This is a genomic window from Acinetobacter sp. YH12155, assembly GCF_013418255.1.
GTDB classification, from domain to species: Bacteria; Pseudomonadota; Gammaproteobacteria; order Pseudomonadales; family Moraxellaceae; genus Acinetobacter; species Acinetobacter indicus.
The window spans coordinates 1-57,671 of record NZ_VPCK01000009.1 but is presented as its reverse complement, the minus strand read 5'-3'; the positions used below and the strand labels follow the sequence as shown (position 1 = coordinate 57,671).

Sequence of the window (57,671 nt, the reverse complement as noted above, 5' to 3'; positions counted from 1 at the left end):
TGCTGGTCGGCCACAGTATGGGCGGGATTATTGCCCGACTCCTGGTCAGTGATGCCGATGTATCCAAAGAAGCCATGTCGATGATGAGTGACCGGCAACTGGCCAAATATCGCCGTATTCCCGTGATTCAGCAGCGCCTGATTATGCAGGATATTCCTAATTTTAACCGGGCGATTTTCTTGGCCGCTCCGCACCGCGGTACCGAATATGCCGACCGCTGGTTTACCAAAGTGGCGCGTAAAATTATCCGTTTACCGGGGGCATTTTTAAATGCGGCCACCGATTCGCTGTTAAATGAAGATCCGAGCCTGAAAGATCTGGTCAATGAACTGGATAAGGGTCTAATTCAAAATGGCCCGAGCGATTTAAGCCATCAATCCAAATTTATTGCCTTAACTCAGGATATTCAACCACGTAAAGGACTGAAATATCATAGCATTATGGGCAATACCAGTCAGAGTAACGACCCTGCTCTCATCACCGATGATATTGTGGCCTATGAAAGTGCACATCTGAAACAGGCCCAGTCTGAAAAAATTATTACCGGCGGCCACTCGATTCAGGAAACCCCGGAGGCGGTATTAGAACTGCGCCGGATTTTACGCTTACATTTGCAGGAGCTGGGTTTATATAAACCTTAACCTGCCAATAAAAAACCGAAGCCTTCAACCGCTTCGGTTTTTTATCTCTGGAAGATGGCTACATATTGCCACATATTAAAGTGTGGCAGGAGGCAAACCGGCATAAGCCTGCAGCAACAGCTGCTTTAATTCGTCATCGTCATATTCACGCGGATTATAATACGGCGAATCACAAATCATCCAGGCAATGTCCGCCGGGGCATGTTCCGGTAACCCTAAGTCTTTTAAGGCCAAAGGAATTTGCAGGCGCTGGTTTAATTGATAGATAAAACGGCCCAGCTCCTCCCGACTGTCAACACCCAGTGCAGCGGCCAGTTGATCCATCGCCTGTACATCGGCATGGCGGTTATAATGCACCGAATAGGCCAGTATAATCGCGTGGGTTTGTGCATGAGGCAGGTTAAAGGTACCCCCCAGGCTATGACAGATTTTATGGTGAATCGCCATACCCACCGAACCCAGACAAATCCCAGCCAGCCACGCGCCATAGCTGACCTGTTCACGCAGCTGGATATCTTTCGGATGCTGTACCAGTTCCGGTAAAGCGGTGGCTAGACAGCGAATCGCCTCCAGCGCCATCAGGCTAATCACCGGATTTTTATTTTCTGCATACAAAGCCTCCACCGCATGCGCCATGGCATTCATGCCCGAACAGGCAGAAATCTCTGCCGGCAGATTCAGGTTAAGCGCTGGATCATAAATCACGATTTTCGGTAACACCTGTGCAGCTTTGCCGGTGGTTTTCAGCTGATTTTCCGTAATACCATATACCGGGGTCATTTCACTGCCCCCATAGGTGGTCGGAATTGCCACAATTGGCAGATGGGTGTCCAGTGCAATGGCTTTGGCTAAACCAATAGCCGAACCGCCACCCAAAGCCAGACAGCAATCCACCTGTAATTCTTGTGCTGCCTGAACCGCCTGCCGTGCCACCTCTGCCGGCACGTGCATTACCGCATGAGCATAAACCGTAACGGTCAAATCACCAAGTTGCCGGGCCAGCTGCTCAGCGGCCTTCTGCTGGCCGGGCGTGGCAATCAGCAGAATCTTGTGATAACCGGCCTGCTTGAGAATATCCTGCGTGCGCTTGGCTTCCCCCGCACCAAAATACACCTGTACTGGCAAAGCCTGATAATAGAATTTGGGCATCATGGGCTCATCTTCATGTTGTTCTTTACCCCAGTATAGAGTGCCTCTCCTGCTGCTTCGAGCGCATTGCTGCAACGCTGCTTTCCATATTTTCTGGTCTTCTCTGCTGCAATCTTCATCAGCTGTATTGCTCGCTTAATTTTCTCCGCCATAAGCTGCTCAGTTTCAGCACAGATTTTCCAGAATCGGTTTTTCCCGCCTAGCTAAATTTGTTAAGATGAAGCGCTTGTTGGGTCGTCAACAGCATCGACGTGCAGGATTTAAACACGATGTTTTATCTGCTCCAGCTGGCCCAAATGACATCCACGCGGTGAAAGCCATTCCAACACCCATGCGTTAATTGAAGGAACTGAATGTACATGAACATGCAAGAAATTGTGGCTGACTTATCTTCGCATACCCCGATGATGCATTAGTGGTTCATCATTGATTTATAATTATTATTTTTAAATATTATAAAAAAGCTACACTACAACCTACACTTAATTAAAATCCAACTTTTTAAACTACTCCCTAAAAATTATCAAAATAAACTAATAGTCCCATAGAAGTAGTGTGGCTATCTTTGTCCATAGACTTCTATACAACTTTTGAAACAATCTATTTTAGATAGTGAGATCTTGAAGAAAAAGAGAATGTTGTTGAATGATTGGAGGGAAATATTATTGCAACTTGAATTCACAGTCACGTCATAACGCTTGGAAAAATGCTTTATTCAAACGATACAACTGCTATAATTAAATATGTAAGTGAGGATATTTCTATGGACACTAGAAAAACCACCAAAAAAATCAGTAAAACACGGATTTACCGTTCTGTAGCCAGTTCAAGTGCTATTGAAACTGGTCATTCAATTCAAGCGATTGAAAACCGTCTAAAATCGAATTCAAGTAAATACAGACACTTATCGCTCGCTCAGTAGTCAGAGGTTAAAATATCTCTGACTAATCGTTCCATGTGCTGATAATCACATGCCACGCCTGCTTGTATCGAACCAAAATAAAAACCTTTATGCTTGTCCCAAAGTGAGTAATCTAGGGGACCATAACCTGCTTGCGTTGCCATTACATCCATCAGTAAACGTGAAATACGTCCATTTCCTTCACGGAATGGATGAATCAAAATAAACTCAACGTGGCTTTGCGCTAAGAAGCTGACCAAGTCATCAAGATCCATAGTATTTAATTGGCCATACAAATCCAAAAACTGATGTTCAAAGGGCTTGATTTGCTGTGGCAGAAATTGAGCAGCAGCAAAACGAAAATCCCCTTTAGTCATATCGACCGTTCTTAGATCACCAGCCCAAGCATATATTGGTTTTAGCCATTTACGATGCCAGTCCATAATATCCTGAAAAGACAGCTGTTCTATAGAAAACTCATTGGCAAAAATGTAGTTATACAATTGGAGCAACAAATGCTCTTCAGCTTCCTGCATTTCTGCTTCTGAGGTAATGCCGAGTTTGTTCTTAAGCACCCGCCCATTCGAACCCGGTTCATAATCCCCCTCAGATGTACCAATGGCGTATTTCAAATGTTCATTTCCTTTTTATAAGCTCTGCACTTTTATGCTTCAATATGATGCAAGCATCGTTACATTTAAAAACCGATTTGCCATCCCATCCAATTGCTTCTTAGTCTTTTCCCAATCTGGCATTACCTGCGTCATCAGCTGATAAAAACGCTCGCTATGGTTATGCTCAGCTAAATGGCATAGTTCATGCAAAATCACGTAATCAATGCATTGCACTGGTGCTTTAACCAAGTAAGGATTCAGCGTAAGAAGCCCTTTGGGAGAACAACTACCCCATTGTGTCTGCATGGTCAGAATACGAAATGCTGGCCGTTCTGCAACCCACAATGCTCGTTCCAGCACATGATCCAGACGCTTGGCAAGTACACTCTTGGCTCTGATTTTGTACCAATCATCTAACAAATGCTGAACTTTGTCCGCACTTTTTTGATGAACAGTTACTTCCAGTTTTCCACGTAACAGCTTGACACCTTGAGGATGATCAGAATCTTCCTGCACTTTTAGCTGATATTGTTTGCCTAGGTAGTAGTGACTTTCCCCACTCACATACTGGCGAGGTGTGATAAATTCTAGCTGCTGACGGAATTCTCGTAGCTGCTGGTAAATCCAGCGACTGCGTTTCTGTACTGCTTTTAAAACTTCACTGTCCTCAGCTTGTTCAGGTGCTGAGACCACAACCCGACAATCCGGATGTACTTTGATCAAGATTTTGTTCGAAGCATTAGACCTCATTACTCTCTCATAAGAGATGATTTCATCGCCATAAGTGAAACTCAGCACTTTGTGATGTATTTTCACCCTAGACCCCATTCAGACCTACTCGGGTAATCTGTACAATCATCTCGACAATTTTCTTGGCCTGATCCATCCCGCCACCAATCGATTTGCACTCCTGAAACATGCGAGGCAATAACTTCTTACGGATATCAGCTTCAATGTTTTGTGGGTTAATCGAATTTTCGGCGACTGAGTTAATGACCGACAGATCTACATCGAAAGCTAATTGTACCCATTTGTCCTGCACCTGCTGATCGGTAAGAGAGAAGGCTTCGGGTAATACTTTCTTGAAGACTCCAAAGTAAGCCTGAGCATGTCGATTACCCGCAAAGGCATCGGGTATATCATCTAAACGACGAGCGTGTACCTTTTCTTCAAATTCACGAAACAGCATGTACTGCTTAAGTGGATGTTCAAACTGTTTTTCTGCATCTTCAATCGCTTGGCGCAACAGTTTAGAAAAAGCTTCCTGAGCATAAGGATCATCTCGTAATTCCTGCTCTATCATCTTGGTCACACGGGTTTTAATGATATCAGTTTCATTTCGGGTTTTTTCATCACTCCAGTCTTCCTGCTGTGGTGTTTTTCCCATCTTACCGACTTCATAGGCACCATCCGGCTCTTTAACCTCTACACCAACTACATGCTTATCCAACAGTTTTTTCACCTGTGCAGCATATTGATCGTAATCTACCGTTTCTCCCGCATCCTGTTTCACCAACTGGCGCAAACTGGAAAATTGCTTGACAGTTTCCTTGTAGTGCTGACGTTCCAGATCAGTAAAACTCTTGTCTTCAAAGAAAGTGGCAGATTGCAATGCCACCTTTAAGCAACTGGCAAACTCTGTTAATGCTTCATAGAAGTCATCACGCACCTTTAAATGCACATCTACCAATTCGCCATTACGTTCTTCAATACGTGGCACGAGAACCTGACGTAATTGTTCGATATCATTTTTATTCTTCACGCTATCAAAGATTGCCCAGAGGTTTTTATACAGTCGGGGCAAGCGCTTATATTCAGTGCTCATCTGACTATATAGACCGGCAATATCATTGATGTCATAACCGCCCTGTGTACGGGCTGCCAAGTTCTGATATTTTTGAATGGTAGTATCCAATTCTTTTAAGATGCCACGGTAATCAATCAACAGACCAAATTTCTTTTTAGAATGTAAACGATTAACTCGGGCGATCGCCTGAATCAGGTTGTGTTCCTTTAAAGGCTTGTCGATATACAGCACGGCATTTTTCGGCTCATCAAAGCCCGTGAGCAACTTGTCCACGACAATCAGCAGCTTCAACGAGTCATCCTTGTCAAAACGCTCAATGATCTGCTTGGTATAAGTTTGTTCATCCTGCGTACCGACATGCTCTTTCCACCATTGGGTGACTTCTGGCGTGGCAGATTCATCTACTGCTGTATTTCCTTCTCGGCTATCAGGTGGACTCATGACCACCGCGGATTCAAACAGGCCCGCTTCATCCAGATATTTTTTATATTTGATGGCTGATGCCTTGCTATCACAGGCGAGTTGACCTTTTAAGCCTTCATCAATATTCTTCACAAAATGATTGGCAATATCCAACGCTATCAAACGAATACGGTCATCGGCACTATAAATCTGCCCTTTTTTGGAAAATTTACGTTTTAAGTCTACTCGTTGTTCATCGGTTAAACCTTCCGTAATCCGCTCAAACCAGCTATCAATCGCACGTTCATTCACATCCAGATCAGGAATGCGTTCTTCATACAGCAATGGCGTGACCGTTTGGTCTTCTACCGCTCGCTGCATGGTATAGGCATGCACAATCGGGCCAAACTTGTTCACAGTCTTTTCATCCTTAAGCAAAGGCGTCCCCGTAAAAGCAACGAATGCTGCATTTGGCAATGCCTGCTTCATGCGTATATGGTTTTCCCCGCCCTGGCTACGATGTCCCTCATCAATCAAGACGATGATGTCTGAGCTGTTATTCACACATTCAGGAAGTTTGGTTGCCGAGTTGAACTTCTGAATCAGAGAGAAAATAATCCGCTCTGTTCCTTTACCGATTTGTTCAGCCAGACGTTTGCCTGATGTTGCCATCGCTGCTTCTTTGTCTTTTTTACCTGCCAGTTCCCCACCCGAAGCAAAGGTCTTACTGAGCTGACTTTCCAGATCTACCCGGTCGGTCACCACCACAATCCGGCATTGTTTCAGGGCTTCATTCAGAATCAACGCCTTACTCAAAAATACCATAGTGAAGGATTTACCTGAGCCTGTAGTATGCCAAATGACACCACCTTCACGTCCACCATCCACACGTTTGCTACTGATTCTTTCGATTAGGCGTTTAATGCCATAAACCTGTTGATAACGAGCAGCAATTTTTCCGGACTTTTTATCAAACAAAATAAACAGGCGCACCATTTCCAGCAGACGCTTAGGCGATAAGAGACTCATCATTAGCTGATCTTGACCTGTCACGGCCAGTTCACCACCAGCAATTAAACGTTGATACCATTGTCGGTCAGCTGCAGGACGATGACCAAATAAATTCTGTAGCTGTGTCGGACTAAGCTGCCTGTTTTTAATCGCATACATCTCAGCATCAGAAATGTCTTCCTCACGCCATGCCGCCCAGAACTTCGCCGGGGTGTTACAGGTGCCATAACGCCCTTCATTACCATTCACCGAGAGCAACAATTGACTGTAGGCAAACAATTGAGGAATTTCATCATGGCGTTGGTTACGTAACGATTGTGAAATACCCTCATCAACAGTTGGGCCTGTATTGGCATGGCCGTCTGGTCGTTTAGCCTCGACCACCACCAAAGGAATACCATTCACAAAGCAAACAATATCTGGTCGTCGAGTATCGACACCACCAGAACGGGTCACACAAAATTCTTCAGTAAAAACAAAGCTATTATTATCAATGTCTTCCCAGTCAATAAGTGCAATGGTAGGACTGACTTTTTTACCATTTACGAATTCAGTAACAGCAATACCATAGAGTAAATGGTTATAGATTTTTTCATTGGCTATAAGCAGCCCTTCATTTAATGCAGGGCTACAAATTTCAGAGATTAAATTATCCACTGACTTTGCCGAAAGTGGATATTCTTGACCAGCAAACACAAAGGTACGTTTAGAGAGTTCTTTATGCAAAATTTGCCGTAATACGACCTGATCTTGCTTTCCATCACGGGCAGCGAGTGCCTGTGATGGGGATAGGAAGGACCACCCCAAATTATTTAGAAGGGCCAAAGCTGGAATTTTTGCACTAAATTCTTCTTGGAATTTGGGTACATATTTATTCATATAAAGCCTTTATTTAAACTGTAAATACTATTTAACCCAATTCGCATGAAAAACCTCTTTGGTCTAAACTTTGAATTAACTCTATATATCTTTTAAATAAATAACATCTAACGTTAATTTTATAATTAACTTTTAGATAATCTCTTCCAAGTTTTTGAAAAAAAATTTCGAGGAAGCAATGATCGATAGCTATTTAAATAACTATTAGTCTTACATTGGGAAAGCTTTTTTGAGCACCCACATGGACAGGGCCTCTTATTTGCAACCCTTTTCTTCAAAGTTAATGCCTTTAAACATTCTAATACTTGATGATCATCATGTACTTTAAATAACTCTTTTAGTTCATCTATTTCTCCTGCACTACCATGTCTTAACTCCCCAAAAATAAAATCAATTTTATGATTAATTTTTAATAGACATGCATAAGCATATGGAATAAAAAAAATTTCAAAGAAATTATTGAAACAATTATTTGTTTGAAGTTGAGCCCTAAGACTAAAGGGGGAACCAAGACAGATGGTTCCATCTGGATTTATATGAAAATTTCCATTATTAGGAATAACTCCACCTAACTCTCTAAATATCGGTGGATTCCTCGGATAATCAGGAGGAATCTTTACCGAAATTTCTAATTTTTGGTTTATGACTGGATAACCTTCAGCTTCATGATAAATTTTGACACTTCCCTCTATAAATATAGAACTATCTGAAACCGGAGTTACTCGCATCAAATAGTTATTGTGCAAGAATATATCAAGACCATGGATTGAATTTACCATCAACTCAATGTCTCCATGGTTTTGCTACAACATTTTCAATCCTCTTAGGTGTTAAAATATTGGAAATTATCAATTGATCATTTGTTCCTGAAAATTGACTAATCTCCTTTTCATTAATATGGATTGAGAATCGGTCTTCGATAGTCTCTGATAGTACAGTGGTATCCTGATTATCATTAAGAATAAAGTTAAAATCACGTAGAGCATTACTTACCCAGAGAACAAAATTTCTTTTCAACTGTAGATCAGCACACTCTGGCATATTCCATCTATCTGCAAAATTTTCACCAGGATTTACTGGGTTTGGAACCACCTCTAAGCCAGAATCAGCAAATTGCTTCAAACCCATAAGTGCTTTCCGTAGAGCTTCTTCTATGGTCTGTTCTCCCGAATAGGACTGTGCTGCTATCGTTGAAATAATAATTGAAATAGGTTTCGATTCAGGGTTTTTTGCAAACATCTTGTCTCGATGCCGTTTTAAAAGTTGTATAGCTCTCTGCAATGGGGCTTTTTCTTTGTAAAGAGGAACTTCATCTACCTGAGATGCTTCAAATAAAGATCTTGTTGTTAAGCCTAATTTCACTCGAGAACTGAACCACAGGGCATATCCTTCTGGGTTACTTATCTGCCAATCAGCTCCTTTTGCTTTATAAGCTGGATGTCTATCATCAGTAATACAAACTGCTTTTTCTGATATATTTCCCGCCAAATTTTGATCTGTGCCATATTGACGAAGAGACTCAAAAAGCATGCCTTTTCTAGATACATTAGCTGGTACGCACGGAACTATATCCATATGGAAGTGAATATGATCAGCATATTCCAATCGCCAGCATCGATGTTTTTCTTCTAAATCAGATTTAATATTTCTTGCAATCCGATATGCTTCTAGTTCTATACCTACTAAAGTTTTCAACTCTTCTTGAGAATGTGTAAGAGGTTGAATACCAAATCTAAAATTACAAGCCAGGTCTAGATCATACATTTCATTTTCATTTAAAGGCTTAATTGCAGTGCCTAAACGAAAAGAACCTTGGGGAAAAATGTGCGGTTCAAACTCAGAACAAGATGATTCTGGGCGACCAATCCATTCCCCAATATCTTGATAACGATCAATAGCTTTTTCATAAGCAGAATCAGGTAGATCAAGATTATCGATTAGTTTTTGTAAAAGAATTTCTTTATTAAAAATATTCACTATATCCCCCCATTAAATCGTTAATGCTTTAATAAAGCTTCCATGTTGTCTGTTTTCATCATAAATAATCCAAGGCATTGTAGCCTTAGGCATTCGTACTCTGCCAAATTCAACTGCACATGAAATAGGCATTGCAGGAAATAAATGCAGAGGCTCATCTAACCCATAAATAGACTGAATTTCTTCTAAAGTTTTGCGAACAACACTACGAAATTCAGACAATTGTTCCGGAGAGCGAATAAAATCATTATGTTGATGAGGAGATGACGTATAAATTTTCCATATCTCAACATCCGGTCCAAGAACAGTGGTTATTCTTTCACTAGAGATTTCAGCACTTAGTGATAAAATTAATACTGGTTTTTTCTTTTGAATACTCTCTGGCTTAGAAATAGAAAAACTGAAATCATCAGGTTTGGTCTGCCACATCCATCCTTTTGGCTCACGGATTGGCTGATATGTTTCAACCGCGATTTTGTCCGTGAATAATGTCCCTAATTTTATGAGCAAAGGCATAGGAGCAAAACTAAATAAGGAAAAGTGAACATTTTCAGTAGTTTCTATTACACTTTTCACTTTTCGCTCAAATACTTTTTCAAGATTCTGTGCTTGAAAGTCCCAATATTGATCCGTACTATCAATTAATTCGCTAGATAAAGATAATTCTATAGGCTGTTCCGCAGGAAACCGTCGCGGAAACATTGCATGTACAACCTCTTTGAATTGGAGTGGCGATTTCTCTTTACCAATATCTGCACCGTATAGAACAACATGAGATTTATTATTAGGACCAATACTAGTCACTAACCAAATTCGCTCCTCATGTTCTTTTTTCCATTGACGCAAAAGATCTGCCGAATAACGTATTCCTTCTTTATCCTGATCAATTGTTTTATGACAGTCATGACACATCAGCATCAGATTATCTATATCATTTAATTTGTCCTTATTGAGAACAAAAGGTCCCCATCCTCTCGGACCATCTTCCGAAAATGAATAGATATGTGCAGCTTCAGAAATATTTACTGTTTCTGTCGTAATAGGCGATTTGTATAAAGGGCGATTACATCCATTAAATTGGCATCGACCTGCAGCTCTACCCCAGAGCATAGATCTAACTGAATCTTTAATAGCTCTTGTAATTTCTTTCGGCTTACTAGATTTATTAGCCATATATTAGACCTTTACCCTGCATTTACCTGTTAACAATTGCTGCATGAGTGCTTTTTTCTCCTGCTTTAAGCAATCAAGTTTTTTCTGTAAATTTTCAATTTCTTGATCTGAAAGTGTTAGAACTTCAGCAATCTTTTTCTGCTCGACAATCGTTGGTAATCTTAATATTAACTTCATTAATTGATTTTTCGATAAGTTATAACGTGTTGCTCCTTGTCCAAGAATCGATATTTGCTTTCTTATATTGCTACTACGCAGAATATAAGCTGCAAACTGAGGAAGTAAAACTTTAAAATTACTCAATCTAAAACCAAAGCAAAAGGAGTTAAGATATAGTCTTTCTACTTCTTCCAGTAGAACTGATGACATACCAACTTCCTCAGCAGTTTCGGAAGATGTTGTAAAAAATATATCTCCATACCGTACAGAGTTTTGATTTTCATCTTCTTTAATAACCACGTAATCGACTTGATTAATATCAATTCGGCTATTTTTGAAGATATTCATGTAAGTGATGTATGGAACACCACTTCCAAAATCATCTTTAGTTTTACCCGTCAGCCCCGTAAAAGTATTTCCTAAATTTCCAAGTGAATACTCATTCCACTCCCCACTAAACCTCTCCCCATTCTCATCAAGCAAACGTTTTTTACCCGTCAGCAATTGTTGCATCAATGCTTTTTTCTGCTGTTGGCTATTTTCAAGCAGTTTTTCAGTCGCAGAAATTGCTTGATCCCAAGTTAAAAGGATTTGGGCGATTTTATTCTGCTCCGCTAAAGGTGGCAAAATAATTGGTAGATCTTTACATATCTCAATAGTTAAATTCTGCTGACCAGAAGTCTTTTTAGATCTAGACTGCAACCATTGTTGAGCTTTAAAACTATTTAAAAACTCTAGAAAATATTTACTATCAACAAGATTTTTTTGTAGTCGGTAAAATACAATCGCCTGATTCATATTATATTCAGGATAGCTGTCATCAAGTAGAGCTGTTTTCCCTAAAGGAGGACCTACGATATTCATCAAAATATCATTAGGAAATGCCATTGAACGCGATAGAAAATTTTCGTGAGACTCTTTGGATACAAATATGAAATCAGAATCTAGTGCTAAACGACCATAAAAAGTTAAATTGTTAACTCGTAAAAAAGGAATATTGCCTTCATTAGAAATCTCTGATTTAGGCGGAGTAGTCCCTTTAGAAATTTTTATGCAAATTTCATTGGCAGTTTTACAAGACCAATCATTTGGAATAATCCCAAAACCTGAGATAAAATTCGCTGTATCATTCACTATAACCCAACTCCTCTAAATACTTCGCCATTTTCACTTCAAGCTCAGCAAGTTGAGTCTTTAACTGCTCACGCTCAGCACGTACAGCCAACAAATCAATCTCTGCTTCCTCTTCAAAGGTATCCACATAACGAGGAATATTCAGGTTGTAATCGTTGTCTTTGACTTCCTGCAAAGTCGCCAAATATGCATACTTGTCTACGCTTTCACGAGCACGATAGGTTGCAATAATCTTGGCAATATTCTCTTCAGTTAAATTATTTTGATTTTTACCTGACTTAAACTCACGGCTTGCATCAATAAACAAAACTGAATCATCAGACTTTTGCTTTTTGAAAATTAAAATAGCAGCAGGAATACCCGTACCGTAGAACAGCTTCTCAGGTAAACCAATAACCGCATCTAATAAGTTTTCGTTAATCAACTTCTCACGAATCTTACCTTCAGATGAGCCACGGAATAACACACCATGCGGAACCACAACCCCCATACGACCCGTAACAGGCTTTAGCGTCTCAATCATGTGTGAAATAAACGCATAATCACCTTTGGTCTTTGGTGGTAAACCACGACGGAAACGATCAAACTTATCATTTTCAGCTTGCTCATAACCCCATTTATCTAATGAGAATGGAGGGTTTGCAGTTACAATATCAAACAGCATCAAATCGCCATTCTTATCCAATAATTTTGGATTACGAATCGTATCACCCCACTCAATTTTGTGGTTATCTTCACCATGCAAGAACATGTTCATCTTCGCCAATGACCAAGTTGAACCAATCGCTTCTTGTCCATAAAGTGCGTATTCTTTGCTGTTGTGATTCGCTACAACTTTGCGACCACACTTCATTAACAGTGAGCCAGAACCACATGCAGGGTCACAAATACTGTCGCCTTTTTGTGGGTCAAGTAACTCCGCAATTAAGTCCGATACTTCAGGCGGTGTATAGAACTCACCTGCTTTTTGCCCACCACTGGCTGCAAAGTTTTTAATCAGGAATTCATAACCATTACCGATGACATCCAATGAACCAACATGACTTGGTTTAAGATCAAGATCTGGTGTCGCAAAGACTTCAAGCAGGTCTTTCAGAATGGTATTTTTCTGCTTTTCTTCACCCAGCTTATCAGTGTTAAACGAAATATCCTGGAATACACTTTTACCTGCATCTTTCAGTTTAGTGCCATTCACTTCTTCAAGTGCATGTAACGCCTGATCAATACGTTCACCGTTGCCCGGTTCATAACGACGTTCATACAGACTGTAGAAACTGGATTCACGAGGCAATACAAAACGCTCGTTTTTCATCATCTCGTCAATCAGTTCAGGCTCATCACCATATTCATTTTTATAGTTGTCATAATGGTCTTGCCAAACATCCGAGATGTATTTCAGGAATAGCATGGTCAAAATAAAATCTTTATAGGTATCTGCACTGATGGTGCCACGGAACACATCACAGGCAGACCATAGGGCTTTATTGACGGTATCTTGGTTAATTTGGTAACTCACAATTTTTTCCTTTATTTAATGCTTAATATGTTTGATTCAATAAATCGGTCGCAATGATGGTCATCATCTGCTCATCGTTTCGTAATAACTGCTCGACAATTTGCCGTTCTTGCTGCAAAGCCAGTACCATCTCAGCAATAGTTTTTTGCTTGGCTAAAGGCGGTACGGCTATGGGTGTTTCTTCCAGTACACTACGCCGAATACTTTTACCTACCGAACCTTCAGAATTTTGCTCAAGGTATTTCTGACAAGGACTTTGATTCAGTAACCAGGTCAAATATTCCGGCAACACATCCGGACGGGTAATACGCACCACAAAAAAATGCGGTGCAGCCACCGCCTGAAAATCATTTTCTAATAGACGATTGCCTACCTGTACTGCGTAGTAATGATTACCACGCGCAGCGATCAAAATATCCGTAGCCTGTAGCCAGTCCGGTGTTTTTTTACCAGTCAGTTCAGTACCCATGCAATGTGGCCAATCAATCCCATTGACCACGGAAACATCTTTCATTTGCACAACAACGATGCTTGAACCTGCCACTTCGGGAATCTTCCCACGAAATGGATAACCCGCATTGATCTCGGTAATATCCTTTAATTGCAGTTGCACTTTTATTTGCTTCATTGCCTTTGATGCAAAAAACATAAAACAACAGGAACTGCATGTCAAATGAAAATGCATCATTTTCATTGATGCAAAAAAATCACTAGTCTTTAACTATTCTGATCTTACCAGAACAAACGGATTGTTAATAAAGGAAATAAGTCAAAGGCGACATATTGTGTCGTTATGCAGGAGGTAGATTACAATCTGATCATGATAAAAATAAAATAACCAACAAAACAGATTCCACATTTTAGAATCATTAAACATAATAAAAATTTTAACTCTACAAAATGACTCAATTTTTCAGATTAAATAATATTTTTGCACGTCAAATAATGTCGCCATCTTTTTAAATTTGTCATTTAGCTATTGTTTTATTTGAAATATATAGAGATTATAAGCATATAACTTTACAAAACCAACTTCACTTACTAACTACTAACAACCTAGAGATTGATATGTCCAATATTAACGTCTACTTACGTGAAAATCTGCAAAAGCTCAGCGAAAAAAATATTTATATCGCGCCGAACATTCCAGAAAAAAAACTAAATAAAGCGATCAAATCATTTAAGTATGAAGGAAATCCAGAAAATATTATTGCTTTATTAGACACCACATTACTGGGAAGTGGTTCTGATGGCCTAATGTTTACTGGAGAAAAAGTTATTTTCAAACCAGCATACTTTGATCCTCACCATATCCAATATGAAGCAATCACTGATGTGAATGTAATTTTTGAAAAATCAAAAGCAGAAACAGCGACGATAGTAACTGAAAGTGCAAAAATTCAACTCGAATATATTTCATCATCCTGTGATTTAGTGGAATTAGAAAAAATTCTCAAACACGTTTCTAAAGAGTTTGATGAATACACAGAACAAAGACAAGTTGTACCTCTAGAGGAAATGGATGAACAGCTAAAGCTAGCCTATCTTAAAATTATCATTAATATGACCTACGAAAATGATCAGGTCATTGACAAAAAAGAAATGGCTGAAATCTTTCTTCTAATGAACCGTTTAGGCCTCAAACAAGAAACCAGATTTGAAATTCGCTCATATATGTTTGCTCCTGATCAATTACAGGAAACAAGCATTTTGTTTGATGAATTAAATAAAAATGTCATGGATGGTCAATTGCATACTGTCCATATTTCTCTAGCCAAGGATCTGATTAATATTTATTTTTCAACCCAAAGCCGAGATCTAGGAAAATTCAATTTTCTGAATAAAAACAGAAATCTACTAAACATCAAAGACAGTGACCTAGACATCGTAGTCTTAGCGTTAGAAACAGATTACAAGCTGTTAGAAGACGACTTTACAGACGATAAAATGACCGCTGCATTTAAGGAACTGTCAGCTAAGGCTGCCGCTGTAGGTACACCACTTGCAGCAGTATATTTATCTGGCTCGGTTATTGGTATGTCGGCTGCAGGTATGACATCCGGTTTAGCCATGCTAGGAATGGGAGGTCTTTTAGGATTTTCAAGTATGGCTACGGGGATAGGCGTAGCAATACTTATTGGCGTGGGAGCATATGCGGGGGTAAAAAAAATTACTGGATCTGATGAACTCAGTAATTATAAACGCAAGCAATTGATGTTAAATGAAGTTATTAAACAAACACAGGATACTATTTCAACGATTCTGGATGACATCAATTACATTACAAGCAAGTTGAACGGAACTATTGAACAAGTTACTGCATTAACTGACAATGTGAACGCAATGAAAGGCTTGAATAATCAGTTAAAACAACAAATTGCTATGTTAAAAGGTGTTTCAGGTGCAGCGGATATTTTGAATGGAAAAGTGCACGATGCTGAAAGCTCCTCTAACAAACTTAAATGTGCAGCTATTTTAGATTTATCAAAATTAGAAGCTTTGACTTCGGAACCAACCAAGAAAAAGTTCTATGATTTCATCCGTGATTTTTATATTGAAAAAGAATTTGTTGAAGAAAAAAATAGCGATACACAGGTCCTTAAAAAGTGGGTCATTGATAAATCAATAAACAAAGCGGAACTTGCTCAACTAGCAAAGGCGTTTGAAGCTATAGGCTATTTTAATGTCAGCGATGTTCTTGCAGGAAAAACAAAACAAGTATTATCTGGTTTATTTTCATGAGTAAAAAAGATCTTTTAGATGAACAAGCGTATAGCCTGATCATGCAAGATCATCAACTATCATCTGCTCAAGCCAAGCTTGGGCAGGTCGATAGCATAACAAATCAATTAAATGTTGATTTAGCACAGATGCTCTCAGAAACTGATCAGCTAATTTTAGACTCAACAAATTTGCTAGAAAATCTAGAAAATGATTTTTTAGAAATCGCATTGACCACGGATGAAGAAGTTTTCTTTGTTATAGATGAAGATACCGACACTTTATATGAGTTGGAGGAATTCAGTCCTTCCGTTTCTAAATACACCCCCTTAAACATGCTAGACACCCTCGAATTTTCTAAGGATCTAACATGGGATGAATATCAAAACTCACTTAGAGCACTCCAAAAACAGTCAAATAGCATTATCTCGGAAGATCCTTTTAAAGATTTGATGTCGGCGTCACAAAAAATAGCCTTACAAAAGAGGATCAAAGAAGAATTTTCTATTAAAAATGCTCAATGTGATCAATATGATTACATGATCGCAGGTACTTGTGGTTTCATCGGAGGGCTGATAGATATTTTATTTGTTGGCATTCCAGGTCAAAGCCCTTTAGGGAATTTAACAGATGAAGCCACAAATAAGGCTGTACAATTATTCGCAAAGATGAATGGCTGGCAAGGTGCGAATGCTGGAAAAGACCCTACAGCTAGTGCGATAGGTTTTTTAGAGCGAAACTTCAAAGTCAATTACGATCAACGATATGGTGCTGATGTTGAACATTTTTTTAAAATGAGCACTAAAAATCACCATATTAAAAACCTAGCACATTCCCCAGACATCTGTGGTTTATTTTTTTCGTTATTAGACCAATTTCAGAATACCGCTACATTTGTTGGAATTTTTGACGTCATTAATAACGATGGTGTAAAAATTGGTGAATCTTCAAAGCTGGTCAGAATCAATACAGACACTTTTGAACTGCAAGGTACAAATTTAGTCAGTAAAATATATTGTGGATTTGTAAATTGGTTAGGCCATCTATTTTCCGATGTAGCGGGATCTTCTGGAGCGTCTACACGCGGTTCAGGAATCCCAATCCCTTTTTATTCATTACTGCAATTTGCTGACTTCGGCAGTTTTGGACAGCATAGACAAAGTTTTGCGACTTTAGCAGTACGAGTTTTTGAAGCAGGCTATGATTTCCGCCACGGTATGACTATGGCGATTCCTGTGCTAATTACTGAACTGCTGACCAGATTTATGTGGTCGTTTAAACAAAAAATTTACCACCGTAAAGCATGGCTAGATTGCATTCCGAATGCAAATGTACCAGAACTCAGACGTATGTTATTAGTTTCACATGGTACTTTATGTATTATGGATGGCATGGATGCTGCGTTAAAATCCGCAGGACAACCAATCCAATTTTTATTAAGGACAAATCTGGTTGGATGGACTAGGTTTTCAACACTTGCCTTAAAAGAAGTACATGCTGCATTTAATGAAGGTAAACTGGATATAGATGCAGTTGATAAATATTTAGAGCAAGAATATAAGAATCTTAAACAAAATCTATATTAATGCTCTAACCCAATTTAATCCCCACACAATAGAAGGTAAATTAGACAATTTACCTTCTATTTTTCATTAATTCACAGATTGAACACTCTTCTTCAAACCCGTTTGAATACTCTCTATAAAATTCAATTCCGTTCCTGAAGGTTCTGAGTGTTGATCCAATTGGGTTTCTGAATAATACTCTTCCAGCACATCTATACCCTCCTCACTGTTCAGCTCAAATCTGGCATTTTCAAAACCCTTTCGAGCAATAAAATCCAGTGCCTCCTGATAGAACCCAGCGGCCTTGCTCTGCTCATCCATCTGTCTAGCCGAGCTGATCGCTTCCTTCAAATTCACTCCATCACGCAATGTCAGATCGACGTAATACACTGGGGTGCGATAACTCTGTGTGGTGCTTTTTCCACGTAAGGTCAGTTGCAATGGCAGACAAGACAACAATCCTCCAGATGCCGCATGGTAGTAAGCCAAGCGTGCTGCTAGCGTCCGAATACTGTTAAAGCCTGTGGTTCGGAAGATAAAGCTGCCAAGTTCATCCGACTCATCAAGATTGACGTGCAAACGTCCAAATGGTTTACATGTTCCTCCCTGAGCCAAGGGACATAAATCCGGTGATGGACAAGAATGCTGCTCTACGCCTTGTGAGGTGCTGCGCTGGCAGGTTTGACCATTACCGACACAGACTGGACGACCAGTCTGACGATCAAATAAAGTGTACTCAGCTCGAAGATTCAATTCGGGATCGTTAAAGATCATCCGGACTGGAATGCTGCGCAGTTTCTGGTTGGCTGTCTGCTGGCGTAACTGTTCGTCCAGCGGATGTTTCACCCAGCCATCTTTGCTTTGGATCTGACTGGTGATGGTGAATTGGTCATCTTTTTCCGGCAGTCGTTTGCCGTTCTTTTCAATGACACGGCCAATGCTGATACGTCCGAGTACGGGTGGGGTAATGGCTAAACCTTTAATCATGAGATATTCCTCTTATAAATCGTTCTGTTTGGTACGGTGTGGTGTGTTTGCTTTCAACTTCTGCTTTGCCCATAAAAAAATCCCACGCCGTTATCGGGCATGGGATCTGTTGAGATATGTGTGTGATGGCATGGCATTTGAGTTTTATTGGTGGAGAGCTAAAGCAAGTGCTGTATTACTTAGGCTAAGTCTGGGTAATCTCCCCTATCAGCTTAGCTATTGCTGTAGATCTGAAAACGCCGTGTCCCTGCTTTGGTCATGGGAAACTGTTCAAGCAACTCTGGATGCAATTTCAATAAGGCTTTGCTGTCCAGACTGACCGAATCCTTGGCTTTCTTCCAGGTCACTGAACCTGTGGCGAAAGTGGCACGCTCTGCATCTTTCATCAAGGCCTGAATCTGATGTTTCAGTTCATCAAAATTGTTCTGGTGTTGCTCAATCCGGTTTTTCTCCTCAATCAATTGATCGAATAACTGATTGGCCGATTGCAGTTGACTGAGATCGGTCACGCTGAGTGGCGTCTGTTCCGGATACAGCTGTTGTAAGGCTTGAGCAGCAGATTCACTCGCATCGACTGCGGGTGGAATGTCATTCTCCACACAAGCCCAAAAAGTACGTTCAGCATGGATGATCTGTTCAATCAGTTGTTCATTCCGCGTCACTTTATAGATTTTAGTTTCATGTCCACAGAGTAAAACGCAGATATGTGCCGCCTGTTTTCCGGTAACGGCCAACTGATGCTGTACCTGACAGAGTACATATAACGGTACGCCATCACGCCATAGCTTGGCACCATATTCCCCAGCAGTTTTACATTCCAGAATCTGCACCTCATCACTGCCCACCACGGCATAGTCCAAATTGGCCAACATAAAGGCTTTGTCTGGATCAGGATGCTGTAATACTGCATTGACCCGTCTAACCTTATTATTGGTCTGCATGCTATAAAATTCTGCAACAAGGGGTTCCAGCTGCTTACCCCAATATAAAGGGGCATGCCCTGAGCTTTCATCCTGAATGTTTTGCTGTATCCGACCAGTTTTGATCATCCACAGTTCCAGCATCGACATATACGGGTTGAGACCACAGGCAGTCGCGGCATCGCTACTGCCAATGCCCTGCTTGCGTACTTCCAGCCATTGCTGATAGCTCAGTTCTTTGGTGTTTGCCAGACGTTTTGCCGTATTAGAACGCAGTGGTTTAGTCAGCTGAGATACGGGTGGTAATGGTGGTTGTGCTGGAAAGGTTAATGGCTGAGATGGGCTGTGTGATGTTGCTATGCTATTCATGGTCAATCTCCAGATAGGTTGAATGCTGATTTTTGCGCATAAAAAAGCCACACCCCGCAGGATGTGGCTTTAATAAAGTGGTCGGGTTATTCGGGTTGCGGTGATAAAAGGGTTACTGGATAAAAGGTCTTCATGCAACCAAACGTAAGGCTTGTTCCAGTCCACGCTGTTTCAGTCCTGCTCCGGCACCAAACCAAGCTGAATCGAGCCGGTGATCAGTACTCATGGCACGACGTTCATGATCGGCAAACTCGGTCATGGCACAGAGCAAGCCATAAGCGGTGCCTTTGGCTGAAGACAGTTCTGCACCCCGTCCCTGACCATTGAACATGTCCATAACTTTGCTCATGGCTCGGCCATTCGGTTCAGTTTTGTTGCTGGCCTGATTTTGACTGGCCATGTTACGGTAGAACTGGATGATATTTTCTTCCTGATCCTGTACTGACATCGTGGTATTGTTAAACACGGCATCGAAGAATGCGGCAGCTTCACCTTGGGTCACTTTACGCTGACTCAGCTGTTTCATTTCATACATGTGTTCATCCCAGGTACGCACGCAAATTCCCAGTTGCTGCTTGACTTTTTCGGCATCAAATTTGGTGCTATGCGGAACCTTGACCACACCAGCGCTACTGCTCTGTCCACGTAAGGCAATTGCCAAAGTGTTGTTACACACCACACGGATTGAGGTGAATTGTGCTGTAGTCGCAAGTGTTCCATCACAAGCGGTTGCCAGCAAAATATAGCCATTACTGACATCCTTGCCTTTCAATGCTGTACTTTGTCCGGTACGTGCCAATGCCCAGAACTTCTTGCCGCCTTTAAGTACCCCGGCAGTTTCCAGCTCAAAGCCGGATTGCTCAGTGAGATCCCGATAAAATTCCAGAATCTCTTTCGGCTGGACTTCCTGATAGCGTTGACTGACTACAGATAAAGGTGCATGGGTATCGGAACGGTACAGTACCCGCTGTTCTTCATAGGGCAGAATGATGCTTTGTCCACGGTCGTTTTTAGCCATATAGCTGACATCTGAGGATTCAATGCGCCAGTCCATACCGGCTTGCTGTGCCCAAACTTCAAGTGGTTGATTCTGACTGAGTTGATTACCCAAGCCATGCCAGGGGGTATCACCAACATAGGCCATTTGTTCAATTTTATGTGCCATGATTTTAATTCCTATAAAAAGTTAAATGTCTGTAAAGGTATAAAAGCTTAATTACGCATGCTTGGACTAAAATCACGGTCACAGTCATTGCAGTAATAATGTCGGGTATAAACAGGATGTGAGCTTTTTGGGACTTCATCCTCGGTCATCAGCATCCAAATGCCACCGATCAGCACCCCGACGAGGGCGCCTGCAATCGGGGGGATGTTTAAACTTTTAGAAACACTGATGCCTAAGGTCGCTAGTGCCAGAGGTGACATCACATTGTTTTGCGCTGAAGGTGAATGACCGTTAATGACCAAATGTTGTGGGGATTCCAGCAGTACCGTATCCCGGGACTGACAATAAGGACATGGCAAACTCATCTAACTAATTCCTGTAATAAAAAAAGCCTGCTTTGGGGGAAAGCAGGCAAAACGTGAATCGGGTTATTGCATAGGGCTGTTTTGAAGCAGCCATATGCTTCTCATTTAAATGATATGTATCTGTATTTTTTTAGAATTCGACTTTAAAAGCTGCTTTTATATTAATTTTAACGGCATGTAATTCAGGCAATGATGCGCCAAAGTCTAAAGATACCCAAACGCAAACAAGCTCTGCTGAAAATACTACCGCACAAACAGATGAAGCTTTACCGGAGGATGAATTTAGGACCACCATGGTAGAATATGATCCAGACGATCCTGCTTTTGAAGCTGTAGAGCAAGCGCCCCAAGAAGAGTTTGAGCTAAGTGTCCGTCGTGATCCATCACAGCATACCATGACAGGCTACGTAGATAAGCTGATGATTGTTTCTCTAAATAACGATCCCACGACTTTAACTGGTGTTTCGATCAACCGTGGCAATTGTGGCACCAAAGGTTTCTATGACTATAAAAATATGCGTTATGGTTCTGTAGCGCAGGTTTATCTGGGCTGTGCTGCTGAGTATGTTCGTGAAGTGACAATCAGTACCAACGGTGGCTTGACCTGCACCTATAATTTTTAGCTATTCGAGATGCTAAATATAGCGTCATTTATTAACACAGAAGTTAAGGTTACCCTAGGTGAAACTGCTGAGCAAATCTGGTCAGCAGTGTAGCTAGTAGAGTACTAAAAGCCACCATATAGTCAGCTTAGGTCGGTGTAAAGATGAGTCTTGATCTTAGAAAAATAAAGATTTTTCTTACTTAACCATATACAAACTTGCAAAACTAAAAGCTTTCCCTTTTTCATCACTTATCTTGGTATTAAGTTGATTTACATTGATAGAACATAGCTTTATTCCGCGGTTAAATGATACGTTCTGATTGACTTCCTTGTTAAGATCAAAATTAGTAACTAAATCCAAAAAACTAGGCTCAAGGAGACCTGTTTCAACATTGATCTTGTCATCAGACAATTTAGGTGATGTGCTAATTTTAGAATAAAATTCAAAATACAGAGCAAAAAGATCCTCTTGAATCGCCGAAGCTGTAAAATATATAGTCAACTTTAGGTTAGATTTTGCTTTTACAGTAGCGTTATAAGAATAGTGAACACCTACCAACTGAAGTAAATTAGCCAAGTAATCTAAAAACCCCTTTTTTAATTCACTTTCATTTTCAAAAGATTGTGCCGCAACATCATAGCCCCTTAATTTATAGACTGTATAACAGAGCAAAGTAAAAACTCCCGCTCCTTTTTGGGATGCTTTTTTAGATTTTTCTGCATTCAGTATTTGGATAATTCGATGTAATTGCTCTAAACGTGGATTATTCGAATTAGGAGCATTTATGGATGCAGCTGTATCATGCAGTTTAAATTTTGCAAACTCTAAATAATCTAACAAAGCGTCAACCACTGGAACCTTAAAGTCTTCAGCTAAGCGAAACGTTAAGTAATCCTTCTTATCTGCTTCCCCTGTAAACAGAGCTAAATCTGCAATTGATACATGTCCTATTTCATATCCTTTATTTTTAGCTAAAATTTCAAAATCATGTAAGTACTCATAAATTTTCTTTTCAAATTCTTGTCCTTTTAAATACTCATCATGATTTAATCGCGTTGTGCGCTGGTTTAGACTGGAAAAATAATTTTCAATACTAATCCAGGTTAAGAATAGACGTTCCGGATTAAAACGGTAGAGCACTAAGTAACGTATATCAATATGTTCAGTCAGTTTGATATAAGCTTCTTTTAGCTGCTCATCTTCACTTAACTTTTTCTTAAACTTTAATCGAAGCTCATCCATTTCCTTTACAAATAAATCATTACCTAGATGATTGATTAAAAAAGCTTCGGCACCCTGATTGATTTTATTTCGCCCATATTGAAGGCAATCAAAAACATACCCTTGTACTGTTTTTTTAAAATCTAAAGTATTTAAAGAGTTTCCTTCTTTCAGCTCGAATTCACCACAGACATCACCTATAAATTCACTAATTTCAACTTGGTAGAAATCACGCAACCAATCATAAAAATCTCTAAATTCATCAGACTTTCGAATTTCATGAATAATATTTATCGTTTTCAGCATCCGCATAAAACGTACCGAACAATATTCCCTATCCACTTTCCACCATTTTTTCATATATTTTTCAACAGATTATAATATATTATTTTTTCACTAAAAAATATATTCACCATGAATCACAATTTAATCGAACCAAAACCAACTCATCCTATGGAGTTCGATCATGGATAATATGAAGAATCAAACGATACAAATCATTCGTTTACCAAAAGTCATTGAAACATGCGGATTATCTCGCAGCACGATATATGAAAAGCTTAACCAACGATCCCCAAGGCATGATCCTACCTTCCCCAGACCCGTGCGTCTTGGAACAGCCGCAGTAGGCTGGCTTCAACATGAAATTAACCTCTGGCTGCTCTCCAAGAAAGCATAGGCTCTAAGTGCTTATCTTTTCAGTCAGTTAAACAACAAATCTATCGACTTTACCGAAAGGGGCTGGATTCCAAGTCCCCTTGTAGACAGTTGTTGTCTCTAATTCTAATGGGTGGCTTTTATAAGATTATAATTAGATCAATATATTTGTATCTTATTAATATTTATATATTTTATAAATACAGATTATTTTTCTTACTTAGTCTTTGCTCATACTATAGGTTAGATGGCAACAATCAGTATTTTATTACCGATTGGAGTTATATCTATGAACGATAATAACATTCATCATCCAAAGATCAAAGAAACTGAGGTTAAGGATTCTTTTGACCCAATACCAAATTTATCAATTGAAATTGAAACAGACCTATTAGATGAGTCTGAAGAAGTCCTATCTGAATATGACGATGAAATAAATGAGCAATTTGAACTAGAAGATGTCTTAAACTCAGAAAGTGGTAGCAAACACTATGAGTTACCTAGTTCTCAGACTCTCAATCAATTCCTTAACCACCTAATAGACCCTAATGTAGCTGCATGCACCATCGCTATTAGTTTATGTAATGAAATAATTAAGCAAAAGGCTACCTCCCTATACAGTCTGTATCAGCCAAAAAATAAAGAGGATATTTCCCTTTTCAATCGAAAACATTGGGAATTGACTCACCCCAGAATAAAGCAATTGCTTCGTTCATTCTTACTTAATTCCAAGCGAACAGCTGTATGGGTGAATATAAAGTGTGAACAGCTTGAGGCTGTTATGGCTGCGTTAGATAAGGCCTTAAAACCATATCTAGACTTTATTTATGACTTAATTGAGCATCCATATGAGGAACTTAATGAGGTAGATGCAAATGGTAGACTGACAGGACATAAGGTTTCTTTAGCAGTAATCTTAAATCGCTTTATTAAAGTGCTTTTTGAACAGTTACATTCGCCTGAATATGTACAGCGTGTGAATGACCGTCGCAAAGTAGCGAAAAGGGGTGAAAAAAAGGTTCAGAAATACATTGATAAGTTACGTGGTCTTTATTCACGTTTATTGGGTGTTCGGGTTGATCTCTATCTACCTGCAGATAAAAAACATTTTACGCCTCAACAAATCGTAAAGCATTTCCATACGATTTTACAGAAACTGCGTCGCAGTAAATCCCTGCATTTAAAAGGCTATGTTTCAAAAATGGAATATGGCGTAGATCAGGCTTTACATATTCATTGTTTTTTCTTTTTCTGTGGTCGTAAACATCGAGAAGACATTAGTTTAGGTCGAATGATTGGTGAGTTGTGGGACAGTCAAATTGGCGGTAAACACAGCTATTTTAATTGTAATACCAGTAAGAATCGTAAGAAGTACAAATACGATGCTATAGGCATCATTGACCGTGATGATCAGACCAAATACGACAATATTGCAAAGGTGATTCGCTACTTTGCCAAGTTCGAACAATATGTCTTACATAGCAGCTTAGCGCGCGTTAAAACGCTCAATACAGGCTTATTACCCCATATTAAGAAAGGTATGGGTCGTCCTAATCTAACTCAATACTACAAATCTATTTAACCTTATTACTGAGATTCTTACTATGAAGCAATTACCCTTACACCGTCCTCAACCTCAATGCTTGCAGTCAACTCATGCTGTGTCAAATATTTATCCAAACAACCATAGAGATTTGTCATCTAAGATCGTATTAATGCGTCCAACATATGCTGATGAAGGTTTTGGGCGAACGGCTTTTGGATTAATTGATTTCCAAAAAAAATTAGAGCGAGACACAATCAAAGTTTTTCCTAAACCAACCGCAGCTTATCCAAATCCTTTTATGAACTCTTTGTGCTATTTTGCTCTCCAGCAGATATCACCGTTTTCCTATTTTATAGATCTTTTTGATGGCTTTGAAACAAATCCTTATTTAAGGGTTTTCCATAAATTTGCTGTTGAAAACTCACAGCTGATGAGATCAGTACATCAAGTCCCTAATCATATTTGGGAAAGTTTATTCCAGCGTTTACGTGCTGAATTATATACAGCCAAGGCAAAACTTCAGACGAATAAATATGAAGCAGAAATACAAAAACTTCGCAATGAACAAAAAGCTGTCTTTAGACGTGTTATGCAAACACAAAAGCAAGCCAATTGTATTTTCTTAGAGTTGCCTTTTATTTCTCAAATTGATCCTCCTCATTACCAAACCCAGGAGGAAGCCGAGAAAGATTCAGTAAAAGTATTGAAGAAATACTTCCAGTGGCTACATGGGGCTAAACAGCTCAGTGGTATTCTTTCTGATATTCACTGGCGCATCGTTAAAGGACTGGATCATAAATTAACAGCACAAGCATTCATTTATATCCTTGGCGATGAAAATGATTATTTACCTTTGCTCAAAGAACAATGGGAATTTGTCTGCTCAGATTACCAGCTTCAAGGTATTTTTCCAGAACCAAAGCACCTTCATTGTTACGATGGACAAGGACTGGTTCAAAATGCATGGTTACAATTCATCGAACGAGTACATGAGCCACTTGGTTTTTATCGTTATAAGGGCAATGGTATTACTTATCATTGGAAAGAATATACTGGTAATTATTGATTATCTTTAAAATTGATTAAGTTCAATTCTTAATCATTTTATGCAGTATTGCTTTGAAACCAATACTGCATTAAGTCGAATCTATTTAGCCTGACATTAACCCATCAAGATGATCAGCCCATCGTTGCAACCACACTGCACACTCATTTTCATATTTGTGTAGATCATAAGTTCCTTCTATACCTTTTCGAGAATGCCCCAAGACTGCTTCAGCGACTTCTGACGGACAGCCTAATCTTGATAAACCTGTTCGAACTGTACGTCTTAAATCATGAGGACTCCAGTCTTCTATATCTTTCAACCAAATCTGTTCAGGCGTATATTTTTGATTTGTTACTTTATCAGGGTTTTTTAAACGCCATTTCGCTTCGCTCAATGATTTCTGTGCTATGGGCTGATACGTACGTTCAGAAGGAAATAAATACTGAGTCTGACCATAGTCCTCTTGTTCGTTTTTATAAGACTCTAAAATTTGTGATATATAATCCATGCATTGCTGAGATAACTGTACATATCTCGCAGCTTCATTTTTTGTTTCACGGATATACCAAGTCTTTTTCTGGAAATCAATATCTTTCCATGCTGCCTGGCAAATTTCACCTGTACGACAACCAGTCCACAGCGCAATCCTCAAAATATACTTCTGTTTTTGAGTAAAGCCTGAAACCGGTAACCACGCTAAAACTTTTTTTAATTCTGCATCATCAAGATGTCGAGTTCCTTTACTCGCGGTCAGCTTTAATCTTGCTTGCTTTAAACTCGCTTTTGCTAACATAGCGGGATTCGCAAAATTATCGGGAAACACCTCTAAACCGATTGCATACTCATATGCTAAAGCCAACTCAGACAGCACCCTCCCTGCTTGTACATGAGCTCCGCGGTTAATAATATTTTTAACCATCTCAACTATATCTTGCCGTGTTACCTCCAAGGCAACTCGATCGCCTAATTGACGAACCGCATCTCCATATAGTGTCCGGCGTGCTTCATCCTGTCCCTTAGGTTTTCTCGCTCCAGCAATTCTCTTTTTTGCCCCTGTACGCTTGTCTTCTACATAACGATCTTCAATCACGTTCTCTAAATACAAATCGACTATTTTTTTAATGGTGAAAGATTCTTGTTGCTGTAGTGTTTTCTGTTGCTGTTCTATTTTTAAGGTTTCAACTTTTCTTTGGTCTTCTTGAGTCTTGGGACAAACTCCAGAATTGCGTTCTACCTTTAACCTATGTAACTCTAAACGTGCTTCAGCTAAGGTCATCTCAGGGTAAGTACCTATTTTGTACTGTTTGATAGAGTCATCAACGGGGCTACGATAACGGTAAAAAAAACTTTTTTTACCCGTCTTTCCGCAACTCACTCGAAGTCCAACATTTTCAGAGATATCGGCCTTGTCTTTATCTCCATATCGCATTTTTTCAATGGCTTTGGCAGATAATGCTTTTTTTTCAACCTCATGAATGCGAGTCATCAATTATCCCTTTCTGGCAACACAGCCATTTTGTTACTATAAAATCAGATATACATTAACACACCTATGTATATGGCATCAAAAAAACCTACACTAAAACCTACACTAAATCTTCGGAAAGTATAGGTTGGCGTAGGAATTGTGTGGAGTAAGTGGGACACGTTTCTTGCTTAGATTTATAAATAAACCTATTTAAATTAAAGGCTTTACCCCTCATGAACCCTAAAGAAACAACTATTGACCTATCTTCACACACACCAATGATGCAACAATATTTAAAAGTGAAGATACAACATCCACATTCTTTAATGTTTTATCGAATGGGTGATTTCTACGAATTATTTTTTGACGATGCGCACAAGGCGGCCAAACTGTTAGGCATTACCCTGACCCATCGCGGTAAGGCCAATGGCCAGCCAATTCCGATGGCCGGCGTGCCCTATCATTCTGCCGAAGGTTATCTGGCGCGGCTGGTCAAAAAAGGCGAAACCGTGGTGATCTGCGAGCAAATTGGCGAGGTAACTGGCAAAGGCCCGGTGGAACGTGGCGTAGTACGGATTATTACCCCCGGCACACTCACCGACGATGCCCTGCTCAACAGCTATCAATCTTCCAATCTGGTCGCGCTCTGTTTACAGCAGAACCAGATCGGGATTGCACTGCTAGATTTAAGTGCCGGTATTTTCAAGGTCCAGCAGCAGGAGTATCAACCGGAACAGCTGGCGATTGAACTGTCGCGTCTCATGCCAAGCGAAATTGTGGTCGATGAAGATATTGTCGATCCGAATATCATCGAGTCTGTTAAAAAACAGCTGGATTGCCCGGTTACCAAACGTCCAAATGTCGATTTTAACCTGAATAATGCCCAGAAAACCCTGTGTGACCAGCTAGGCGTAGCTACCCTATCTGGCTTTGGGATTGATCATTTGCCTTTGGCCAAAGCCGCCGCCGCCGCCTTGATTCACTATGCCAAAGAAACCCAAAGAACGGCGTTGCCGCATATCCGCTCGATTCAGCTGGAACAAAGTAGCGATTTTATTGCGCTAGACCCGGTGACCCGGCGTAATCTGGAACTGATTGAACCTTTATTTGAACACGGCACCTCACTGTTTCAGCTGATTAATGACTGCCAGACCGCGATGGGTGGTCGTCTACTTAGCCGCACCTTAATGCAACCGCTACGTGATACCGCACTGCTGGATGCAAGGCTGGATGCGACCGAAGCGATTTTAACCGGTTATCACGATGCACCAATTCGTCTGGTACTGAAAGAAATTAGTGATATTGAACGTGTGCTGAGCCGGGTCGCTTTAGGCAGTGCGCGCCCACGTGATCTGGTGCAGCTGCGTCAGGCCTGTGCCCAGATTCCGTATTTACGTCATGCCGTGCAGCCGATTGTCAGTGCCGGCCAATCCAAATATTTACAACAGCTGAATGAAGAACTGGGCGATTTTCAGGGCCTTTACCAGCGTTTAATGGCGGCCATTGTGGAACAGCCACCGGTGTTGCTGCGTGATGGTAATGTCATTGCCGAAGGCTTTGACAGCGAGCTGGATGAGTTACGTCAAATCCGTGATCATGCCGGCCAGTTCCTGATTGATCTGGAAATTCAGGAGCGTGAACGTACTGGCATCAACACGCTTAAAATTGGCTATAACCGCGTTAGTGGCTACTATATTGAACTGTCCCGTGCGCAGGCTGAACAGGCACCGGAGCATTATATTCGCCGTCAGACCTTAAAAAATGCCGAGCGTTATATCACCCCAGAACTGAAAAGTTTTGAAGACAAAGTATTATCGAGTGAATCACGCGCGCTGGCACGGGAAAAAATGCTGTTTGAAATGCTGCTGGATGAGCTGCGTCAGGACATTGGCAATTTGCAGATGATGAGCAGCGCCATTGCCCAGATTGATGTGCTGGCCAACTTTGCCCATCAGGCCCGCCTGAAAAACTGGACCCGTCCGGAATTTTCACCGGAAATTGGAGTCAAGATTGTCGCCGGCCGTCATCCAGTGGTGGAAGCCTTGAGCAAAACCGCATTTACCCCAAATGACACCACACTGGATTTTAACCATCGTATGGCAATTATTACCGGGCCGAATATGGGCGGTAAATCGACCTTTATGCGCCAGACCGCACTAATTGCCCTGCTTGGCTATTGTGGCAGTTATGTGCCGGCTCAAGCTGCGGTGCTAGGTCCGATTGACCGGATTTTCACCCGGATTGGTTCGGCCGATGACCTGTCTACCGGTAAATCAACCTTTATGGTGGAAATGACCGAAACCTCGCAAATTCTGCATCATGCCACCAATCAGTCACTGGTGCTGATGGATGAAGTCGGCCGTGGCACCAGTACCTATGATGGCCTGTCCCTGGCCTGGGCCTGTGTGCTGGATTTAACCAAACGGATCAAATGCTTATGCCTGTTCGCTACGCATTATTTCGAGCTGACCGAGCTGGGCAAAGAATCAGGTATTGATAATTATCATGTTACGGCCAAAGAACTCAATGGCAACCTGATTTTACTGCATAAAGTCCAGCAGGGTCCGGCCAGCCAGAGTCATGGTTTGCAGGTGGCCAAACTGGCCGGTATTCCTGCCAATGTGATTAAAGAAGCACAAAATCGCCTGAAGATTCTGGAAAAGCAGTCACATCAGTCGGTACAAAAATCGGTCCAGCATGATTTATTCAGTGAACCGGTGGTAGAAACTGAAGTGATTGAACGGATTGTCGAAGTTGAAAAACCATCACCGGCCCTCGAAGCCTTACGCCAACTGGATGTCGATAATCTCACCCCACGTCAGGCTCTAGAGCAATTGTATGCCCTGAAAGAGCAGCTAAACGCCTGATTCAAGACTTGAATTTCATATATGGAAAGGCTCTCATTTGAGAGTCTTTTTCATTTATAAGTTTTTTTGATGGTTTTATAGCACTTTTATCAAATTTAGTAGCACTGTCTATATCAAATATCAGTAAAAGCAATTGTTAGTTCACATCATTTTTGCCTAAAATACAGCTTAGTTATTAGAACCATATTTTTAGGTAGCTGTCGCCATGACATTTGTTGTCACTGAAAACTGTATTAAATGTAAATATCAAGACTGTGTAGAAGTATGCCCTGTAGATTGTTTCTATGAAGGTCCAAACTTCCTGGTGATTAACCCGGATGAATGTATCGACTGCGCACTGTGTGAACCTGAGTGTCCAGCCAATGCGATTTTCTCGGAAGATGAGCTACCAGAAGGTCAGGAAGTATTTATCGAGCTGAATGCTGAACTGGCAGAAAAATGGCCAAATATCACGCAAATTGGTGAACAACCTGCTGACCGTGAAGAATGGAATGGCAAGCCGGACAAATTACAATACTTAGAAAAGTAATTTTAAAAAGATCAGCAAAAGCTGATCTTTTTTTATACCTAAAACACACATTTGATTGCAATATTTTCAATTTTTACCGAAGCTTTTAGATTAGAATGCTTAGGATTTTAGTAAACGTTTGATTTGCATAATGACGCAATTTCTCAAGGCGATGCTCTCGCTCAGCATCGTGCCCCTGATCATGCTCGGATGTACAACCACACCGCAGAAAGGGAAAACGATTCATTCGCCTGATGGAAAACGGATTTATATCCCACAAGAAAAAATCAGCTATGAACGCAAGGTCGCACCAAAAGTGGTGCCCTATGCCTATAACAGCTGGATTGCCGTGACCGATAACCTGCGCCAGGTCCGCGAATATGAAAAATTCCTGAATGCTGAAGGCGTCGGCAATATTATTCCAAGTTTTGAATTACTGCGCACCGCACGTGACTGGCAAAAATGTGGCCGCTCGCAATACATGGTGCCCAACCGCGAATTATGGCGCAATCAGATTCCAACCTTAAAAGTCTTTAAATATCTGGTTGCCTCCAAAGTCCTGACCGATTTTGAAGTCACTTCAGTCTATCGCGATTTACCGCTGAACCAGTGCGCCGGTGGTGCCAGTTCCTCACGGCATTTATATAATTCCGCTATTGATTTCCGGATTGGGCCGGAATTTCCACAGCCGCAAGATTATGCCTTTATTGAAAATACCAAGTTCAGACTGTGCCAGTTCTGGACCCAGTATGGTCAAAGCCTGAATATGGGCTTGGGACTGTATGCTTCAGGGCAAATCCATATTGATACGCAGGGCTATCGTACCTGGGGACCGGGTTTAAGCCGCTATTCGTCAATGTGCTATTACGAATAAATCCGGATCTGAATACGGAGGTGCTGCGGCACCTCTTTTTATGTCTATTAATTCTGCAACTCTCCCGATAAAAATTGCACTCTAGGGGGAAAAGTTTAAAATGCATGCATTGCAACAAAGGTGCCCCCGACTATGAAACAAATGTGGACCGACCTCGACCACTACATCGAAACACATTTAATTCCTGAAGATCCGATTCTGACCCAAACCTTAAAACATACCGATGATCGGGGTTATCCGGATCACCTTGCTGTTGCGCCCAACCAGGGCATGTTGTTACAGATGTTAATTCAGATGAACGGCTGTAAACGTATTCTGGAACTTGGTACCTTTGCTGCCTATAGCACCATGTGGCTGGCGCGTGCCTTGCCGGAAGATGGCTATATTCTGACTATTGAAGGTCGTGATGCACACGCCGCCGTGGCACAGGAAAATATTGATCAGGCCAAGCTGAAACAGACTATTGATTTGCGTGTGGGCCGCGCCGCCGATATTTTAAAAAGCCTGCCAGCTGATACTGCCCCGTTTGACTTTATTTTTATTGATGCGGATAAACAGAGCTATCCGGAATATCTGGAACTGAGCCTGAATCTGTCACGCTCCGGCACCTTAATTTTTCTGGACAATGTAATTCGCGCCGGTGACATCATCAATCCGGACAATCACAAGCCCAGCATTGAAGGCATTCGCGAGATGTTTAAGCTAATGCAGGAGCATCCACGTTTATTGTCTTCAACTGCCTTACAAACGGTAGGCAGCAAAGGGCATGATGGCTTTGCCTTGGCCATCGTTAAATAAGGCCCAAACAGAACAAAAAACACACAAAATAATATTTATTTTATTTTTTATAAACTTACATATACTGTCCATATAGTTATCCACAATAAATGCGGATAACCTTGGACAGTAATTCATCAGATGCGTGTAAGATATTTGGGCTTTATTTCACCACCAGTAACGGCACATTGGAATTCCGGAAAATGGTGGTGGTAATACTGCCTAAGAAAAACTGATGGATTTTGCTGTGGCTAAAGGCCCCAAGCAAAATTAGCTGAATACCATGTTCACGCTGATAATCCAGAATATTCTCCGCCACATCTCCATAACGATATTCCACCACCACATCTAAACCAGCGGCTTTTAAATACTGGGTCGGTTCATTTAATATTTCCGGATGATCACCCACATACAGCAAATGACATTGCAGCAGACGCAGCAAATCACTTTGGGTGATGCGCTTCATGATTTTTAAGCAGGTTGGTGAATATTCATAAGCGAAAATAAAACGGGTTGGCGGCTTAAACTGCTCGCCCACGGTCATAACGGCACAATTGGCCCCGCGGATAAAGTTTTCGACGTTACTGCCCAGGGCTTTATTGCGTTCGGCGGAACGCTCCCCAACCCGGCCAATAACCGCAATATCATCTTCTTGTAAGACATTAAAACTTTGTTCAAGAAAATCGCCTTTTTCCTGAATCTGGGTCGGCACAATATTATATTTTTGCTGCACCATCTCGGAAATATGACGCAGCAGATTATTGCTATATTCCAGCGCAATGTCGCTCTGTTTCTGTTCCAGCTCGGCCAGTTCCTTCAATAACATGGCATTGCTTTCAAAACCAATGACCCCGCTAATTTCACCTAAGTGATAACTGGCCGGATAATAGTCCAGCACCTGTAACAGCACCAGTTCCCGCTGGGTCTGCTTGGCTATCCACGCTGCGGCTTCCGCGAGTGCATTGATACAGGGTGAAGAATCAATACAGGCAATTACTCGTTTCATTGTCGCCTCTCTTGTTGCCTGTCTGCCAGGCTTTCGTTTTAATTGTTATCTAAAACTTAGCATAAGTCCTCAGCGGATGACATGACAAAATGTAAATAAAACACAGACATTTGCAGATAGAGAACTATGTCTGAAATTAATCACGATAACGAATCAAACGTGCCGGATTCCCCGCGACAATGGCCCGGCTTTCAATATCTTTGGTGACCATGCTGTGCATGCCGACAACCGCATGGGCACCAATTTTAATACCATCCTTAACGCCGACATGAGCACCCAGCCAGACATCGCGTTCAATTTCGATGCCCTGCGAACGCACTGGCTGCTGGTAAATTGGCTGAGCCAAATCCATACCATGATCAAAGGCATATAAATGGCAATAGGCGGCAATACGCACCTGATCGTGAATCTTAATGCCGACCCGACCACCATCTAGAATACTATGATGATTAATCGCCACTTCACTGCCAATATGCAGCGGACCATGCAAGGTACAATCTGCAGCAATAAAAGTATTATCCCCGATGCTAATTTTACGTCCCGGTTCAGCAAAAATATGCGCCAGCGGTGAAATAAAGCAGTTCTCGCCAATTTCTACCGTTTCCATCTCCATCAAATAGGCCTGATAGTCTTTTTGCCAGGCTTCGGCCCAAACCCGGTTTTTCGGTTTCAGCGACCAGTACAGCCATGGCATATAATTCAGCCGATGTTTATGCTGTTCCCGATATTTCAGCAAAGGATCATGTTCAGTCATCTGCTGGCTCCTCCATGACTTTGAGCTGTTCCCGGCCGCGGGTAACGTCCTGAATTTTTAAGGCCAAAGGCTCAATCTGATGCACCTGTAATAAGGCATTGACCTGCACGCCATCTGCCCCGTACTGTTCCTGAAACTCGATATTCTGGCTATTCAGTTCATATTGAAAAATGGCCCATTCATTAAACTGGCACTGAAACTCGACTTTTTTCTTTTCAATCAGTTCAATTTTTTCTGCCAGCAGCAGGCATTGCCCGGCACAACCGCCATAGGCACGCACTAGGCCACCGGTGCCAAGTTTAATCCCGCCATACCAGCGATTGACCAGCACCAGCACATTGGTCAGCTCATTGCCCTCAATGGTAGCCAGAATAGGTCGGCCGGCAGTGCCAGAAGGTTCACCATCATCATTAAAACGCACCTGATGGCCAATTTTCCATGCCCAGCATTGATGGGTAGTGGTCAGGTCTTTGTTGGCTTCCAGAAAATCTTTAACCGCCTGTTCGTTTTCTACCGGTACGGCAATGGCCTCAAAACGGCTCTTTTTAATATCTTCTTCAAAGCGAACAAGGGAGGCAATGGTAAATGGCATAACACAGCTAAAATGCAATAATCTCTGAAATTATAACGTGTTTTCAGGCAAATTTTGGCAATAAAAAACCTCCCAAACTGGGAGGTTATGTTGAGTTGACGATTAACGCTCGCGTAATGCTTCCTGGGCCTTGTTAAACGGTTTAATCAGATAATCCAGTACGGTTTTAGAACCAGTTTTAATATCAACCGTGGCCACCATTCCGGGGGTAATACTGAACTGCTGGCCAGATTTATTGGTCAGTTTATCGGTATCAGTCCGGATATAGACCCGATAATAAAACTGGTCCTGCTTGACTTCATCACGGATGGTATCCGGTGAAATCACCGTGACCTTACCCTTTAAACCGCCATAAATCGAATAATCATAGGCGGTAATTTTGACCAGTGCTTCCTGGTCTGGGCGAATAAATGCAATATCTCGCGGCGAGATCCGCGCTTCAATTAACAGCTGTTCATCTAAAGGCACAATGGTCATTAACTTGCCATTTTGCGGTACGACCCCGCCAATGGTCATCACATCAATTTCCTTGACCACACCCCGTACCGGCGACTTGAAGACTGTGCGGTTCAAGGTGTCGGACTTGCCACGTACCACCTGTTGCTGGGTCTGTACATCGGTACTGGACTTGGACAGCTCTTCACGCGCTTTGACATAATACTGGTTACGAATATCATTCATCTGGTTACGCAGGTCATTGGCCTCGCGTTTCAGACGCAGCACTTCCACCTCACTGGCCGCACCTTTGGCCACCAAGGGTTCAGTCATACGCAATTCCTGCTCGACCAGCACCAGAGCCTGCCGTAAACCGGCCAGCGATTCTTCTAAGTTGGCCCGGCGCGAATTGTATAAAGCAGTTTCCTGCTGTACCAGTTTTGGCTCTTTCAGCACTTCTTCAGGAAAAACCAGAGGCGTGCCATTTACTTCAGCGCGTAACCGGGCCGAAGTGGCCAAGGAAGATACCAGTAAAGATTCCGATTCACCCACATTAGAAGCAAACCGGGTCGGGTCCAGCTGGGCCAGCACCTGACCCCGATTGACAATTTCCCCTTCACGGACATTCAAGGTGGTGAGAATCCCGCCTTCTAAAGACTGTACCACCTGCTCTTTCGAAGATGGCACCACTTTACCAGTGCCGGTGGATACTTCTTCCAGCTTGAACAGCCAGGCCCAGAGTAGCAAAACTGCCAGTCCAATACAGATAATCCAGATAAACAGACTGGCTTTAGGTAAAGGTGGCTCTAGCTCGGTCACCTGCATTGAACGTTTGCTTAATTGTTCACTCATGACTTCGCTCCTGCCATCTGACGTGGTTGAGATGCAGACTGATTAAGAATCTGATCTCGTGGCCCGTCCATCACAATTTTTCCATCATTGACCACAATAATCCGGTCCACCAGCTCTAAGACTGCACGGCGATGGGTGGCCACCACCAAAGTCCGGTGCCCAAGCCACATTTTCAAATGATCAATCAGCTGTTTCTCGGAGACATCATCAATTGCAGCCGTCGGTTCATCCAGCAATAAAATATTCGGCTGACGCAGCAGCAAACGTGCCAGCAGCAAGGCCTGTTTCTGGCCGCCAGAGAACCCCACACCACCTTCCAGAATCAGATGGTCCAGCCCTTCTTTCTTTTCCTGCACAAAAGCCAACGCGCCGGTAATTCGAAGTGCCTGTAAAATATCGTCATCATTGGCCAATGGTGCACCCAAAGTCAGGTTTTCCCGTACCGTGCCAAAAAACAGATGTGCATTCTGATTCAATAGCCCCATATCACGGCGTACATCAGCAGGATCAATCAGGCCCAACTCTACGCCATCGAGTTTAATTTTGCCCTGATTCGGGGTTTGCATGCCGGAAAAAAGCTGCAACAAGGTAGATTTCCCGGCACCATTACGACCCAGAATGGCAATTTTTTCACCAGCTTTAATTTCGAGCTTGGGCACCATCAAGGTCGGTTTGGCATCATCTTCGCCATATTTAAAGCTGACCCCGCTTAATTCATAATGACCATTTAACACCGGACGATGAATTAAGTGGCTATGTTCCGGCTGATCAACCGGTTTTTTCATTAATTCATCCAGTCCCTGTTTCGCCACTTTGGCCTGTTGCAAACGGCCCAGTACGCCGGCAATCTGTGAAATTGGCGCCAACATCCGTGAAGATAAAATTGAACAGGCCACCAGAGCACCCGTGGTCATTTCCCCATCCATCACCGCAAAACATCCCACCAGCATCACAATCGCAAAGGTCAGCCCCTGAATTTTCTGGGTCCAGGCGGTCATGACACCGACAATTTTACGCTGACGCATGGCAATATCGGCGGAAACTTCATTCATATGATTCCACTGATTCTGGAAGCGGGCTTCGGCGCGTAATAACTTGATGTCTTCAATGCCCTGTACCGATTCCACCAGCATGGCATTGCGGATTGCGCCTTCACGCATCCCCTCGTTGGCCAGTTTAGCCAGAGGCTTTTGCGCCAGAATGCCCGGAATAATCATGAGCGGCACCACAATCAGCATCACCCAGAACAGGTTCCCACCAATCACCCAGAACACGCCAAGGAACAGCAGGAAGAAAGGCAAATCAGCGATTGCAGAAATGGTGGTCGACGTCACCAGTTCACGCACCCCTTCTAGTTCACGGATTTGTGAAATAAAGGTCCCGGTCGATTTGGAGCGTTCACTGTTTTTAATCCGTAGCGCATGCCCATAGACCCGGTCTGAAATACGCAGATCAGCGCGCTTGCCGACAATATCGGAGAGATAAATCCGTGCGACCCTTAAACTAAACTCGAAAATGGCCGCAATCAGCACCCCGCCTGCCAATACCCACAAGGTTGGAACCGATTGCGCCGGAATTACCCGGTCATAGACATTCATCGAAAACAGGATGGTGGCCAGTGCCAGAATATTGGCCATCAGGGAGGCAAACATTACATCGATATAACGTTTCCAGTCCCGTAGCACAATTGACCAGAACCAGTTATCTTCATAGGGTTTGACATATTCATCTACCCGCGCATCGGGAACCGATTTTTCCGGGCGCAGGATATAGACATGCCACACATGCTCCGCCAAAGTATCGCTGGCCAGCGTTTGTGATAAACCCTGATCGCCACTGAACTGAATGCTCAGGTTGCCTTCGGCATCGACCTTGTCAATTACGCCCACCTGACCATCCTGGAATTCAACCAGTACCGGCAAACGCCAGGGATTGATCACCTCGGCGCTAAAGTCGGTTTTGCGCAGACTTAGGCCCACCTGACGGGCGATCAGATTTAAAATATCATCAATGTTCTGGTTCGGATTCCAGTCCAGCTGCAAGCGGATACGTTCTGCGGATGGTTCAATCCGGTAATGCTTGGCAATGCTCAGCACTGCTTGAAGCCACGGTTGATAATTTATTTTAGTACTCATGGCTGAACTTCAAACCCCTGAATGGATATATGGTTTAAATCATAAATATCGCGTGTCCGTCCGGTAATGGAGATATAGCGCGCAATGGCGGCATAAATATCAAAACGCGTATTTTCAATTTCCTGGGCAGCACTATGAATTGCCTGTTCGGCATTCAGTAAATCGACAGCTGAGCGCGTGCCTAATTTATATTGTTCCTGATACAGCTCTTTGGTCTGGATGGTGGTGGCCTGACGCTTGACCAGAATATTCATCTGGCGCTGCTTGTTCTGGATTTCTTCACGCAGCATGCGGGTTTCATCCAGCACCTCTAGATACACACTATTGACCCGTGCCTTGGCCGCTTCTTCTGCATAACTGGCCGCCCGGGTTTGTGACGCAATTGCGCCGCCCTGATAAAAGTTGCTATTGGCTTCCAGCATGATCGAATTATAGAGGCCATCATCTTCATTGTTATTCGGATTACGACCATTGATGGCCTGACTTATAGAACCTTTCACATTTAAAGTGGGATAAGAACTTAAACGTGATTGCTGCTTGCGTAATTTGGCCACTTTAACTTCAGCCTGAGCAGCCATTAGTCCGGGAATCTGCTGAAAAACCGGCTCTGAATATAATTGCGCTTCTTTCACCAGCCGCTCTGGAATCTGCCAGTTACGCTATTGGTGATTTCCGCAATGCGGGCAATCCCCTGAATCTGCTCTTCGGCAATACGGGTAATTTCCTGATAGCGTTTGATATTAATCATGGCATTGGCAGTCTGGTAAGCAATATCATCAATACTGACCAGCACATTGGCCTGCTCTGCGGCTAAACGGGCCTGTTCCAGATTGACACTGCTTTTGACCTTGCCAAAATCATAGAGCATTTGCGTGGCATTCAGGCTCAGCAGCTGACGGCCGCGCTCGCCTTTGGTCAGGTCCGCTGTGGAAATACCACCAGATAATTGTGGATAATAACCGGACTTCGCCACATCAATACTGGCATTCTGGGCTGCCAGAGTGGAAATGGCCTGGGAAATTTCAGGATGACGCTGAACAGCGGTCCGAATGGTGTCATTAAAACTCAAAGGCTGTTGCACAGAGGATCGGGCTGATGCCGCAGTTTCTGAAACAGATGATGCTGGCACTACCCGGGGCATTTCCTGAATATTTTGTGTATCGAGCTGAAACTGGCTCAGCTCACTAATACGAACCCGATTAAAATTCTGGTCAGATTGGGGGCTAAAAATAGAGGCAAAATGCTGTTTTAAAGGTGGATCTTCATGCGTGGAACTTTGTTCGGCCATCGACGGTTCCGTCAGACCACTGAACAATAAGATTCCCCCAAATAGCATATACTTAACTTTATTTTTTTGGCCTATTACGGCTCTTGTATTACTCATCATTATAATTAAACGAATACGATGAAATATTTTGTGAAAGTTTAATGCTTTTTTAATTTAATTTTTTATATTTTTTCAACTTTATGACATTTAACAGATAAAACACACATCACAGCGAACCATGATGTGTATATTTTAATAACTACACCTTAAAATCTTCACCTAGGTAGACCTGTTTCACAGTTTCATTTTCCAGAATTTCCTGTGGAGTTCCTTCGGCAATCACTGCACCTTCACTGACAATATAGGCACGTTCACAAATTGCCAATGTTTCACGCACGTTATGGTCGGTAATTAATACACCAATTCCGCGATCTTTAAGGGTACTAATAATATCTTTAATATCCCCGACAGAAATCGGGTCTACCCCGGCAAAAGGTTCATCCAGCAACATGAATTTCGGATCGGCAGCCAAAGCACGGGCGATTTCTGCACGACGTCGCTCACCACCCGATACACTCATGCCCAGTGAATCTTTAATATGGGTAATTTTAAAGTCGGCCAGCAGTTCGGTTAAACGCTGCTGACGCTGCTGCTTGTTTAAGTCTTTACGGGTTTCCAGAATCGACATGATATTTTCAGCAATGGTCAGTTTTCTGAAAATTGACGCCTCTTGTGGCAGGTAACCAATGCCTTTGCGCGCACGTTCATGCATGGCCAGGTCAGATAAATCCAGTTCATCCAGATGAATTTCCCCCTTGTCCATACGTACCAAGCCAACCACCATATAGAAGCTGGTGGTTTTACCAGCACCATTTGGGCCAAGCAGTCCAACAATCTGGCCACTTTGCATACAGAAAGAAACATCTTTCACCACCCAGCGCTTACTGTAGTTTTTGGCCAGGTGTTTGATTGTCAGAGTTTGTGGCTGTACGACCTGATCCATTAATCGCGTGCTCCCGGGAATGATTTTGAACTGGATGGTGGAATCACAATCTGTACGCGACCTGAAGATGATCCGGTGTTGTTTGGCGTACCAATGGCTTCAATATCGCCTTTGTTCATACTATAACGCAAGGTATTGCCGCGAATACTGGCCCCATCCTGCTGTAAAAATGCCCCGCCCGACAAAGTAATAATACCGGTTTCCGCATTGTAGACAATTTTCTGCGCCTGACCTTTGGCCAGACCTTTATTCGGGTCAGTCTTTTGCTGGAACTGTGCCGGACTACCATTGGCGGTAATGGTGCTGATTTCTTTTTTACTGTTCAGATTGGCCACAATTGAATTGGCCTGCAAGCGCATTGTGCCCTGCTCGATAATCACATTACCGGTATAGGTGGTAATACCGGTACGCTCATTAAATGTCGCACGGTCAGCCACCAGGGTAATTGGCTGGTTCCGGTCTGAAGGCAAGGCCCAAGCTGTAGCTGAGGACAATACTGCCAAACCTACAAGCGCGGCTTTCTGCAGGAAAGTACGAGGTGTTGCAAGCTTCGGATTAACGTTCATATGTTCCTCGAATATTAAAAAATTCGTATTGACCATCATTCAAATTGGCTTTCAGTCCTTGGCTTACAAATTCAGCTTGTGGAGACTGCACCATCACCTGTTTATCGGTTTCAATTTCCCGACTGTCCGGATAGCCCGTCAATTCTGTCGTCTGCAGTTCTAATTGACCTTGCGCTAAGATTTTGGTGGCACGCACCTGGTCAGATAACACCACTTTTTCATTGTCATTATAGCCATGCGCCTGCTTGGCATAAAAAGTGGCATCAACTTTCCCTTCTTTATACATCGACGCATTCAGGTTCTGTAATTGAGAGGTCTGCTTTTGCATATCCTGCTCTAAACGGTCAACCTGAGCGCGAACATATAAATTCCCCTGTTCATCGGTTTGAGTCAGGTTAATCTGCTCCGCCGTATAGGTCATACTTCTGGAACCCTCGGTATCCAGTTTATTGCCTTTACCGCTGTAATAGTAATAACCACCACTTACAGCTGCAATTGCAATCGCAGTAATATATAAAACTCGGGTATCCATAAGTGGGGTTTTAACTCAACTCAATCAGAGGAATATCTTATTAATGAGGGATCGCGGTATACTTTTCAAGTAACTGTTCGTATACGCCTTTTGACATTAGGATCATATCGCAGATTTCACGTACCGCACCGCGGCCACCCTGCGCCTGAGTCACCAGATCAGCACGACGACGCACTTCAACATGACCATTCGGCACCGTGACTTTCATCCCGGCAATGGCAAAGGCAGATAAATCTGGCCAGTCATCGCCCATATACAGACAGTCTTCTGGTGCCAGATTCAGCTGGGCACAGGCTTCACGTAAAGCTACGCCTTTATCTTCACGGCCCTGATAAATCAGGTCCACACCCAAGGCATTCATACGTTTTTCAACAATATGGCTGGTACGCCCGGTAATGATGATGACTTTCACCCCGGCCTGCTGCACCAGTTTCATGCCCAGACCATCACGAATATCAAAGTTTTTAATTTCATCACCGCTATTGGTTAAGGTAACAAAGCCATCACTTAAAATACCATCGACATCTAAAACCAAAGCCTCAACGTGACGTGCCTGTTCCAATAAAATATACGATGCCATTTTTTAATTTACCCCGGCCTGAATCAGGTCATGCATACTGATCACACCAATCACCTGATGTGCATCATTGACCACTACAAATTGATTAATTTTTTTATCGCGTAACTGTGCCAGTGCTTCAACCGCACGGGCTTCCTGAGAAATGGTCGCAGGCTGCTTGATCATGACTTCAGCCACCGGCAGATGAATATCAAAGCCCTGCTGTTTGTCGATTAAACGGCGCAAATCACCATCAGTGAAAATTCCCAATAAGATGTCCTGTTCATCCACCACCGTGGTCAGGCCTAAACGCTTGTCGGAAATTTCATACAGCACTTTGTTCATTGGGGTTTCTGGCGCGACTTTTGGCAGCTCGGCGCCGGTATGCATTAAGTGTTTGACATGCAACAGCAAACGTTTACCCAACGCACCTGCTGGATGGGAACGGGCGAAATCATCTGCGGTAAAACCACGCGCATCAAGTAAGGCCACAGCCAGTGCATCCCCTAAGGCCAATGTTGCAGTGGTGCTCGAGGTCGGTGCCAGACCCAGCGGACAGGCTTCCTGAATGTTCCCTAACGTTAAAGCCACATCGGCATTTTGTGGCATTGGGCCGCTGTCATCTCCGCTGATGGTAATTAACGGCACTTGCAAATGTTTGATGAGCGGCATCAGCATCATGATTTCATCACTTTTGCCAGAATTGGAGATGGCAATCAGCACATCACCCCGTACCAGCATGCCTAAATCGCCATGTCCTGCTTCGCCCGGATGCATAAAGAATGAAGGTGTACCGGTCGAGGCAAAAGTCGCCGCCATTTTACGGCCAATATGCCCGGATTTCCCCATACCGGTGATCACCACACGGCCTTTACATTGCAAAATAATTTCGCAGGCGCGGCTAAAGCGCTCGTCAATTTGTGTGGCCAGTGTTTGCAGAGCTTGTTCTTCTATACGCAAGGTACTGAGCGCCACACCTTGAAAATCAATCGGGTTTGACATGTTTTCAGAATTCAAATTTTTAACCTTCGTTCAGGGCTGAACGGTCTTCATTCAAGCAGAAATTAATTTTCGCAATTTTAGCATATCTATGCAAATGTCACGTTTTTAAATGTATAAGATTTCACACGATTTCTTCATGATTCCGCCTGTTGTTGATAAACCACAGCACAGGAAGATGGTGAACATGAGTCTCATTTTTTAGCTCAGGCAGTTAAGCTAAGTTTGAGTGTAGATAATGGATAATGTTTCATATCTAGATAAAAACGCATAAAAAAAGCCTGAATCAGATGATTCAGGCTTTTTGAATTTTGGAGCGGGAAACGAGACTCGAACTCGCGACCCCAACCTTGGCAAGGTTGTGCTCTACCAACTGAGCTATTCCCGCAATATGGAAGTGCATTATAGAGAGTTTCATACAACTGTCAACTCTTTATGCTTCCAAGTGGCGATTTAATCAGCACGACGCCAAACGGTACCTTGACGGGTATCTTCCAGCACTACGCCCTGATCGAGCAAAGACTGACGGATTTCATCGGCACGGGCAAAGTTTTTGTCTTTTTTGGCATCTTTACGCTGTTGAATCAGATCTTCAATCTGTTCTTCAGATAAACCAAGTGCATCCTGGCCAATGTCTGACTTCAGGAATTCATCGACATTGTGCTGTACCAAACCAAGAATATTGGTCAGATGACGCAAGGTAGCATAGAAGATTGCTGCCTGTTCGGCATTTTCTTCTTTCACCGCGCGGTTCAGTTCCTTGTTGACTTCAAACAGCACCGCAATCGCTTCCGCGGTATTGAAATCATCCCGCATTGCGGTATTAAAGCGTTCGACCAATGTGTCATCTAGCGTTTCCACCAGTTTATCGCCATACACGGCCTGATAGGCTTTAAATGAATGATAGAAGCGGGACAGCGCTGTCTTGGCTTCTTTTAGTGCCACATCCGAGAAGTTCACCGGGCTACGATAGTGTGAAGACACGATGAAATAACGGATCACTTCCGGATGGAATTTCTCCATCACATCCCGAATGGTAAAGAAGTTACCGAGCGATTTTGACATTTTCTCGCCATCGACATTAATAAAGCCCACATGCATCCAGTAATTAACATACTGCTCACCGGTAGAGGCTTCAGACTGGGCAATTTCATTTTCATGATGCGGGAACATCAGGTCTGAACCACCACCATGAATATCAAAATGATTGCCCAGGCAGCAGGTCGACATCGCCGAACATTCAATATGCCAGCCCGGACGACCTTTGCCCCACGGTGATGGCCAAGCCGGTTCATTTTCTTTGGCATGTTTCCAGAGCACAAAGTCAAATGGATGTTTTTTCTCTACTTCGACATCGACACGCTCTGAAGCACCAGCCTGCATATCTTCCAGTTTACGACCGGATAAACGGCCATATTTTGCAAATTTTTCAACCTGGAAATAAACATCACCATTTGAAGCCGGATAAGCGGTGCCCTTGTCAACCAGATTGCCAATCATGTTTTGCATCTGGTCGATATAGTCAGTGGCACGCGGTGCTTCATCCGGAGCCAGACAGCCGAGGTTTTCTGCATCTTCATTCATGGCCTGAATAAAGCGGTCGGTTAAAGCGGTAATACTCTCGCCATTTTCATTGGCACGTTTGATAATTTTGTCGTCAATATCGGTGATATTGCGTACATATTTGACTTTCCAGCCCTGACTCCGCAAGAAACGGATGATGTAGTCAAATGCAACCATGACACGCGCGTGACCAATATGACAGTAGTCATACACGGTCATACCGCAGACATACATGTCGATCTGTCCATCGACGCGTGGCACGAATTCTACTTTTTTGCGCTGCTCTGAGTTATAGAGAACAAATGGTTGCATAGCTGTTCAAAAGACTTCAAATAAAAGGATGGTTCATCTTAACCTAAGCATTATTTTTCATAAAGTTTTCTCGTTATTTTTATCAAAAATCACTTATGCGGGCTTAAACTCAGGCACAACCCGGCTATTATGAGGATGAGTGCCCAGTTGAACGGGCTTTTAGCTGCGCTAAGCTCTGGTAAATTTGCTGAGCGATTTCCTCTCGCAGCGTGGTCAAATCTTCAGAACCTAATCTCTGCCCGACCTCTACCGGTGGCAAAAACTGAAAATAAAAAGGTACCCGCTTGGGAATCAGGTGTTTCGGTAATGATGGAATCACATCGCCATGACGTAATAATTTATCCAGTTGAGGGACTTTGAGCAGTTTCTGAAACAGACGATGCTGCACCACGGTTCTGGCATCAAAACCAAACTCGAAAATATCATCAGGGCCAAAGGCAGCAAAAGGAATAATGTCGTACTGAAATTCCTGTGCCAACTGTAAAAAGCCGTAGCGCTGTTTCCAGATCAATTGATACTGCTCACCCGGATGTTTCAGCACTTCACGTCCGCCACCCGGAAAGACCAGAATCGAATAGCCCTGCTGCATCAAGGCACGCACATATTCACGCTGGCCATCGACTGCGCCGAACTTTTTGACAATATCGCGCCAGATCGGCAAATAAAAGTGGCTATGGTCAGCAATACTAACCACAGCCACCTGATGTTCATTGAACAAATAATCAATAATGACGGGGGCATCAAAAATCCCGTAAAGGGAATGATTGCCCACATACATGGCAGGTCGGGATGCATCAATATATTCACTGCCTAAAAAGGTCGGCGTGAAATAGCGTTTAGATAAGGCGCTCAGCGTCTTGATCCATTTTGCATCATGCTGGACCTGCAATCTCTGCCCCTTAAACCACGTGTTTTTGTACCAGGATACAGCCCACCGAGTAGCCGGCACCAAATGAACATAACACGCCATATTCGCCATCATTCACTTCATGCGCAGTACGATGTAGGGCAATGATAACCCCGGCAGATGAAGTATTGGCAAACTCATCAAGAATAATTGGCACCAACGCCGGATCTGCTTCCGCAGCCGCTTTACCAACCACCAGTTTCAGAATCAGTTCGTTCATGCTGGCATTGGCCTGATGCAACCAGAAACGTTTTACATCGGCTGGTGCAATCGCATTTTTCTCCAGCTGCGCGGTAATCATTTTCGCAACCAGTGGACACACTTCTTTAAAGACTTTACGGCCGTCCTGACGGAAACGCTTGTCATCAATATCGGCATTTTCAGACAGATTCAGGAAACCGAAGTTGTTACGGATGTTGTTCGAGAACTGGGTAAATAACTGAGTGTCCACAATTTCAAAACCGGTTTTGCTGTCGGTGTCTTCAATAATTGACGCAGTGGCAACATCGCCAAAAATAAAGTGGCTGTCACGCGAACGGAAATCATTGTGTGCCGATGTAATTTCGACATTCACCAGCAAGACACGGCGCGCACCGCTTTTAATGGCATCATACGCCTGTTTTAAACCAAAGGTTGCTGCTGAACAGGCCACGTTCATGTCATAGGCATAGCCCTGAATCCCGAGTGCAGTCTGAATTTCAATGGCCACCGCCGGATAGGCACGCTGCATATTCGAGCAGGCCAGAATCACCACATCAATGTCTTCAGCCGTGACACCGGCATTTTCCATTGCCTGTTTGGCTGCAATTACGCCCCACTCGGCCTGAAGCGAGATTTCATCATCAGCGCGTTCTTTTAAATGTGGACGTAAACGGTTTGGATCAAGCAGACCGGTTTTCTCTGACACGTAGCGACGTTTCACGCCAGAGGCTTTTTCAATAAATTCTGCACTTGAGCCACGGCGTGCTTCTAACTCGCCCGCTGCAATTTTGTCAGCATTGGCCGAGTTATACTGTTCCACATAAGCATTTAAACTTTCAACTAACTCTTCATTGGTAATGACATCTTCAGGATGGAATAAGCCCGTACCGGTAATGCGAATGCCCATGTAAAACTCCTTTTTTAAATTCTCTCTATCTTAACCGATTCCCAGCTTTTCCCATACTTTTTGTAGCCGGTTTGGCGAAATTGGCATCTTGGTCTTCATTGGCTGCGAGAATAACGAGATGCGCAATTCTTCCACCATAAAGTACAATTCTTTCAAGCGGCTGTCATTTTTAAACTTGAACAGTTTGTCCATCCACGGGTCAATCTGCACAATGGCGGCATCATCACGTTGCAGGTTATTCGGCAAACGTTCCAAACGCAGCACCAGCGCTTTCAGATAACGTGGATATTCGCTCCAGACGTCTGCTGGCTTGTTATACACGAAATCGGCCAGGTTCATGAGGTCCAGCTGATCTTCAATATCATCCATATTTTTGGCAAAGACCGACTCATCCAGCATCAGCAGTTTACGGCGGATATCCTGCCATTGAATATAAATCTCATTAAAGCTGAACAGCGCTTTCTGTCCATGACTGAGGAATGATTTTTTTACCTCAAGTAGCAGCGTTTGGAACTGTTCAGCGTTGACTGGCAAGTCATCAATTGACATCTGCAAGGTAGCATAGACCAGCATCTGTTCCAGCTGTGCTTTATCGCCCAACGGAGAATAAGCCAGCGCCAGCGGTTTAGAAATCTGTTTTTTCAGCTGGCGGATTAAATCGCCCAGCTGCATATGAATCAGGCGAATCACGCCGGCCCGATGCTGTTTAATTGCCTCTGCCTGATCATTAAAGGTTTGAATCACCACACCAGATTCATCTTTCTGTTCCAGCGCAGCAAAGTCTTTGGTCGGTACCAGCGCCTGATACTGCTTGACCACCACGCCAGTGACTTTTTGCGAGGCTTCAAACACAAAGTTGTCAGGGAAGGTTTTAAATTCACCTTTCAGCTGTTTCACCGGACTATGGGTTTCGGTGCGGCAGCGGGCTTTCAACTCGCTCAGGTCACGGCCCTGTTCGATGACCCGGCCTTTTTCATCAATCACTTTAATAAACGGCAGCAGATACTGATCGATCCGTTCAAAGCTAAAGTCTTTTTCAGTGATCTGATCGCCGCGCAGCTGAAAAGCCAGGAAGCTGAAAATATGCTCACGCAGATGTGTCGCATCAATTCGCGCAGTCAGTTTGCGCGCAGTATCCGGAATTGGCACCAGGTTACGGCGTTTATCTTTCGGTAAGGCTTTCAGTAGCGCTTCAATCAGCTCTTCACGCCAGCCCGGAATCCCCCAGGACCAGATGTTTTCATCGACCTGTGGCAGGGCCTGAACCGGAATTTTTACCGTTGCGCCATCTTCATCATGGCTCGGATCAAAACGGTAGCTGGCCGCCAGACGCAATTCGCCATTACGCAGATAATCCGGGAATTGCTGCGTGGTCGGGCGATCATTCAGCCACAAGGCATCATCATCAACAAATAAATAACGTGGCTCTTTCGGCTCGACGGTCGCGCGCCAGTCTTCAAAAGAACGGCGGCTGGCCACATCTGTCGGCACTTTTGCGGCATAGAACTGATAGATGGTTTCTTCATCTACCACCAGATCGCGGCGGCGCAGCTTGTCTTCGACCCGCTCCACTTCTTCCAGTTTGAGTAAATTATGCTTTAAGAACGGCGGCATAATTCCCAAGTTACCGGTAGTCAAGGCATCGCGCAGGAAAATCTCATGCGCCGCCGGCTGATCGACCTTTTCATAATTCACCTGACGTTTCGGTTCAATGATTAAACCAAACAGTGAAATCTGATCATAGGCATTGACCACTCCGGCTTTTTTCGACCAGTGCGGTTCAAAATAATGATGTTTTAACAGATCACGCGCCGCCAGAAGAATCCACTCCGGCTCAATTTTGGCCAGGGTCCGCAAATACACCTGCGAGGTTTCCACCATCTCAAAAGCCATCACCCACGGGGTATTGGTCTTATGCAAGGTTGAGGCCGGGAAAACCCGCGCTTTTTGCTGACGCACTGCCATAAACACATTACGTTCATCGGTTTTATTGGCAATAAACGATAACAGTCCGGTTAATAAAGCCCGGTGCAGATTTTCATAACTGGCTTTCTTTTCATTGAAAGACAGTTTTAAACCCTGTGCCAGATCGACCAGCTGCTCATGGGTTTTCTTCCATTCACGTAAACGCAACCAGCTCAGGAAATGATTACGGGCAAAACTGCGGCGCTTGTTTTCACTCAAGTCACGATTGGCCAGCAAGGCATCCCAGAGTTTGAGATAAAACAGGAAATCGGAATCGGCTTCACGGAACAAGGCATGTTTTTGATCGGCCTGCATCTGTTTGTCGGCCGGGCGTTCCCGTGGGTCCTGCACCGCCAGTGCCGCCACAATTACCAGAATTTCATTTAAGGCACCAAAATGTGCCCCGCCCAGAATCATTCGTGCCAGACGTGGATCAATCGGCATTTTTGCCATTTGCTGGCCAATTTTGGTTAAGGAATCTCCCCCAACCCCTCTTTTAGACAGAGGGAGATTATTATTTTCGTCAGTCGCTTTAGACGGATTCGCTTTCTTCTCCGTCATTGCGCCAAGCTCAATCAAAAGCTTGCGACCATCATTGACCAGTCGATGATCTGGGGGCTCGATAAAATCAAAATCTTCCAGCGAACCGAGGCCCAGACTTTGCATCTGCAAAATCACCGAAGCTAAGTTGGTGCGTTTAATTTCCGGTTCGGTAAATTCCGGACGGCTTAAGAAATCTTCTTCCGAATACAGACGGATACAGACACCCGGTGCAATACGGCCACAACGGCCTTTACGCTGGTTGGCTGCGGCTTGCGAAACTGCTTCAATGGGCAGACGCTGTACACGTGAACGATAGTTATAACGTGAAATCCGGGCAAAACCACTGTCAATCACATAGCGGATATTCGGTACAGTTAACGCCGTTTCCGCGACGTTGGTAGCAATAATAATCCGTCGGCCACCGCCCGATGGATTAAAGATTTTCTGCTGCTCGGCCAGGGCCAGACGTGCATATAGCGGCAACACTTCCGTATGGCGCGGGCCATGCTTGATTAAGGTTTCCTGTAATTCACGAATTTCCTGCTCGGTGCTGGCAAACACCAGAATATCGGCATGTTCAGGATGACCTTTTTCCTGTGCATCGGCAAAGCATTCTTCCACCGCCTGCACCACTGCACGCGGCAGGTTTTCTTCAAAGTCATCAAACTCATCATCATCACTGCCGCCAATGCTCAGTTCGGAAATGGGACGGTAACGTACCTCAACCGGATAGCTGCGCCCTTCAACTTCAAAAATCGGCGCGCCATTAAAGTAATTGCTGAAACGGTTTACGTCCAAAGTCGCTGAGGTAATGATGACTTTGAGATCTTTACGCCGTGGCAACAGCTGCTTTAAATAACCCATGATGAAGTCAATATTCAGGGAACGTTCATGCGCTTCATCAATAATAATGGTGTCGTATTTGCTTAAGTAACGGTCATTGGCCAGCTCTGCCAATAAAATACCATCGGTCATTAAGCGGACAAGCGAATCCTGCGAGCCCTGTTCATTAAAACGGACTTTAAAGGAAATGGATTCACCAAGTTTTTCACCGACTTCTTCGGCAATCCGCTGCGAGACACTGCGCGCGGCCAGACGACGCGGCTGGGTATGACCAATCAGACCGGTTAAACCGCGCCCGGCCAGCATGGCAATTTGCGGCAACTGGGTAGTTTTCCCCGAACCGGTTTCCCCCGCCACAATAATCACCTGATGTTTTTGAATTGCCTCAACCAGCTTGTCGGCGTATTGGGTGACCGGCAAATCCTGATTCAGTTTGATGTTTGGAATACGGCCCAGGCGTTCCCGAACTTTCAGATTGGATTTTTCAAATAGCTCAGAATATTGTTTTTCATTTGCATCTTTTCCTTTACGCAGTCGATTTAAACGATGACGGTCACGCGCCATAACGAGTTGATCTACATTTAAATGACTCTGCACAGAACAAGATTCCTAATTTAAATAAAAAAATATCAATCGGCTATTTTACGCTGTAATGACAGCCAGCGGAAGAATCCGCCCATGAAATGAACGAACAGACCCTCCAGCCTGTCTGCTTTTACAGCGAATCCGCTGTCCGAAAACTGAGTACGGTGGCTTCTAGATTGTGACGATGACGAACATTTCCAAGCAGTCTGCCTAAAAATAAAAAATATTTTTGCTTTACCCTTGAATTTTACCGAGCTTGACATCATGTTTGATGAGGAATGAAAAAGGTGTACTTTTTAATTGTCATGTGGTCATCATATTTTTCGGCTACATAATAATACACACCGCCTGAATATGGCTTAAACAATCATCAATTCGGTTTTTCCGATGGTGGTAATGTAAAAATACCATTTCAGCAATAAAGCAAATTTCTATAATCTAATTGAAATTCAAAACAAACCTCAATCATGGAGACAATGATGAGCTTAATTAATACTGAAGTTAAACCATTTAAAGCAAATGCCTACCACAACGGTCAATTCGTTGAAGTAACTGAAGCTGATCTTAAAGGCAAATGGTCAGTTGTATTCTTCTACCCAGCTGACTTCACTTTCGTTTGCCCAACTGAGCTTGGTGACCTTGCTGACAACTACGCTGAATTCCAAAAATTAGGCGTTGAAATCTATGCAGTTTCTACTGACACTCACTTCACGCACAAAGCTTGGCACGATTCTTCAGAAGAAATCAAAAAAATCCAATACGTAATGGTTGGCGACCCAACTTGGACACTGTCTAAAAACTTCGAAGTATTAATTGAAGCTGACGGTCTTGCTGATCGTGGTACTTTCGTCATCGATCCAGAAGGCAAAATCCAGATCATCGAAATCAACGCGGGTGGTATCGGCCGTGACGCGCAAGAACTTCTTCGCAAAGTAAAAGCTGCTCAATACGTTCACGCTCACCCAGGTGAAGTTTGCCCAGCAAAATGGAAAGAAGGCGACGCAACACTTGCTCCTTCAATCGACCTAGTTGGTAAAATCTAATCTGTATTAGATTAAACTGATTGAAAAAAACCACGCTTGATCGCGTGGTTTTTTTATTGATGCGCTTACATTTTTACTCAATTTTAGCTGCTGTAGATTCTTTTTATTTTCATCTGCGTTGATTAAGCTACTGAAAAATCCGCTATGGATAGACCGATGAAAACCCTATTAATTGCAGCCTTATTCACCACCCTGTCCCTGCCGGCCTGGGCTGATGTGCAGTGTAGCGGCAGCTTAAAAGATCGTTCGATTTCCGACAATATTTTCGTTGGCAAGCAATGCACCTTAATTAATGTGCAGGTCGATGGCAATGTCATGCTGGCCGATGGTGCCAAAGCCATTCTCCGAAATAGCCATATTGATGGCAATCTGGAATCCAAAGGCCGTTTTGCACAGCTGGTGGCGACCAATAACCGCATTGAAGGCAATATTCAACTGGAACGCGGCAAGCTGACCCAGCTGCACAATAACCGTGTAAATGGCAATATCCAGCTCAAAAACAATCGGGGTACGCTGAATATTAGCCGTAATCAGGTCGATGGCAATCTGGAATGTGAAAATAACGCGACACCACCGGTGGGTGGACGTAACACGGTACAGGGCGATAAAACAGGACAATGCCGCCGTTTATAAGGTGGGATGATTTTATGATAGATGAGGGTTTGATGATGGATCAAGCATTAACCATCTACAGGAATTGGATTGTCCGAAACTGGCGGCAAACCATGGATCACCTGATGAATCAGTTGTAATTTTTCCATCACCTTCGGACTAATCACAAAGGGATAAAAATCTTCCTGCCCCATACTCCGATTCACACTATTCATGGCAAAAGCCACTGGCAACCAGGCCTGAAAAATCTCGTTAAAGTCGGTCAAAAAATACGGATTTTCACGTTGCTTGAAGTACATAAAATGCTGCTCTTCATGCACAATTTGCGGATGAATACTCATGCCAAAAGAAGTTGCCGTTTCCAGCACATCAACAATATGTAAATAATGCGCCCAGCTTTCCGCCCAGTCTTCCCACGGATGCATGGTGGCATAGGCACTAATATAGGCATCCATCCAGTTGCTTGGTGCGCCGTGCTGATAATAGTCCTTCACCGCCTGCTGATAACAGGCGCGCTCATCCCCAAAAAGTTGCCGAAAGCGTGCCAGATAATCACTGTTCGCCACCAGAACATCCCAATAATAATGGCCAATTTCATGCCGGAAATGCCCCAGCAAAGTCCGGTACACTTCGGCCATATTCTGCTTGGCCATCATCCGCTCGACATCATCGGCTTCGGCAATATTTAAAGTAATCACCCCGCTGGCATGGCCGGTCATGACTTTGGGAGCACGATCATCATTCGGATTGGCCTTAAAGTCGAACACCAGCCCACGTTCAGGACTTTCCAGCTTGCTCAGTAAAGGTAAATTCCAGCGCAGCAAGGCATAGACCAGGCGATGCTTGGCCAACTCGATTTTTTGCCAGCGGCAGTAATATTGCGGCTGGTTTAAATCCGGGATAATCCGGTTTAAACGGCAGGCCGGACAAAACTGCTCCGGACTGTCAAACGGAATAATCCAGTTACAGACCTGATGCTGATGATTCTGGCAAAAACGGTAAGCCTTTTGCGTGACCGCTTCAACAAATTCCCCTGCCCGCTGACCCGGTTGCAACGCCAGCATATGCATATATTGCGCATCAAAACCTAAATGATGCTGGCACACGGTACACTGGGTATTGTCGAAATAAATCGGATGCTGACAATAACTGCACTGAAAAAGTTGCATGAGAATGGCTCAGTCGATTGTTTTTATTACAGAGATGCCGCTAAGCTTAGAAGATTCTGATTTTTCTGAGTGTAGTTTTTTTGCAGTGAATGTTTAGTGTTGCTGCAACCGTGGTGCAGATTGTCCCCATACGCTGCGCTTTGACCGGGAGGGTTGGCACACAACACTCGACTTTCGCGGATAAAGTTGAAAATTCTTACAAATCAGTAATACATCCGGCTCTGCATTTGGCATATGGTCAAACTATAACGATTCCAAACACAATAAAGGAGGAATGGCTAATGGAAACTGTCCTGACTGTAACCTTCTGCAAATACAATACTTCAACACGCTACTTAAAAATATTTTATAACAATGGGTTGGCAGAGCTTTATCATCCTGTGCCAGAATTTATCTATAACAATCTGCTACGCAGTCATGATAAAGCTGCTTTTGTGCAAAAATATCTGGAGTACGATTTACACTTTAACAAGGTCTCGTTGCGACCTTGAATTGAGGTGCAGCAATTTCACCTCTCACATCATTTCCTGAACCAGTTTAAAACGCGGTAATTCACGATCATCTTCCAGACTGATCGATTCGGTAAACATGCTCAGTGGTCGAACCCAAATGGAATAGTCACCATATAAACACTGGTAGACCACCAGCTTTTCCTCGGTTTCACTGTGCGTGGCCACATGCAACACCTGATACAACTGCCCTTTATAATGCTGATAAATGCCTCGGCTTAAACTCATCTTGATACTCACCTTTGTAATTTTAAATGCCATTGCTCAGGATAATGCCTAATTTTAGTCACAAATAGCAAATCTTTGATTTTCTTATTGTCAATTCTTGAAAATTCCAGTGACAAGCCACATCTTAGAAGATAAAGCCATACATTTTTATGTGCAACTTCTGCATAAATACATGATTTTTATTATTTGATTTAAAAAACCGATTGTTTTGATAAAAACAAACCGTTTCACCAATTAAATATTTTCTCCTATCATGTCTTTATCAAATACATTTTACTCCTCTGGAGACGTTAGCAATGTTAGATCAAAATACCACAGCCCAATTAAAAGCCTTGTTAGAACGCCTTGAAGGTCCAATCGAATTAGTGGCCACTTTAGATAGCTCTGACAAATCAGACAAAATCAAAGAACTGGTAACTGAAATTGCCGCCCTGTCTGATCAGGTGACTGCACGCTTCGATGGTAACAACAAACGTGCACCAAGCTTTGGTGTCGCCAAAGCCGGTGAACAGCCACGTGTATTCTTCGCAGGTTTGCCAATGGGCCATGAGTTCACCTCTTTGATTCTGGCATTGTTACAAACTTCGGGCTATGCACCAAAAGTGTCTGATGAAGTATTAGCTTCTATTAAAGACTTGGGCATCCAATCGGACTTTGATGTGTTCGTATCGTTAAGCTGCCATAACTGTCCAGACGTGGTGCAGGCATTGAACCTGATAGCCATCTATAACCCGGGTACTACTGCCACCATGATTGATGGTGCATTCTTCCAGGATGAAGTGGAAGAACGTAAGATCATGGCGGTACCGATGGTATTCCAGGACGGTAACCACATCGGTCAGGGTCGTATGACACTGGAAGAAATCATTGCCAAATTAGATACCAACTCTGCAGCCAAAGAAGCGGAAAAGCTGAATGCCAAAGCTGCGTTCGATGTACTGGTGATTGGTGGTGGACCTGCCGGGAATACTGCAGCGATTTATGCAGCACGTAAAGGCATTAACACCGGTATCGTGGCGGAACGTTTTGGCGGTCAGGTGATGGACACCATGGACATTGAAAACTTCACTTCAATCAAGAAAACCCAAGGTCCAAAATTTGCCGCTGAAATGGAAGCACACGTACGTGAATACGGTGTCGACATCATGAACCTGCAACGTGTATCTGACATTAAAGGTGCAGATGAAACAGCCAACGGTTTAGTTGAAGTGACCTTGGAAAACGGTGCCAAGCTGGAATCGAAAACTGTGGTGCTTTCAACCGGTGCACGCTGGAGAGAGATGAATGTCCCAGGTGAAGCAGAATACCGTACCCGTGGTGTGGCGTATTGCCCACACTGTGATGGTCCTTTATTCAAAGGCAAACGTGTTGCAGTCATTGGTGGGGGTAACTCGGGTGTAGAAGCGGCGATTGACTTGGCGGGTATTGTTGAGCATGTGACCTTAGTAGAGTTTGATACCAAGTTACGTGCGGATCAGGTATTGCAAGACAAGCTAAACAGCTTGCCAAATACCACAGTGATTAAAAATGCACTTTCAACAGAAGTCGTGGGTGATGGTTCACAAGTGACAGCACTGAAATACAAAGACCGTGCAACAGATGAAGAGCATACGGTTGAACTGGCGGGGATCTTTGTACAGATCGGTTTATTACCAAATACCGATTTCTTGAAAGACACCCAAGTTGAACTGAGCAACCGTGGCGAGATTGTGATTAACGACCGTAATGAAACCAATGTCAAAGGCGTATTTGCTGCTGGTGACTGTACTACAGTCCCATATAAGCAGATTATTATTGCCACAGGTGAAGGCGCAAAAGCATCCTTATCTGCCTTTGACTACATCATCCGTTCAGGGCAATAATTCTGCTGAATTAACTCTAGAACACCACAAGCCTATAGCGTGCACTACGCTATAGGCTTTTTTTGTATTTCATTTTCTTACATTTAATCAACAATTTGTTATCTATTGCCAGATCGGAACTGGTTTATATTTTTGAATATTCACTGCTGTTGTGGATATTTGCCTTGAGAATAGAATTAAAAGGAATATGACAATGAATAAATTACTTGTTGCTTTAGGTCTTGCTGCTACCGTTGCTTTAGTGGGCTGTAACCGTGATCAGGCGCCTGAAACAGGTGCAACCACTGGCGAGCATCTGGAAAATGCTGCTGAACAGGCAGGTCATGATATTTCCGGTGCTGCTGAAGAAGCTTCAGCTGAAATGGATGCTGCAACGGATGAAGCTGCTGCAGAGTTAGATCAGGCCGCGGATAATGCCGCTGCGGCAACCAGTCAGGCTTGGAATGAAACCAAGGAAGCCACCAAAGATGCAACTGCAACCGCAGCCGGTGCTATTGAACAAGGTGCTGCGAACGTGCGTGAAGAAGCCCAGCAATAAAATTCACTTCCTCGCTAAAAGCTCCCTTCCGGGTAATGCCAGTCAGTTAAGCAAATTTTAGTAAAATGTAGTAAAAATGAGTGTATGTAAATACGCTCATTTTTTTATGTCTTTATCTGAACATTTAGAATCCACTCTTGAACATGCTCTCCCATCAC

General features: G+C 43.1%; 49 protein-coding genes, 1 tRNA gene and 1 pseudogene (1 of these 51 running past the window's edge). 16 read left to right on the top strand and 35 right to left on the bottom strand.

What is annotated here, in order from left to right:
• A protein-coding gene (locus FTU86_RS08285) for a triacylglycerol lipase (protein ID WP_075166897.1) crosses the window boundary here: on the top strand, nucleotides 1-641 show its 3' end. 1,363 nt of this gene lie to the left of the window's left edge; 641 of the gene's 2,004 nt are visible here — the last part of the coding sequence; its start codon lies beyond the left edge, outside the window; the stop codon is at nucleotides 639-641.
• A 75-nt stretch (nucleotides 642-716) separates the two neighbouring features.
• Here FTU86_RS08285 and FTU86_RS08280 read toward each other — a convergent pair whose 3' ends face one another.
• From FTU86_RS08280 to FTU86_RS08230, 11 genes are all read right to left on the bottom strand, one after another.
• Nucleotides 717-1,790 carry a maleylacetate reductase gene (locus FTU86_RS08280; protein ID WP_180036813.1) on the bottom strand — a complete coding sequence of 358 codons (1,074 nt, stop codon included), beginning with the start codon at nucleotides 1,788-1,790 and terminating at the stop codon, nucleotides 717-719.
• A complete protein-coding gene (locus tag FTU86_RS08275; protein ID WP_155756624.1) occupies nucleotides 1,790-1,942 on the bottom strand; it encodes a hypothetical protein in 153 nt (50 codons plus the stop codon). Before FTU86_RS08275 ends, FTU86_RS08280 begins: the two co-directional genes overlap by 1 nt.
• 763 nt (nucleotides 1,943-2,705) lie before the next feature.
• Nucleotides 2,706-3,323: a Fic family protein gene (locus FTU86_RS08270; RefSeq protein WP_180048457.1), complete on the bottom strand. Its 618-nt coding sequence runs from the start codon at nucleotides 3,321-3,323 to the stop codon at nucleotides 2,706-2,708.
• A 39-nt stretch (nucleotides 3,324-3,362) separates the two neighbouring features.
• Nucleotides 3,363-4,133 carry a M48 family metallopeptidase gene (locus FTU86_RS08265; protein ID WP_180048456.1) on the bottom strand — a complete coding sequence of 257 codons (771 nt, stop codon included), beginning with the start codon at nucleotides 4,131-4,133 and terminating at the stop codon, nucleotides 3,363-3,365.
• Nucleotides 4,123-7,404 carry a type I restriction endonuclease subunit R gene (locus FTU86_RS08260; protein ID WP_180048455.1) on the bottom strand — a complete coding sequence of 1,094 codons (3,282 nt, stop codon included), beginning with the start codon at nucleotides 7,402-7,404 and terminating at the stop codon, nucleotides 4,123-4,125. Before FTU86_RS08260 ends, FTU86_RS08265 begins: the two co-directional genes overlap by 11 nt.
• Before the next feature lie 125 nt (nucleotides 7,405-7,529).
• Nucleotides 7,530-8,183: a hypothetical protein gene (locus tag FTU86_RS08255; RefSeq protein WP_180048454.1), complete on the bottom strand. Its 654-nt coding sequence runs from the start codon at nucleotides 8,181-8,183 to the stop codon at nucleotides 7,530-7,532.
• Between the two features lie 4 nt (nucleotides 8,184-8,187).
• Nucleotides 8,188-9,381: a nucleotidyltransferase gene (locus FTU86_RS08250; protein WP_180048453.1), complete on the bottom strand. Its 1,194-nt coding sequence runs from the start codon at nucleotides 9,379-9,381 to the stop codon at nucleotides 8,188-8,190.
• 12 nt (nucleotides 9,382-9,393) lie between these two features.
• Entirely contained in the window at nucleotides 9,394-10,554 is a 1,161-nt protein-coding gene (locus FTU86_RS08245; RefSeq protein WP_180048452.1) for an SAVED domain-containing protein, read from the bottom strand.
• 3 nt (nucleotides 10,555-10,557) lie between these two features.
• Nucleotides 10,558-11,847, bottom strand: coding sequence for a restriction endonuclease subunit S (locus FTU86_RS13885; RefSeq protein WP_180048451.1), 1,290 nt, complete (start codon nucleotides 11,845-11,847; stop codon nucleotides 10,558-10,560).
• Nucleotides 11,840-13,363 (bottom strand): type I restriction-modification system subunit M, encoded by a 1,524-nt coding sequence (locus FTU86_RS08235; protein WP_180048450.1) that lies wholly within the window; start codon nucleotides 13,361-13,363, stop codon nucleotides 11,840-11,842. The genes FTU86_RS13885 and FTU86_RS08235 overlap by 8 nt, the downstream gene beginning before the upstream one ends.
• A gap of 22 nt (nucleotides 13,364-13,385) precedes the next feature.
• Complete coding sequence (locus FTU86_RS08230; RefSeq protein WP_373684798.1) at nucleotides 13,386-13,976, bottom strand: restriction endonuclease subunit S; 591 nt, start codon at nucleotides 13,974-13,976, stop codon at nucleotides 13,386-13,388.
• 455 nt (nucleotides 13,977-14,431) lie between these two features.
• Here FTU86_RS08230 and FTU86_RS08225 point away from each other — a divergent pair, with 455 nt between their 5' ends.
• Entirely contained in the window at nucleotides 14,432-16,105 is a 1,674-nt protein-coding gene (locus FTU86_RS08225) for a hypothetical protein (RefSeq protein ID WP_180048449.1), read from the top strand.
• Nucleotides 16,102-17,670: a hypothetical protein gene (locus tag FTU86_RS08220; protein WP_180048448.1), complete on the top strand. Its 1,569-nt coding sequence runs from the start codon at nucleotides 16,102-16,104 to the stop codon at nucleotides 17,668-17,670. Before FTU86_RS08225 ends, FTU86_RS08220 begins: the two co-directional genes overlap by 4 nt.
• Nucleotides 17,671-17,736: 66 nt before the next feature.
• On the opposite strand, the gene FTU86_RS08215 is transcribed toward FTU86_RS08220, so the two are convergent.
• The 4 genes from FTU86_RS08215 to FTU86_RS08200 form a co-directional block, all read right to left on the bottom strand.
• Nucleotides 17,737-18,636 carry a hydrolase or metal-binding protein gene (locus FTU86_RS08215; protein WP_180048447.1) on the bottom strand — a complete coding sequence of 300 codons (900 nt, stop codon included), beginning with the start codon at nucleotides 18,634-18,636 and terminating at the stop codon, nucleotides 17,737-17,739.
• 212 nt (nucleotides 18,637-18,848) lie between these two features.
• Complete coding sequence (locus FTU86_RS08210; protein ID WP_180048446.1) at nucleotides 18,849-19,925, bottom strand: YqaJ viral recombinase family protein; 1,077 nt, start codon at nucleotides 19,923-19,925, stop codon at nucleotides 18,849-18,851.
• Nucleotides 19,926-20,055: 130 nt separating this feature from the next.
• Entirely contained in the window at nucleotides 20,056-21,090 is a 1,035-nt protein-coding gene (locus FTU86_RS08205; protein ID WP_180048445.1) for a DUF932 domain-containing protein, read from the bottom strand.
• A 47-nt stretch (nucleotides 21,091-21,137) separates the two neighbouring features.
• Nucleotides 21,138-21,455 (bottom strand): hypothetical protein, encoded by a 318-nt coding sequence (locus FTU86_RS08200; protein ID WP_180048444.1) that lies wholly within the window; start codon nucleotides 21,453-21,455, stop codon nucleotides 21,138-21,140.
• 158 nt (nucleotides 21,456-21,613) lie between these two features.
• On the opposite strand from FTU86_RS08200, the gene FTU86_RS08195 reads away from it, so the two are divergent.
• The gene (locus tag FTU86_RS08195) at nucleotides 21,614-22,078 is read left to right on the top strand and encodes a hypothetical protein (protein WP_180048458.1); all 465 of its coding nucleotides are present in this window, start codon (nucleotides 21,614-21,616) and stop codon (nucleotides 22,076-22,078) included.
• A 177-nt stretch (nucleotides 22,079-22,255) separates the two neighbouring features.
• On the opposite strand, the gene FTU86_RS08190 is transcribed toward FTU86_RS08195, so the two are convergent.
• The gene (locus tag FTU86_RS08190; RefSeq protein WP_180048443.1) at nucleotides 22,256-23,641 is read right to left on the bottom strand and encodes a hypothetical protein; all 1,386 of its coding nucleotides are present in this window, start codon (nucleotides 23,639-23,641) and stop codon (nucleotides 22,256-22,258) included.
• A gap of 106 nt (nucleotides 23,642-23,747) precedes the next feature.
• On the opposite strand from FTU86_RS08190, the gene FTU86_RS08185 reads away from it, so the two are divergent.
• From FTU86_RS08185 to FTU86_RS08175, 3 genes are all read left to right on the top strand, one after another.
• Nucleotides 23,748-23,960, top strand: coding sequence for an AlpA family transcriptional regulator (locus FTU86_RS08185; RefSeq protein ID WP_228280973.1), 213 nt, complete (start codon nucleotides 23,748-23,750; stop codon nucleotides 23,958-23,960).
• A gap of 267 nt (nucleotides 23,961-24,227) precedes the next feature.
• A complete protein-coding gene (locus FTU86_RS08180) occupies nucleotides 24,228-25,520 on the top strand; it encodes an inovirus-type Gp2 protein (RefSeq protein WP_180048442.1) in 1,293 nt (430 codons plus the stop codon).
• A gap of 22 nt (nucleotides 25,521-25,542) precedes the next feature.
• Nucleotides 25,543-26,550: a hypothetical protein gene (locus FTU86_RS08175; protein ID WP_180048441.1), complete on the top strand. Its 1,008-nt coding sequence runs from the start codon at nucleotides 25,543-25,545 to the stop codon at nucleotides 26,548-26,550.
• Nucleotides 26,551-26,635: 85 nt separating this feature from the next.
• On the opposite strand, the gene FTU86_RS08170 is transcribed toward FTU86_RS08175, so the two are convergent.
• Entirely contained in the window at nucleotides 26,636-28,018 is a 1,383-nt protein-coding gene (locus FTU86_RS08170) for a site-specific integrase (protein ID WP_180048440.1), read from the bottom strand.
• Nucleotides 28,019-28,233: 215 nt separating this feature from the next.
• Between FTU86_RS08170 and mutS the strand changes: the two genes are divergently transcribed.
• The 4 genes from mutS to FTU86_RS08150 all read left to right on the top strand — a co-directional run bounded on the left by mutS (nucleotide 28,234) and on the right by FTU86_RS08150 (nucleotide 33,047).
• A complete protein-coding gene (gene mutS / locus FTU86_RS08165) occupies nucleotides 28,234-30,867 on the top strand; it encodes a DNA mismatch repair protein MutS (protein ID WP_180048439.1) in 2,634 nt (877 codons plus the stop codon).
• Nucleotides 30,868-31,072: 205 nt separating this feature from the next.
• Entirely contained in the window at nucleotides 31,073-31,396 is a 324-nt protein-coding gene (gene fdxA, locus FTU86_RS08160; RefSeq protein WP_005178805.1) for a ferredoxin FdxA, read from the top strand.
• A gap of 130 nt (nucleotides 31,397-31,526) precedes the next feature.
• On the top strand, nucleotides 31,527-32,249 hold the full coding sequence (locus FTU86_RS08155) for a D-Ala-D-Ala carboxypeptidase family metallohydrolase (protein ID WP_180036812.1): 723 nt from the start codon (nucleotides 31,527-31,529) through the stop codon (nucleotides 32,247-32,249).
• Nucleotides 32,250-32,381: 132 nt separating this feature from the next.
• Nucleotides 32,382-33,047, top strand: a complete 666-nt coding sequence (locus FTU86_RS08150) for an O-methyltransferase (protein ID WP_005178807.1) — start codon at nucleotides 32,382-32,384, stop codon at nucleotides 33,045-33,047.
• A 142-nt stretch (nucleotides 33,048-33,189) separates the two neighbouring features.
• Here the strand turns inward: FTU86_RS08150 and FTU86_RS08145 are convergent, their stop codons facing one another.
• The 16 genes and pseudogenes from FTU86_RS08145 to hrpA form a co-directional block, all read right to left on the bottom strand.
• Nucleotides 33,190-34,032, bottom strand: coding sequence for a universal stress protein (locus tag FTU86_RS08145; RefSeq protein ID WP_005178808.1), 843 nt, complete (start codon nucleotides 34,030-34,032; stop codon nucleotides 33,190-33,192).
• A 136-nt stretch (nucleotides 34,033-34,168) separates the two neighbouring features.
• Nucleotides 34,169-34,786 carry a DapH/DapD/GlmU-related protein gene (locus FTU86_RS08140; protein WP_104473705.1) on the bottom strand — a complete coding sequence of 206 codons (618 nt, stop codon included), beginning with the start codon at nucleotides 34,784-34,786 and terminating at the stop codon, nucleotides 34,169-34,171.
• A complete protein-coding gene (locus FTU86_RS08135; protein ID WP_005178810.1) occupies nucleotides 34,779-35,378 on the bottom strand; it encodes a YigZ family protein in 600 nt (199 codons plus the stop codon). The genes FTU86_RS08140 and FTU86_RS08135 overlap by 8 nt, the downstream gene beginning before the upstream one ends.
• A gap of 102 nt (nucleotides 35,379-35,480) precedes the next feature.
• Nucleotides 35,481-36,665 (bottom strand): HlyD family efflux transporter periplasmic adaptor subunit, encoded by a 1,185-nt coding sequence (locus tag FTU86_RS08130; RefSeq protein WP_005178811.1) that lies wholly within the window; start codon nucleotides 36,663-36,665, stop codon nucleotides 35,481-35,483.
• A complete protein-coding gene (locus tag FTU86_RS08125; RefSeq protein ID WP_180036810.1) occupies nucleotides 36,662-38,800 on the bottom strand; it encodes a type I secretion system permease/ATPase in 2,139 nt (712 codons plus the stop codon). The genes FTU86_RS08130 and FTU86_RS08125 overlap by 4 nt, the downstream gene beginning before the upstream one ends.
• Nucleotides 38,797-40,184: pseudogene (locus tag FTU86_RS08120) on the bottom strand (TolC family protein). The gene FTU86_RS08125 and the pseudogene FTU86_RS08120 overlap by 4 nt, the downstream one beginning before the upstream one ends.
• 142 nt (nucleotides 40,185-40,326) lie before the next feature.
• Nucleotides 40,327-41,070: an LPS export ABC transporter ATP-binding protein gene (lptB, locus tag FTU86_RS08115; RefSeq protein ID WP_005178814.1), complete on the bottom strand. Its 744-nt coding sequence runs from the start codon at nucleotides 41,068-41,070 to the stop codon at nucleotides 40,327-40,329.
• A complete protein-coding gene (gene lptA / locus FTU86_RS08110) occupies nucleotides 41,070-41,636 on the bottom strand; it encodes a lipopolysaccharide transport periplasmic protein LptA (protein ID WP_045794900.1) in 567 nt (188 codons plus the stop codon). Before lptA ends, lptB begins: the two co-directional genes overlap by 1 nt.
• Nucleotides 41,626-42,168 carry an LPS export ABC transporter periplasmic protein LptC gene (gene lptC / locus FTU86_RS08105; protein WP_005178816.1) on the bottom strand — a complete coding sequence of 181 codons (543 nt, stop codon included), beginning with the start codon at nucleotides 42,166-42,168 and terminating at the stop codon, nucleotides 41,626-41,628. The genes lptA and lptC overlap by 11 nt, the downstream gene beginning before the upstream one ends.
• Nucleotides 42,169-42,208: 40 nt before the next feature.
• Nucleotides 42,209-42,748: an HAD family hydrolase gene (locus tag FTU86_RS08100; protein WP_005178818.1), complete on the bottom strand. Its 540-nt coding sequence runs from the start codon at nucleotides 42,746-42,748 to the stop codon at nucleotides 42,209-42,211.
• 3 nt (nucleotides 42,749-42,751) lie between these two features.
• Nucleotides 42,752-43,729 carry an SIS domain-containing protein gene (locus FTU86_RS08095; protein WP_171293369.1) on the bottom strand — a complete coding sequence of 326 codons (978 nt, stop codon included), beginning with the start codon at nucleotides 43,727-43,729 and terminating at the stop codon, nucleotides 42,752-42,754.
• Nucleotides 43,730-44,038: 309 nt separating this feature from the next.
• A tRNA-Gly gene (locus FTU86_RS08090) sits at nucleotides 44,039-44,114 on the bottom strand.
• A gap of 65 nt (nucleotides 44,115-44,179) precedes the next feature.
• Nucleotides 44,180-45,601, bottom strand: coding sequence for a cysteine--tRNA ligase (cysS, locus tag FTU86_RS08085; protein WP_075166903.1), 1,422 nt, complete (start codon nucleotides 45,599-45,601; stop codon nucleotides 44,180-44,182).
• 127 nt (nucleotides 45,602-45,728) lie between these two features.
• Nucleotides 45,729-46,490: a lysophospholipid acyltransferase family protein gene (locus tag FTU86_RS08080; RefSeq protein WP_127798774.1), complete on the bottom strand. Its 762-nt coding sequence runs from the start codon at nucleotides 46,488-46,490 to the stop codon at nucleotides 45,729-45,731.
• A gap of 10 nt (nucleotides 46,491-46,500) precedes the next feature.
• The gene (locus tag FTU86_RS08075; protein WP_016659123.1) at nucleotides 46,501-47,616 is read right to left on the bottom strand and encodes a beta-ketoacyl-ACP synthase III; all 1,116 of its coding nucleotides are present in this window, start codon (nucleotides 47,614-47,616) and stop codon (nucleotides 46,501-46,503) included.
• A 30-nt stretch (nucleotides 47,617-47,646) separates the two neighbouring features.
• Nucleotides 47,647-51,564 carry an ATP-dependent RNA helicase HrpA gene (gene hrpA / locus FTU86_RS08070; RefSeq protein WP_168406844.1) on the bottom strand — a complete coding sequence of 1,306 codons (3,918 nt, stop codon included), beginning with the start codon at nucleotides 51,562-51,564 and terminating at the stop codon, nucleotides 47,647-47,649.
• 467 nt (nucleotides 51,565-52,031) lie between these two features.
• Between hrpA and ahpC the strand changes: the two genes are divergently transcribed.
• Together ahpC and FTU86_RS08060 are read left to right on the top strand one after the other, a co-directional pair.
• Entirely contained in the window at nucleotides 52,032-52,595 is a 564-nt protein-coding gene (gene ahpC, locus FTU86_RS08065) for an alkyl hydroperoxide reductase subunit C (RefSeq protein ID WP_005178834.1), read from the top strand.
• Between the two features lie 156 nt (nucleotides 52,596-52,751).
• Complete coding sequence (locus FTU86_RS08060) at nucleotides 52,752-53,228, top strand: hypothetical protein (RefSeq protein ID WP_005178836.1); 477 nt, start codon at nucleotides 52,752-52,754, stop codon at nucleotides 53,226-53,228.
• 47 nt (nucleotides 53,229-53,275) lie between these two features.
• On the opposite strand, the gene FTU86_RS08055 is transcribed toward FTU86_RS08060, so the two are convergent.
• The gene (locus FTU86_RS08055) at nucleotides 53,276-54,376 is read right to left on the bottom strand and encodes a putative zinc-binding metallopeptidase (RefSeq protein ID WP_005178839.1); all 1,101 of its coding nucleotides are present in this window, start codon (nucleotides 54,374-54,376) and stop codon (nucleotides 53,276-53,278) included.
• A gap of 281 nt (nucleotides 54,377-54,657) precedes the next feature.
• Between FTU86_RS08055 and FTU86_RS08050 the strand changes: the two genes are divergently transcribed.
• A complete protein-coding gene (locus FTU86_RS08050; protein ID WP_005178841.1) occupies nucleotides 54,658-54,867 on the top strand; it encodes a KTSC domain-containing protein in 210 nt (69 codons plus the stop codon).
• Nucleotides 54,868-54,891: 24 nt separating this feature from the next.
• Here FTU86_RS08050 and FTU86_RS08045 read toward each other — a convergent pair whose 3' ends face one another.
• Nucleotides 54,892-55,113, bottom strand: a complete 222-nt coding sequence (locus FTU86_RS08045; RefSeq protein ID WP_005178842.1) for a DUF1653 domain-containing protein — start codon at nucleotides 55,111-55,113, stop codon at nucleotides 54,892-54,894.
• A gap of 296 nt (nucleotides 55,114-55,409) precedes the next feature.
• On the opposite strand from FTU86_RS08045, the gene ahpF reads away from it, so the two are divergent.
• Both ahpF and FTU86_RS08035 read left to right on the top strand, forming a co-directional pair.
• Nucleotides 55,410-56,975 carry an alkyl hydroperoxide reductase subunit F gene (gene ahpF, locus FTU86_RS08040; RefSeq protein WP_075166909.1) on the top strand — a complete coding sequence of 522 codons (1,566 nt, stop codon included), beginning with the start codon at nucleotides 55,410-55,412 and terminating at the stop codon, nucleotides 56,973-56,975.
• Nucleotides 56,976-57,168: 193 nt separating this feature from the next.
• Complete coding sequence (locus FTU86_RS08035; RefSeq protein ID WP_180048438.1) at nucleotides 57,169-57,513, top strand: hypothetical protein; 345 nt, start codon at nucleotides 57,169-57,171, stop codon at nucleotides 57,511-57,513.
• Nucleotides 57,514-57,671: the final 158 nt, after the last annotated feature.

Bases quoted from the DNA above. Each gene is read 5' to 3' on its own strand.
- FTU86_RS08265 (WP_180048456.1), bottom strand. From the start codon at position 4,133: ATGGGGTCTAGGGTGAAAATACATCACAAAGTGCTGAGTTTCACTTAT.
- fdxA (WP_005178805.1), top strand. From the start codon at position 31,073: ATGACATTTGTTGTCACTGAAAACTGTATTAAATGTAAATATCAAGAC.
- FTU86_RS08205 (WP_180048445.1), bottom strand. From the start codon at position 21,090: ATGGCACATAAAATTGAACAAATGGCCTATGTTGGTGATACCCCCTGG.
- FTU86_RS08245 (WP_180048452.1), bottom strand. From the start codon at position 10,554: ATGGCTAATAAATCTAGTAAGCCGAAAGAAATTACAAGAGCTATTAAA.
- FTU86_RS08155 (WP_180036812.1), top strand. From the start codon at position 31,527: ATGACGCAATTTCTCAAGGCGATGCTCTCGCTCAGCATCGTGCCCCTG.
- FTU86_RS08150 (WP_005178807.1), top strand. From the start codon at position 32,382: ATGAAACAAATGTGGACCGACCTCGACCACTACATCGAAACACATTTA.
- FTU86_RS08135 (WP_005178810.1), bottom strand. From the start codon at position 35,378: ATGCCATTTACCATTGCCTCCCTTGTTCGCTTTGAAGAAGATATTAAA.
- FTU86_RS08280 (WP_180036813.1), bottom strand. From the start codon at position 1,790: ATGCCCAAATTCTATTATCAGGCTTTGCCAGTACAGGTGTATTTTGGT.
- FTU86_RS08100 (WP_005178818.1), bottom strand. From the start codon at position 42,748: ATGGCATCGTATATTTTATTGGAACAGGCACGTCACGTTGAGGCTTTG.
- FTU86_RS08140 (WP_104473705.1), bottom strand. From the start codon at position 34,786: ATGACTGAACATGATCCTTTGCTGAAATATCGGGAACAGCATAAACAT.
- FTU86_RS08050 (WP_005178841.1), top strand. From the start codon at position 54,658: ATGGAAACTGTCCTGACTGTAACCTTCTGCAAATACAATACTTCAACA.
- FTU86_RS08145 (WP_005178808.1), bottom strand. From the start codon at position 34,032: ATGAAACGAGTAATTGCCTGTATTGATTCTTCACCCTGTATCAATGCA.
- ahpF (WP_075166909.1), top strand. From the start codon at position 55,410: ATGTTAGATCAAAATACCACAGCCCAATTAAAAGCCTTGTTAGAACGC.
- FTU86_RS08255 (WP_180048454.1), bottom strand. From the start codon at position 8,183: ATGGTAAATTCAATCCATGGTCTTGATATATTCTTGCACAATAACTAT.
- FTU86_RS08225 (WP_180048449.1), top strand. From the start codon at position 14,432: ATGTCCAATATTAACGTCTACTTACGTGAAAATCTGCAAAAGCTCAGC.
- FTU86_RS08075 (WP_016659123.1), bottom strand. From the start codon at position 47,616: ATGGGCATTCGCATTACCGGTACGGGCTTATTCCATCCTGAAGATGTC.
- FTU86_RS08175 (WP_180048441.1), top strand. From the start codon at position 25,543: ATGAAGCAATTACCCTTACACCGTCCTCAACCTCAATGCTTGCAGTCA.
- FTU86_RS08190 (WP_180048443.1), bottom strand. From the start codon at position 23,641: ATGAAAAAATGGTGGAAAGTGGATAGGGAATATTGTTCGGTACGTTTT.
- FTU86_RS08260 (WP_180048455.1), bottom strand. From the start codon at position 7,404: ATGAATAAATATGTACCCAAATTCCAAGAAGAATTTAGTGCAAAAATT.
- lptB (WP_005178814.1), bottom strand. From the start codon at position 41,070: ATGGATCAGGTCGTACAGCCACAAACTCTGACAATCAAACACCTGGCC.
- FTU86_RS08055 (WP_005178839.1), bottom strand. From the start codon at position 54,376: ATGCAACTTTTTCAGTGCAGTTATTGTCAGCATCCGATTTATTTCGAC.
- FTU86_RS08170 (WP_180048440.1), bottom strand. From the start codon at position 28,018: ATGACTCGCATTCATGAGGTTGAAAAAAAAGCATTATCTGCCAAAGCC.
- lptC (WP_005178816.1), bottom strand. From the start codon at position 42,168: ATGGATACCCGAGTTTTATATATTACTGCGATTGCAATTGCAGCTGTA.
- FTU86_RS08215 (WP_180048447.1), bottom strand. From the start codon at position 18,636: ATGATTAAAGGTTTAGCCATTACCCCACCCGTACTCGGACGTATCAGC.
- FTU86_RS08035 (WP_180048438.1), top strand. From the start codon at position 57,169: ATGAATAAATTACTTGTTGCTTTAGGTCTTGCTGCTACCGTTGCTTTA.
- FTU86_RS08185 (WP_228280973.1), top strand. From the start codon at position 23,748: ATGGATAATATGAAGAATCAAACGATACAAATCATTCGTTTACCAAAA.
- FTU86_RS08220 (WP_180048448.1), top strand. From the start codon at position 16,102: ATGAGTAAAAAAGATCTTTTAGATGAACAAGCGTATAGCCTGATCATG.
- FTU86_RS08275 (WP_155756624.1), bottom strand. From the start codon at position 1,942: ATGGCGGAGAAAATTAAGCGAGCAATACAGCTGATGAAGATTGCAGCA.
- FTU86_RS08125 (WP_180036810.1), bottom strand. From the start codon at position 38,800: ATGAGTACTAAAATAAATTATCAACCGTGGCTTCAAGCAGTGCTGAGC.
- mutS (WP_180048439.1), top strand. From the start codon at position 28,234: ATGAACCCTAAAGAAACAACTATTGACCTATCTTCACACACACCAATG.
- FTU86_RS08130 (WP_005178811.1), bottom strand. From the start codon at position 36,665: ATGAGTGAACAATTAAGCAAACGTTCAATGCAGGTGACCGAGCTAGAG.
- FTU86_RS08045 (WP_005178842.1), bottom strand. From the start codon at position 55,113: ATGAGTTTAAGCCGAGGCATTTATCAGCATTATAAAGGGCAGTTGTAT.
- FTU86_RS08060 (WP_005178836.1), top strand. From the start codon at position 52,752: ATGAAAACCCTATTAATTGCAGCCTTATTCACCACCCTGTCCCTGCCG.
- FTU86_RS08200 (WP_180048444.1), bottom strand. From the start codon at position 21,455: ATGAGTTTGCCATGTCCTTATTGTCAGTCCCGGGATACGGTACTGCTG.
- FTU86_RS08210 (WP_180048446.1), bottom strand. From the start codon at position 19,925: ATGAATAGCATAGCAACATCACACAGCCCATCTCAGCCATTAACCTTT.
- ahpC (WP_005178834.1), top strand. From the start codon at position 52,032: ATGAGCTTAATTAATACTGAAGTTAAACCATTTAAAGCAAATGCCTAC.
- FTU86_RS08095 (WP_171293369.1), bottom strand. From the start codon at position 43,729: ATGTCAAACCCGATTGATTTTCAAGGTGTGGCGCTCAGTACCTTGCGT.
- cysS (WP_075166903.1), bottom strand. From the start codon at position 45,601: ATGCAACCATTTGTTCTCTATAACTCAGAGCAGCGCAAAAAAGTAGAA.
- lptA (WP_045794900.1), bottom strand. From the start codon at position 41,636: ATGAACGTTAATCCGAAGCTTGCAACACCTCGTACTTTCCTGCAGAAA.
- FTU86_RS08180 (WP_180048442.1), top strand. From the start codon at position 24,228: ATGAACGATAATAACATTCATCATCCAAAGATCAAAGAAACTGAGGTT.